The organism is Enterobacter wuhouensis, from assembly GCF_004331265.1.
Classification (GTDB): domain Bacteria; phylum Pseudomonadota; class Gammaproteobacteria; order Enterobacterales; family Enterobacteriaceae; genus Enterobacter; species Enterobacter wuhouensis.
Genome location: NZ_SJOO01000005.1, coordinates 1 through 55,602, shown reverse-complemented (window position 1 = coordinate 55,602; position 55,602 = coordinate 1). Strand labels below are relative to the sequence as shown.

The window sequence follows — 55,602 nt, the reverse complement described above, 5'->3', positions numbered from 1 at the left end:
TGCTTTATACCGGCAAGCATCGGATTACGCCCCAGACGGACGGGACTGAGGGTCAGGATCGCGCCCTCTTCACGCCAGCGCTCATAGTGGGCAGGATACGCGGACACGGTCAGTATGCGCGTAGGATGCACGCAGCTGGCCCCGCTGTAGCCGCGACCACCGCTGCCGCGGCTGATAATCGCCTTGAGAACACCGCTGCGCTTTCCTGAAGCCAGCTGTCTCATTTCGCGCCGCAGCGAGTCCCAGTCCGTATAGGGGATCATTAACCTTTCACAGGCCGTTTGCAGGCGAAGGATATGCGCGTCGAGCAGACAGATATCGCCGTTAAGAATGCGTGCCGTCGTAAAGCAACCATCACCAAACTGAGTCGCCCTGTCGCTGGCAGGAAGAGAATCTTGCTCACGACCATTGATCAAAAACATGGTGGCTCCTTCTACGTGGAGGATCAGTCTGGCAGGATGTCCTGAACCGGACAAGAAGATTACACTTAATAAAAAAGGCCCGACAAGCGGACCTTTTTTTCGTCAGGGGCTAACCGGACTCAGACCTTTTTGAAGATCAGCGAGCCGTTAGTGCCACCAAAGCCGAAGGAGTTACACAGGGTGTACTCCATACCGCTAACCTGACGCGCTTCGTGCGGCACGAAGTCCAGATCGCAACCTTCATCCGGATTGTCCAGGTTGATGGTTGGCGGAACGGCCTGATCGCGCAGCGCAAGGATGGAGTAGATTGACTCTACAGCCCCCGCCGCACCTAACAGGTGACCGGTCATGGATTTCGTTGAGCTGACCATCACGCGGCTGGCAGATTCGCCGAAGATAGACTTAACAGCCTGAGCTTCTGCTTTATCGCCCGCAGGGGTAGAAGTACCGTGCGCGTTAACGTAGCCAATCTGTGCAGGGGTAATACCCGCATCACGAATCGCGTTTTCCATTGCCAGCGCAGCGCCTGCGCCGTTCTCTGGAGGTGACGTCATGTGGTAAGCATCGCTGCTCATACCGAAACCAACGATTTCAGCATAAATTTTCGCACCGCGCTTTTTCGCATGTTCGTACTCTTCAAGTACGATCATACCCGCACCGTCGCCGAGCACGAAGCCATCACGATCTTTATCCCACGGACGGCTTGCCGCCTGAGGGTTATCGTTACGGGTAGACAGCGCACGCGCCGCACCAAAACCGCCCACACCCAGCGGGGTACTGGCTTTTTCAGCACCGCCAGCAACCATAGCATCTGCATCGCCGTACGCAATGATACGCGCGGCCTGGCCGATATTATGCACGCCAGACGTACATGCGGTAGCGATAGAAATGCTTGGCCCACGCAGACCGAACATAATGGTCAGGTGTCCTGCCACCATGTTCACAATCGTGGACGGAACGAAGAACGGGCTGATCTTACGCGGGCCGCCATTCATCAGAGACGTATGGTTTTCCTCGATCAGGCCAAGACCGCCAATGCCGGAGCCGATAGCGGCACCGATACGGGTTGCGTTCTCTTCCGTAATGACAAGGCCAGAATCCTGCATGGCCTGTACGCCAGCGACAATTCCATATTGAATGAAGGCATCCATCTTGCGCTGTTCTTTGCGCGAGATGATCTCTTCACAGTTAAAATCCTTTACTAAGCCAGCAAATTTCGTTGCATAGGCGCTAGTATCGAAATGGTCGATTAGGCTGATGCCGCTCTGACCGGCAAGGAGAGCTTTCCAGGTGGACTCTACGGTATTGCCGACAGGAGACAACATGCCAAGTCCGGTCACAACTACACGACGCTTAGACACGCTTGTCCTCCAGGGAGGGATAAAAAAAGAGATTCGTGGGACTAAAAAAGATAAAACTCAGGCGGTCGAATGACCGCCTGGAGATGTTCACTTACGCCTGGTGACCGTTGATGTAATCAATGGCAGCCTGAACGGTGGTGATTTTCTCAGCTTCTTCGTCCGGAATCTCAGTATCAAACTCTTCTTCCAGAGCCATTACCAGCTCAACGGTGTCAAGAGAATCTGCGCCCAGGTCTTCAACGAAGGAAGCGGAGTTCACAACTTCTTCCTGCTTAACGCCCAGCTGTTCGCCGATAATTTTCTTAACGCGTTCTTCGATAGTGCTCATACTCTTAAATTTCCTATCAAAACTCGCTTTCGCGATGGTTTTCGTAGTGTATAAAATGTTGAAAAATTTGCAACTAAATCCCGGCAGGTCTTACCACGATTTTACGTTATTTTGAGGCCATTTGCCCTAATAACGCAAATATTTTCGATCGTGATTAAACCATGTACATCCCGCCGTTGACGTGGAGGGTTTCACCAGTGATGTAACCCGCTTCGTCAGAGGCTAAAAATGCAACCGCACTGGCGATTTCTTTAGGGTCGCCAAGACGACCCGCTGGAACTGCCGCCAGTGTACCCGCACGCTGATCATCAGTCAGCGCACGCGTCATGTCCGTTTCAATAAAGCCCGGAGCAACAACGTTTACAGTAATACCGCGAGACGCAACTTCACGCGCCAGCGACTTACTGAAACCGATCAGACCTGCTTTCGCCGCAGCGTAGTTAGCCTGACCAGCATTTCCCATGGTACCAACCACAGAACCAACAGTGATAATACGACCATGACGCTTTTTCATCATAGCGCGCATTACCGCTTTTGACAGACGGAATACAGATGACAGGTTGGTTTCGATAATATCGTTCCACTCATCATCTTTCATTCGCATCAGCAGGTTGTCGCGTGTGATACCGGCATTATTTACCAGAATATCCACTTCTCCAAACTCTGCGCGAATATTTTCCAGAACAGATTCGATAGATGCAGGTTCGGTCACATTCAGCACCAGACCTTTACCGTTCGCACCCAGATACTCGCTAATGGCCTGAGCGCCATTCTCGCTGGTCGCTGTACCAATCACCTTCGCGCCGCGCGCAACCAGTGTTTCAGCAATGGCACGCCCGATACCGCGGCTTGCGCCAGTGACCAGCGCGATTTTTCCTTCAAAACTCATGGTATTCCTCTTTTATTGCGCGAGTGCCGCTGACAGTGCTTCCGGCTCGTTAATCGCCGAGGCTGTCAGGGTGTCAACAATACGTTTTGTCAGACCGGTGAGGACCTTACCAGGACCGACTTCATACAGATGCTCTACGCCCTGTGACGCCATAAACTCAACGGTTTTGGTCCACTGTACCGGGCTGTAAAGCTGGCGAACCAGCGCATTACGGATAGCTTCCGGCGCGGTTTCGCATTTCACATCGACGTTATTCACAACGGAAATCGTCGGTGCGTTAAACGTAATTTTTTCCAGCTCAGCCGCCAGTTTGTCGGCAGCAGGCTTCATCAGCGCACAGTGAGACGGTACGCTCACCGGCAGCGGCAGCGCGCGTTTGGCGCCCGCGGCTTTACAGGCTGCGCCTGCACGTTCAACCGCCTCTTTATGACCAGCAATAACCACCTGGCCCGGGGAGTTGAAGTTTACCGGCGAAACCACCTGCCCTTCAGCAGATTCTTCACACGCTTTTGCAATGGCGGCATCATCCAGGCCGATAATGGCCGACATGCCGCCCGTGCCTTCCGGCACCGCTTCCTGCATGAATTTACCGCGCAGTTCAACCAGACGTACCGCGTCAGCAAACGCGATCACGCCGGCACAGACCAGCGCAGAGTATTCGCCCAGACTGTGGCCGGCGAGCAGCGCTGGCGCTTTACCGCCCTGCTGCTGCCAGACGCGCCATAGCGCAACGGACGCGGTCAGCAGCGCTGGCTGAGTCTGCCAGGTTTTATTCAGCTCTTCTGCCGGACCCTGTTGCGTTAACGCCCACAGATCATAACCCAGCGCATCGGAAGCTTCACGGAAAGTCTCTTCAATTACCGGATAGTTTGCTGCCATTTCAGACAACATCCCAACGGTTTGAGAGCCCTGTCCCGGGAACACAAAAGCAAATTGCGTCATCTTTTAATCCTTATCCTAGAAACGAACCAGCGCGGAACCCCAGGTGAAACCGCCACCGAAGGCTTCAAGCAGGACCAGCTGGCCCCGTTTGATTCGTCCATCGCGTACCGCTTCATCAAACGCGCACGGTACCGACGCCGCAGAGGTGTTGCCATGACGATCCAGCGTCACCACAACGTTATCCATCGACATGCCCAGCTTTTTAGCCGTTGCGCTGATAATGCGCAGGTTCGCCTGATGCGGCACCAGCCAGTCAAGCGCGGTGCGCTCAAGATTATTCGCGGCCAGCGTCTCGTCGACAATGTGGGCAAGCTCAGTCACCGCCACCTTGAACACCTCGTTCCCTGCCATGGTCAGGTAAATCGAGTTGTCGGGATTCACGCGATCGGCGTTAGGCAGCGTCAGCAGTTCGCCATAGCTACCGTCGGCATGTAGATGCGTGGAGATGATGCCCGGCTCTTCGGACTGCCCCAGCAGTACCGCACCCGCACCATCACCAAAAATAATGATCGTCCCACGATCGGTTGGATCGCAGGTACGCGCCAGCACGTCGGCACCGATCACCAGGGCATACTTCACGGCACCTGATTTAACATACTGATCGGCAACGCTCAGCGCATAGGTGAAACCGGCACACGCTGCAGCCACGTCAAACGCCGGGCAGCCTTTAATACCGAGCATGTTCTGCACCTGGCACGCCGCGCTTGGGAAAGCGTGCGTAGCAGACGTCGTGGCAACCACGATCAGACCGATGTCTTCTTTATTAATGCCCGCCATGTCGATAGCACGCTGTGCGGCTTCGTAACCCATGGTGGACACGGTTTCGTCTGGCGCGGCGATACGACGTTCACGGATACCTGTGCGCGTGACAATCCACTCGTCAGACGTATCTACCATTTTTTCAAGATCGGCGTTGGTTCGCACTTGTTTTGGCAGGTAGCTGCCGGTACCTAAAATCTTCGTATACATGTACGCTCAGTCACTTTTAGCTAATACAGATCCCAGGCGAGCGGCAATCCGCTGAGGGACTTGTCGCTGCACCGCCTGCACTGCCTGTTCTATCGCGACGGAAAAGGCTCGCTGATTGGCGGCACCATGACTCTTAATCACGATGCCGCGCAATCCTAACAGACAGGCGCCATTATACTGGTCGGGGTTGAGGTGACTGAATCGCCGCGTCAGGCTTTTTTGTAACCAACGCTTCAATAAAATCAGCCACCAGGCACTTTTTTTGCCCTCTCCCTGCGATTTAAGCAAAGAAAGGAACATACGCACGACCCCTTCCATGGTCTTCAACGTTACGTTTCCGGTGAAGCCATCACACACTAATACATCCGTTTTGCCCGTCAGCAACTCATTGGCTTCGAGATAACCAATATAGTTGATGGAGGGAACCTGTTTGAGCAATTCGGCAGCGTCACGAATGCTGTCCAGGCCTTTTGTCTCTTCTTCACCAATGTTCAGTAACGCAACGCGCGGATTAGGTATCCCGACCACGTCTTCTGCCAGCACCGAGCCCATCACGGCAAACTGAGCCAGCATTGTACTATCACAATCAACGTTAGCACCGAGATCCAGCACCACCGTTTTGCCTTTCTGCTGGTGCGGTAATACCGTCACCAGCGCCGGGCGCTCAATGCCATCGATTGGCTTGAGCAATAATTTCGACAGCCCCATCAGCGCGCCGGTATTCCCCGCGCTAACGCAAGCCTGCGCTCGCCCTTCTTTCACCAGCTCCAACGCGATTCGCATAGAGCTGCCGCGGCTATTGCGTATAGCCTGCGATGGCCGGGCATCACTGGCAATAACTGACTGCGCAGGAATAATCTGCAGACGTGAACGTTGTTCGAAGTCAGCTTTTGCAAGTAATGGCGTGATTGTGTCGGGATTGCCGACTAAAAGAAGTGTGAGTTGCGAATTAGAATTCAGTGCCTGCAATGCTGCAGGCACTGTCACGGAAGGGCCAAAATCTCCCCCCATGACATCTAACGCCAGGGTTAGACGTGTCAAGGTATCGTCACTGCCTGGTTTGGTGTTTCCCCAGTTGCCTGGGGAAATCCTCACTAAGCTTCATCACGCTTGCGCGTGATTACTTAGTGATTACCTTGCGGCCACGGTAGAAACCGTCAGCAGTGATGTGGTGACGCAGGTGTTTCTCACCAGAAGTCTTGTCTACAGACAGGCTGGTAACTGCGGTCAGCGCGTCATGGGAACGACGCATGCCACGTTTGGAACGGGTTGGTTTATTCTGTTGTACGGCCATGGACCTTACTCCTCAATTACTTACGCTTTAAGCTGGCTAATACGGCAAATGGATTTGGTTTTTGCGCTTCATCAGGCAGTTCCCCAAAGACCATGTCCGCCTCGGACACTTCACAGTGTTCAGAATCATGCACCGGAACCACTGGCAAGGTGAGGATGATTTCATCTTCAACCAGAGCCAGAAGATCGATTTCACCGAATTCGTTAACCTCAATCGGCTCATACGCTTCCGGGAGTGCTTCAGCCTGTTCGTCAGAACGAACCGGACTGAAACAATACGTTGTGTGAACATGCTGTACAAACGGTTTCCCGCAACGCTGACACTCGAGCGTTACCGTCACCTTTGCATCACCGGTTAAAACGGCGAGGCGCTGGTTGTCGATAGCGAACGACATGGAGCATTCTACATCACTGTCCACACTGACTACGGATTCGGCAATACGCTCGGCCTGATCGGAAGAATAGATTCCTTCATAATCGAGGCGTTTTTGAGCCGTACGAACCGGATCAAGAGTCAGGGGTAATTTTACCTTTTGCATAGGGCGCGCATATTAACTTTGTAACGTCATAGAGTCAAAGAAAAAGGCAACCAGAGCTGCCTTTTGCCAATTATTCGCACACATTGCGGCCTGTAGTTTAAAATGGCTGGCATCGATACGCTATATCTGGTGATAAAAATATGCCAAATCTTGTTCTCGCCTCCACGTCACCCTACCGCCGAATGCTGCTGGAAAAACTTGGGTTCCCGTTTGAGTGCGCCGCTCCTGACGTAGATGAGACGCCTCAGCCCGGTGAATCACCGCGCCATCTGGTGACCCGCCTTGCGCAGGAGAAAGCGCAGTCGCTGGCCGCACGTTATCCTGCCCATTTGATTATAGGCTCCGATCAGGTTTGCGTACTGGACGGCGAAATTACCGGCAAGCCTCATACAGAGGAGAACGCCTGCCAACAGCTTTTGCGGGCGCGAGGCACTATCGTAACCTTCTATACTGGCCTGGCGCTCTATAACTCCGCCACCGGCCACCTGCAAACCGAATGCGAGCCGTTCGACGTACACTTCCGCCACCTCAGCGAGCAAGAGATTATGGACTACGTGCACCGGGAGCGCCCGCTGAACTGTGCGGGGAGCTTTAAAAGTGAAGGATTGGGGATTGCGCTGTTCGACAAGCTGGACGGTCGCGATCCGAATACGCTGGTCGGATTGCCGCTGATTGCGCTTTGTCAGATGTTGAGGCGTGAGGAGTGTAATCCGCTGACCCTGTGACTTTTGCCCAGCGGCGCTTCGCTTGCATGGGCCTACTAAACTGCGGCCTGATGCCCTCACCCCGGCCCTCTCCCACAGGGAGAGGGAGCAAACATTAAAAACGGCAACATTCGTTGCCGTTTTACGTTTACCTTAGCCGCGCAGAACCTTCAGGCAGCGTTTCAGTTGCTCATCCAGCGGCGCTTCGATACGGATAGTTTCGCCCGTATTTGGATGGGTAAACTTCAGCGCAGCCGCATGCAGGAACAGACGCGACAGCCCCGTGCCCGCTAATTGCTTATCAAACTCGCGATCGCCGTAGCGGTCATCAAACGCAATAGGATGGCCCGCAAACTGCGTATGCACGCGGATCTGGTGGGTTCGGCCTGTGACGGGACTGCAGCGCACCAGCGTGGCAAACTCATACCGCTCTTCAACTTTAAAGCGCGTCTCGGACGGCTTCCCTTCCTGATTCACCCGCACGATGCGCTCGCCGCTTTGCAGAATATTTTTCAGCAAGGGTGCCTGCACCACCTTAACGTGGGACTGCCACTGGCCGCGTACCAGCGCCAGGTAGTCTTTCTGCATCCCTTTTTCGCGCAGCTGCTCGTGCAGCGAACGCAGCGCGGAACGTTTCTTCGCCACCAGCAGCACGCCGGACGTGTCGCGGTCAAGACGATGCACCAGCTCAAGGAAACGCGCTTCCGGGCGCAGCGCCCGCAGCCCTTCAATCACCCCAAAGCTCAGCCCGCTTCCGCCGTGAACTGCCGTACCGGACGGTTTGTTAAGCACGAGGATGTAATCATCTTCATAAAGGATAACGTCACTCAGCGCGGCCACTTTTTGCAGCTTAGGCGAAACCACTTCTTCTTCACGCTCGGCCACGCGAACCGGCGGGATACGCACTTCATCACCGGCTTCGAGCTTATACTCTGGCTTCACGCGTTTTTTGTTAACCCGCACCTCGCCCTTGCGCAGGATGCGATAAATCATACTCTTCGGCACGCCCTTCAGTTGGGTGCGCAAGAAGTTATCGATACGTTGCCCCGCGTAGTCATCCGCGATAGCAACCATTTTTACGGCTGGAGTCTCTGTTTTCATGGTTGGCGATTCTAAATATCGTCAGGCATTAGCGCCACTCATTTTTCTATGCTTATATTTACTTTTATCCGGCCTGTCCCACCGTTTAGCGCAATCGATTTGGTGGTTATTAAACCAATCGCCACGTTGAAGTGAAGAAACTGTGAGTAACCGGGTGATAATTGGTAAAAGTCATCTTGCTATAACCCGGCGAGCAATGGAATAATGAATCCGTTTTCCGCGCTAAATCCGGGTTTTGTAAGGATGTCGACGGAATGACCAATTTTGTCTGACTGATCATCCACGCAGCAATGGCGTAAGACGTATTGATCTTTCAGGCAGTTAGCGGGCTGCGGGTTGCAGTACTTCCCGGTATAAGGATTGTTCTCTGGAGAGTTTTCCCAGGCAATTCCCCTGATAATTGCGCTGTGTTTCCGTATGAAATACAGGCAACCGACACTCTGCGCCTCTTAAGCGGGCGACAACCGTGAGGTTGGCGACGTGAATAGACACGAGGCCATCGGTTCATACCCCGGAAAGCGTCACCTTGCCCGCAGCTTTGTCGTCAATGTAAGAATAACGAGTAAGTTACGATGAAAAGAATGTTAATCAACGCAACTCAGCAAGAAGAGTTGCGTGTCGCCCTTGTGGATGGGCAGCGCCTGTACGATCTGGATATCGAAAGTCCTGGACACGAACAGAAAAAAGCGAACATTTACAAAGGCAAAATCACCCGCATTGAACCAAGCCTTGAAGCTGCATTTGTCGATTACGGTGCTGAGCGTCACGGTTTCCTCCCTCTGAAAGAAATCGCCCGCGAATATTTCCCTGCAAACTACAACGCTCATGGCCGTCCGAACATCAAAGATGTTCTGCGCGAAGGTCAGGAAGTTATTGTTCAGATTGATAAAGAAGAGCGTGGCAACAAAGGTGCCGCACTGACCACCTTTATCAGCCTGGCGGGGAGCTATCTGGTTCTGATGCCAAACAACCCGCGTGCGGGTGGTATTTCTCGCCGCATCGAAGGTGATGACCGTACCGAGCTGAAAGAAGCGCTGGCAAGCCTTGAGCTGCCGGACGGCATGGGGCTTATCGTTCGTACCGCAGGCGTAGGCAAATCTGCCGAAGCGCTGCAGTGGGATCTGAGCTTCCGCCTGAAGCACTGGGAAGCCATCCAGAAAGCAGCAGAAAGCCGCCCTGCACCGTTCCTGATCCACCAGGAAAGCAACGTTATCGTGCGTGCTTTCCGCGACTATCTGCGTCAGGACATCGGTGAAATTCTGATTGATAACCCGAAAGTGCTTGAGCTGGCTCGCCAGCACATCGCCGCGCTGGGTCGTCCGGATTTCACCAGCAAAATTAAACTGTACACCGGTGAAATCCCGCTGTTCAGCCACTATCAGATCGAATCCCAGATTGAGTCCGCCTTCCAGCGTGAAGTGCGCCTGCCGTCCGGCGGTTCTATCGTTATCGATACTACCGAAGCGCTGACCGCTATCGACATCAACTCCGCTCGTGCAACTCGCGGTGGCGATATCGAAGAGACGGCCTTCAACACTAACCTCGAAGCCGCTGATGAAATCGCCCGCCAGCTCCGCCTGCGCGACCTGGGTGGTCTGATCGTTATCGACTTCATCGACATGACCCCTGTTCGCCACCAGCGTGCGGTTGAAAACCGCCTGCGCGAAGCGGTGCGTCAGGACCGTGCGCGTATCCAGATCAGCCACATTTCACGTTTTGGCCTGCTGGAGATGTCCCGTCAGCGTCTGAGTCCGTCACTGGGCGAGTCCAGCCACCACGTCTGCCCGCGCTGTTCCGGTACGGGTACCGTGCGTGATAACGAATCGCTGTCCCTCTCCATTCTGCGTCTGATTGAAGAAGAAGCGCTGAAAGAGAACACCAAAGAAGTACACGCGATCGTTCCTGTGCCCGTGGCCTCTTACCTGCTGAACGAAAAACGTGCAGCGGTCAGTGCAATCGAAGCGCGTCAGGGCGGCGTTCGCTGCATCATCGTGCCAAACGACCAGATGCAAACGCCGCACTACCACGTGCTCCGCGTGCGTAAGGGTGAAGAGACCTCTACGCTCAGCTATCTGCTGCCGAAGCTGCATGAAGAAGAGATGGCCCTGCCGTCCGATGAAGAGCCTGCCGAGCGTAAACTGCCTGAGCAGCCTGCACTAGCGACCTTCATCATGCCGGAAGCGCCGCCTGAAGCCGTACTGGAAAAACCCGCCGCTAAGCCTGCTGCACAAAAAGCTGCACCGGAAGCAGCCAAAGCGCAGCCAGAACAGCCGGGCCTGCTGAGCCGTCTCTTCGGCGCGCTGAAGAAGATGTTTGCAGGTGAAGAGGTTCAGCCGGAGCAACCTAAAGAAGCACCGAAAGAAGCGAAGCCTGAGCGTCAGCAGGATCGTCGTAAACGTCAAAACAACCGTCGCGATCGCAATGACCGCAACGATCGCAGCGACCGTAACGAGCGCCGCGATAACCGTTCTGACAACAACGAAGGCCGCGAGCAGCGCGAAGACAACCGTCGCAACCGTCGCGAGAAACAGCAGCAGAATGTTGAAGATCGTGAAATTCGCCAACCGGCGGGCGACGAGTCCGAGAAGAGCAAACAGCGCGACGAGCAGCAGCCGCGCCGCGAGCGCAATCGCCGTCGCAACGACGATAAGCGTCAGGCGCAGCAGGAAGTTAAAAACCTGAACCGCGAAGCGCCTGTTGAACAGCAGGAAGCTGAGCAGGAAGAACGTACTCAGGTTATGCCGCGTCGTAAGCCGCGCCAGCTGGCTCAGAAAGTGCGCTTTGCCTCCGAGTCAACGGAAGAAACCGCAGTTGTTGCTGAACAAGCAGCGGAAACCGCGCCGAACACCCAGCTGGCTAAAGTGGACCTGCCGGCCGTGGTAGAAAGCAACGTTGAGCAGGATGAAAACGGTGAAGGCCGTGATAACGCAGGAATGCCGCGTCGTTCACGCCGCTCTCCACGTCATCTGCGCGTCAGCGGACAGCGTCGTCGTCGTTACCGTGACGAGCGTTACCCGACCCAGTCGCCAATGCCATTAGCCATCGCGTGCGCGTCGCCTGAAATGGCATCCGGCAAAGTCTGGATCCGTTATCCTGTTGCGCGTCCGGAGCAGGTTGTTGAAGAACAGGCTGTCACCGAAGAGTTGATTGCACCAGCCGCACCGGTTGAAGAATCGATCGCTGCAACCGCCACCGTGGTTGAACCTCAGGCTGTTGAAGCTGAAGCACCGCAGGCTGTTGAAGTGGAAACCACTCATCCGGAAGTAATTGCCGCGCCGGTTGATGCCGCACCGCAGCTTATCGCCGAAGAAGACGCCGCGGTAGCCAAAGAGGTCGCAGAGGAAGTTGAGCCTGCAGCTCCGGTGGAAGAAACCGCTGAAGCCGTGGTCGAAAACGTTGCTGAAGAAGTGATTCCGGACGTTGCCATCGAGGTTGAACCTGTTCGCGAAGCCGAAGAGGTGAAGGCGCCAGAGGTTAAACCTGAGCCGGTTGTTGCTGCACCAGTATCTGAACCTGCACACGTTGCGACTGCGCCAATGACTCGCGCACCTGCGCCTGAATATGTGCCAGAAGCGCCGCGTCACAGCGACTGGGTTCGCCCTGAGTTCAACTTTGACGGCAAAGGCTCTGCCGGTGGCCACAGTGCAACGCACCAGGCTACCGCGCCAGCCACCCGCCCTCAGTCCGTTGAGTAACGCTCACTGAGACGCACAAGCCGACCTTCGGGTCGGCTTTTTTATGCCTGCTGCACGGGTTTTCGCATCCCGGTCAACTCCGGCATGATCTGGCGCATCATATCCAGAAAGCGACGCAGGCGCGCCGGGTAGTAGCGAGACCAGGGATAAACCAGATGCACCGGCAGCGCCGCGGGCTGCCACTCCGGCAGTAAATGCACCAGGCGCCCTTCCCGAATATCGTCCTGTACTGTCCAGCTGGATACCACCGCCACGCCCAGCCCGGTGAGTGCGGTATTTCGTGCGACATACAAGCTGTCCGTGCTGAGGCGCGGCGTGATGGCAATACGCGCGGTTGAGGCCGTACCGTCGTGAGAAAGCTCGACATGGTGCTGGTAGAAGGAGCTGATGGCCACCCAGGGAAGCAGCTGTAAATCCTCCGGCGTCATGACAGGCGGAAAGCGGGCCAGCAGCGCCGGAGAGGCCACCACGGAGCGCGGGACTTCGGCCAACAGCACCGACACGGTTGCCGGATCGACTTCCGCCCCCACCCTTATTGCACAGTCAAGGTTGTCGCCAAGAAAGTCAGCCGAACGATCGTTGAGCATCCACTCCACGGATAGCAGCGGATAGCGCTGCAAAAATTCGGTTAAGGGTTTCAGGAGCTGATCCTGACCAAACGCGTGCGGCGCGCGCACGCGCAGCACCCCAACCGGCTCATCCTCCGCGTGCCCGACCTCATCCTCAAGCGCCAGCCAGCTGTCAATTACCCGCCGGGCATGCTGGTAGCATCGCTCCCCGTCGTCCGTCAGCCGGGTCGTGTGGGTGGTACGCAGCAGCAAACGCACCCCCAGCAGGGTTTCCAGCGACTGCAGGCGCCGGCTCACCGTCGCCTGGGTCGTCGAAAGCTGTCGCGCAGCCGCAGAGAGCGATCCCCCCTCAACGATGCGAACGAAGGTTCGCATGAGTTCAACTCTGTCTATACGTTCAGTTCGCTTCATTATTTTTTGCTTATACGTTCAACGTATAAGCGTTTTACCACCAGGCCTTCTACCGCCGCAAGCTGTACTGATAAAAAATAGCGCTACACAACGAATGAGGAATCTCTATGAAAACAACATCTGCTCACCACGCCGTAAGCCGCTGGGTGATTTTTATGCTGGCAATGGGGGCTGGTTTTAGCGTGGCCTCAATCTACTATGCGCAACCGCTGTTGCCGCTGGTGGGCGCAGACCTTCATCTGAGTATTGAAGGCATGGGGCTGGTTCCCACCCTCACTCAGGCAGGCTATGCGTTAGGTATTCTCTTCCTGCTTCCGCTTGGCGACCGCCACGACCGCAGAACGCTGATCCTGATAAAAAGCGCGGCGCTGGCGCTGTTCCTGCTGGGCTGCAGCCTGACCGGGCAGCTATATTCGCTGCTGTTAACCAGCCTGCTGATCGGGATGGCAGCCACCATGGCACAGGATATCGTGCCCGCCGCCGCCATCCTTGCTCCTGAAGGCAAACAGGGAAAAACCGTGGGCACGGTGATGACGGGTCTGCTGCTCGGGATACTGCTGTCGAGAACCGTCAGCGGCGTGGTCGGCGAAGCCTTTGGCTGGCGCGTTATGTATCAGCTGGCCGCCGCGAGCATTGCGTTTGTCGGCGTGGTGATGTGGGCCGTTCTTCCCCGCTTTGCCGTTCATTCCGCGCTAGGCTATCCGGCGCTGATGCGCTCAATGGAGCACCTGTGGCGTCGTTACCCGGCACTGCGTCGCGCCGCGATGGCACAGGGCTTTCTCTCGATTGCCTTTAGCGCCTTCTGGTCTACGCTTGCGGTCATGCTGCTGGAGCGCTATCACCTTGGCAGTGCCGTCGCGGGCGGTTTTGGTATCGCGGGTGCCGCAGGCGCGCTGGCTGCCCCGCTGGCAGGGGGTCTTGCCGACAAGCTGGGCGCAGGGAAAGTCACCCAGCTTGGCGCACTGCTTGTCACAATCTCGTTTGCGCTAATGTTCCTGATGCCTGCGCTGGGTATCCACGGACAGCTTATTCTGATTGCAATATCCGCCGTCGGTTTCGACCTTGGCCTGCAGTCAAGCCTGGTGGCACATCAGAATCTGGTCTATAGCCTTGAACCGCAGGCGCGCGGTCGTCTGAACGCCCTGCTGTTTACGGTTGTATTTATCGGCATGGCACTGGGCTCGGCCCTGGGAAGCAAGATATACACCCTGGCGGGCTGGCCTGGCGTGGTCGCGCTGGCGACGGCATGCGGTGCGATTGCGCTTGCGATCCGTCTGGTTGAAAGCGCCCGCGTCAGCGCGGCATCCGCAAACGCCGCCTAAAAAAATGCCCAATCCATCAGGATTGGGCAGGCAAAACACGCCCAGTTTCAGAACGTGTTCTAAGAGGTCAGGATGTTACTTATTCATCTGGAACAGAGACATGCCCTGCATATCGCTGAACGCTTTATAAGACGCCTGCAGGGCCGCCTGCTGCATGGAGTAAGAAGAGATAACCGAGTTCCAGTCAACGTCCACCAGGTCACTCATCTGCTGAGTCTGCCCCAGCGCGCGGTCATCACCCAGCGAATCCAGCTTGCCCAGCTCATCCAGCTTGATACCCAGATCGGCGCGTACGGTCAGCACGTTGTTCAGCGAGTTGCTCAGGCCACGGTTGGCTTTATCGATCGCAGCGGTAAACTCATCGGCTTTGGTCTGGTCACCTTCTACGGGCGTGTTCAGCGCAGCAATCGCGCTGTCCAGAATCTTAAACAGGTTCGTTTCCGGCGCACTGCCGTCCGGCTCTGGTTTTGCATTGCTGGTAAAGGTATCGAAAACCTGGGTGCCCGTATGGCTGATTTGCATGGTACGCGCGGCGTCAACCTGCTGGCTGATTGCCTTATCCCCGCCGTTATAGGCCCCGGTAGTCTGGTCAAAGGCCGCGGCCTCGGTTTTGTAACCCGCAAAGATATAACGACCATTACCATCGGTACTGTTCGCAAGGTTCATCAGCTGATCGCGAATACCCTGCAGGTTAGTAGCCAGCGAGGCGCGGTCATCGTCACTCAGGGTGCCGTTGCCCGCATTCACAATCTTTTCCTGAGCGGACTGAATCGCGGTTGTCACCTGGGACAGCACGTTCTCTTCCAGCGACACCTTGGTCGTGGCGAAGGAACGCGCCAGCGCATACTGGCTGTTTTGGGTCTGCGCCTGCGACAGCACAACGGCCTGCGAGGCGGCAATCGGGTCATCAGATGGACGGTTTACGCGCTTACCGGTAGACATCTGCTCGCCATAGCTGAGCCAGAGGCTTTGGGAGTTTGTCACTCCGCGCATGCTCTGCTCATACATCATTTGAGTACTAATACGCATTTTCTATGCCTCAGCCTTAGCGAATGTTGATCAATGCATCAAACAGCGTGCTCGCCGTTTGCAGCACCTGCGCGTTTGCCAGGTAATACTGCTGATAACGCTGCAGGTTGCCGTACTCTTCGTCCAGGTTAACCCCGGAAATCGACTGCTGCTGTTTGGTCAGCTGCGTCACCACGTTGTCTTTGGTTTCGCTGCTGGTTTTCAGCGACGCCGTGGTGCTCCCCACCGTACTGACCAGCGCAGCATAGGCGTCGTTAACGGTTTTATTGCCGCCCACCAGCTTGACGTTCTGCAGATCCAACAGCTTTTGACCGTTGGTATTATCGCTTTCGCCGCTGTCGCTGGCGGAAGCCATTGCCAGCTTAGACTCATCGCTGATCGCAACGTCCATATTCATGATGACGTCGTTCACCGGCTTCACGATGAAGCTGTCTTTTTTGTCTGCATTACCGCTGATGTTAACGTTCAGGCCGTCAAACGACAGGTTACCCGTTGTGGCATCCGGCGTGGCCGTAAAGCTGGTGTTGTCAGACAGGCGGGTGATCGTCCAGTCGGTACCGTTGTACTCAACCTTATAGTTTGTCGCCTGTACCTTGGTGCTGTCCGTCATGGTCGCCGTCACGGAGGCAGTGCCGGTATTTTTGGTGTTGCTCTGCACCGACGGAGAACCAAAATCAAACAGTTTGCCGCCCTTGACGCCGTTCGCATCAAAGCCGGCCTGATGCTGGGTATTCATGGCGTCAGCGAACGCCAGCGCCATCTGGTTAAGGGAGTTGCGCGCCTGATCCAGGTCCTTCGCGCGGAAGGTTAACAGCCCACCCAGCGAACCGGTGGTAATCAGCTTTTCCGGGATCTCGACGTTGCCGGACGCCGTATCAACATAGGCAATCGTCGTACGCGAAGAGTCTGCACTGGATTTCACCGCAGCCAGCTGGCTGGCAGTACTGCCCTGCACCAGGGTGTAGCCGTTCGCGATGGAGATATTGTACGTACCGCTGTCCTGCACGGTCACGTCCACACCCACAATCTTGTTCAACTCGCTCACCAGCTGATCGCGCTGATCGAGCAGTTCGTTCGGCGATGCGCCCGCGCCAACGCCGGTCAGACGGGAAATCTGATCGTTAAGGTTGGCTATCTGCTTCGCGTAGTTATTGATCTGATCCACGCTGGTCGTGATCGCGGTGTTCACCTGCGCATCCTGATCGCGAAGATACTGATCGTTGGTTTTAAACTGGTTTACCAGGCCATCCGCTTTGCCGATCACCGTCTGGCGCGCAGCCGGATCTTCGGCGTTACTCACCAGCGTTTGCAGGCTCTTGAAGAAATCCTGCAGCGTGGTCGAAAGCGAGTTGGTGGTATCGGAGAGCACGTCGTCAATCTTTGACATCTGCTGATAGCGCGTCGTCAGCCCGCTGCTCTGCGTCTGTGCGGCGCGCAGCTGGTTGGTAATGAAGGCGTCATACTCACGCTGCACGCCGGAGACATAAACCCCGTTCCCCACCCAGCCACCGCCGGTCAGCGTGCTGTTAGCCGCGCCCAGAATGGTATTCTGGCGGGTGTAACCTGCCACGTTATAGCTTGAAATATTATTACTTACGGTATTAAGTGCCGCCTGTGCCGCACTGAGGCCACTCATGGCGCTGTTAATCAAACTGGACATGGGGGTTCCTTTTATACTTTCAGACACGAGTCCTGATGAAGGTTATCGGCAGCCTCCACCGGGACTTGAGAACTTTCAGAACAGATTTTCAATATCGGTGCTATAGGCTTTACTCACCTTCTCACCCATCGATTTCAGCTGCTGGATCATGCTGGTGAGCTTGCGCGCATAGTTCGGATCGGTAGCGTATCCAGCATTCTGCAATGCCTGCGCGCCCTGCTCCGGCGTTGATGCCTGCGTCACGGCGGTATAGCGCGGGTTTCGGCTTAACAGGCCAACGTAGTCTGACAATGCTTCAAGGTAGGAGCTGTAAACGCGGAATTTGGCTTTAACCTTCACTGCCGCGCCGTTTTCGTATTCGGTGGTGGTGATCTCGGTTGTCGGCCCCTTCCAGCTGGAGGTGGCTTTCACGCCAAAGATGTTGAAGCTTGGATCGCCGTTTTCCTTGCGGATCTGACGCTGGCCCCAGCCCGACTCCAGGGCCGCCTGGGCCAGGATCAGGTGATGCGGTACCCCGCTCTGCTCGCTGGCCAGTCGCGCAGGCAGAGAAAGCTGCGCAAGGAAGTCTTTACTGTCGCCGGAGAGCGGCTCGTCGCGCGTCTCTGCGGGCTTCGGCATGGCCTTACGCACCATCTGCGTCAGCGCCTGGTTCTGATAACTGGTCACCGTTTCGATGTCGAACTTCATCGGCACCTGCTGCGGCTGATCCTCAGGCTGAATACCCTGCGCGGCGGCGGTCTGTTTGACAATCATGTCAGCCAGACCGAGCCCTTTACCGGCGGTCATCTGCTGTGCAATCTGCTGGTCATACATGCTGGTGTAAAGCCGCGTGGAATCGCTGCTGAACATCCCGTCTTTCGGCAGGGTCTCACGCATGCTTTTCAGCATCATCTGCACGAACATCCCCTCCACCTGGCGGGCGACCGGGCGGATATTCGCCGCCGGGTCTTTGCCTGCTTTGGTTTTCAGTTCGTTCAGCGACTGGGCATCCCAGGCGGCACCGGTCAGCAGTTTGCTATCGGTCAGCATTAGATGATTTCCAGTTTGGCGCGCAGGCAGCCTGCACTTTGCATCGATTGCAGAATCGACATCAGATCCATCGGCGTCGCGCCCAGCGCGTTCAGGGCGCGCACCACGCTGTTGAGGTTCGCGCTGGAACGCACGCTTTGCAGCGAGCCGCCGCTCTGGCGCAAATCAATCTGCGTTTGCGGTGTCACTACCGTCTGACCGCCACCAAATGGCGTGTCCGGCTGGCTGACGTTGGCAGAGCGGTTCACCGTCACGGAGAGGTTACCCTGCGCTACGGCACAGCTGTCCAGCGACACCTCGCGGTTCATTACCACCGACCCGGTGCGTGAGTTGATGATGACTTTGGCATCCTGCACCGGCACGTTCACTTCCATATTCTGGATATCCGCCAGCATACGCACCTGGTTACTGTTACCCGAAGAGGTCCGGATCTGCACGGTACGCGCGTCAAGCGCCGTGGCGCTTCCGTAGCCGCGGCTGCGGTTGATGGTGTCGGCAATTTGCTGCGCCATCGTGAAGTCTTCATTGTTGAGCTGCAGGTTGATGGTATTCCCTGCGCCAAACTGGGTCGGCAGCTCGCGCTCGATGATGGCCCCGTTGGTGATACGCCCGCCGTTCAGCTGGTTCACCTGCACGCTGCTCCCGCCCGCAGAAACACCGGCACCGCCAACCAGAATGTTACCCTGCGCCAGAGCATAGACCTGGCTGTCGACGCCCTTAAGCGGCGTCATCAACAGCGTGCCGCCGCGCAGGCTTTTGGCGTTACCCATGGAAGAAACCACCACGTCGATGGTCTGCCCCTGACGCGCGAACGCCGGATAGGACGCGGTCACCATCACCGCCGCCACGTTTTTCAGCTGCATGTTGGTCCCCGCAGGGACGGTAATACCAAGCTGCGAAAGCATGTTGTTCAGGCTCTGGGTGGTGAACGGCGTTTGGGTGGTCTGGTCACCCGTACCGTCCAGCCCCACCACCAGGCCATAGCCAATCAGCGAGTTCTCGCGCACGCCCTGAACGCTGGTCAGGTCGCGAATACGGTCAGCCTGAGCGAAGGTTGCCACCAGCGCCAGCGCGACGGCGAAGATCGTTTTAAACATGGGTCACCTCGCTTACATCGGCGATAAGTTAAGGAAGAAACGCTGCAGCCAGCCCATATTTTGCGCTTCATTGATATAGCCGTTACCGACGTATTCAATGCGCGCATCCGCCACCTGGGTGGACGGTACGGTATTGGTGCCGCTGATGGTGCGAGGGTTAACCACACCGGAGAAGCGAATGAACTCAGTGCCCTGATTAATGGCGATCTGTTTTTCACCCACAACGTGTAAATTGCCGTTAACCAGCACCTGGTCAACCGTCACCGTCAGCGTGCCGCTGAAGGTGTTACTGGCGTTTGCGCCACCTTTACCGTTAAAGGTATTGCCGCCAGATGCCTCAACATCCGCACGCGCATTGCCGAACAGGCCCTGCAGATAGCGTGGAACGGTGTCGAAGCCAAAATTGGTTTTGCCATCGCGGCTGGCGTTCGCCGACGAGCTCTTGCTCGCACTGACGTTTTCCTGCAGCACAATGGTCAGCGTATCGCCGACGTTACGCGGGCGACGATCTTCAAACAGCGGCTGATAGCCGTAGTTAATCGGCTGTGCGGTCTGGAAAATGGAGCCGTTCACCACGGGCGCGGGGCCGGGAACGGGCTGGGCGGTAGTCGCACCCTCGACCAATGGTTTAGACGGGATCCAGGCACATCCGCTGAGGGTGACGGCCAGAACAGTCAGTACTGGATAACGAAACGCCGCGTTTTTTTGCATTGCATTCATCTTCGAAAACAGGGAGCCGGTGCGGGGTTTACCGCACCGGGCTACACCTTAGAGTTGCGTCAGTTTCTGCAGCATCTGGTCGGTCGTCGACACTGCTTTACTGTTAATTTCATACGCGCGCTGAACCTGGATCATGTTTACCAGCTCTTCCGCCACGTTAACGTTAGAGGTTTCGACATAACCCTGATAGAGCAGACCCGCACCGTTGAGGCCCGGCGTACTCTCATTTGGCGTACCGGAGGATTGCGTTTCGGTGTACAGGTTCTCACCAATGCTTTCCAGCCCGGTATCGTTCATGAAGGTGGTCAGGTTCAGCTGCCCAACCTGAACGGGCGCGGCCTGCCCCTGCTGGGTCACGCTGACTACACCGTCACGGCCAATGGTAATGCTCAGGGCATTGGCAGGGATGGTGATCGCAGGCTGAACCTGGAAGCCGCCCGCCGTCACCAGCTGGCCGTTCTGATCCACCTGGAAAGAGCCGTCGCGAGTATAGGCAGAGGTGCCGTCAGGCAGCTGCACCTGGAAGAAGCCCTGCCCTTTGATGGCGACATCTTTGCTGTTGTTGGTCTGAGACAGGTTGCCCTGGCTGTGCAGACGTTCAGTTGCCACCGGACGTACGCCGGTACCAATCTGCAGACCGGACGGCAGCGTCGTTTGCTCGGAAGACTGAGCGCCCGGCTGGCGAATGGTTTGATAAAGCAAATCTTCGAAAACGGCACGCTGACGCTTGAAACCATTGGTGCTGACGTTTGCCAGGTTGTTGGCAATAACGTCCATATTGGTTTGCTGCGCGTCCAGGCCGGTTTTCGCGATCCATAAAGAACTGATCATAAGGAGTCCTGTTAACTCATAGCCAGAAGTTGGTTAGCCTTGCTCGCGTTTTCATCCACGCTGCTGATAATCTTCATCTGCATTTCAAAACGACGGGCGCTGGCAATCATGTCGGTCATGGCTTCCACCGGTTTGACGTTACTGCCTTCAAGAACGCCCGACATCACGCGAATGCTCGGATCGGCCTGCAGCGTGGCGCCACGGGTGGCCTGGGCCGCCTGGGTCAGACGGAACATGCCGTCGTCGCCGCGCTGCACCTCTTTGCCTTCCGCTTTAACCAGCTTCAGACGCCCGACGGGTGCGACGGTATTGGCCGGATCGCCGGGGTTCAATGCCGAGATCGTTCCGTCCGCCGCGATGGTCAGCTCAGACCCTTCAGGCACCGTGAGCGGGCCCGCTTCGCCCATCACCGGATGCCCCTGAATCGTCAGCTGTCCGGTCGCGCTCACCTGGATGCTGCCGTTACGGGTATAGCCTTCGCTACCGTCTGCCGTTTGCACCGCCAGCCAGCCGTCCTGCTGCAGGGCAACGTCGAGCGGGCGCGAGGTGTAATCCATCTGGCCTGGCGTCATGTCTGCACCCGGCGTAGAGGCCGTCACCAGCGTACGCGTTGGCAGCGAAAGCCCTTCTACCGGCACCGCACGCAGCGCGTTAAGCTGCGCGCGGAAGCCCGGCGTAGAGGCGTTTGCCAGGTTGCTGGCCGTAACCGCCTGCTGATTGAGCGTCTGACTTGCGGCGCCCATCGCTGTATATATTGCGTGATCCATTGCGCTTTCCCGTCAGCCGCTTAACGCAGGTTAACCAGCGTGTTGAGGATCTGATCCTGGGTTTTGATGGTCTGCGCGTTCGACTGGTAGTTACGTTGCGCGACGATCATGTTCACCAGCTCTTTACTCAGATCAACGTTGGACGCTTCCAGCGCGCCGTTGGTCAGCGTGCCGAAGTTACCGGTGCCCGCCGTGCCCAGCAGCGCAACGCCTGAGGACTGCGTGGCAGACCAGACGTTATTGCCTTCTGACTGCAGGCCTTCGTTGTTGGCGAAGTTCGCCATGACGATCTGGCCCAGCACCTGAGTCTGTTCATTGGAGTAGTTACCCACAACCGTGCCGTCGTCGTTGATCTGGTAGCTCACCAGGTCACCCGGCTTGTAGCCGTTCTGGGTAGTACCGACCACGTTATTCGCGCCGGTGTTCTGCTGCATGGAGTTCTGGAAGTTAAGGTTGAAAGTCGCCGGATCTGCACCGCTGACGGAACCCGTGGTGATATCAATAGACGGCGTGGTGTTCGGCGTCGAGCTCAGCGCACCGCCAGCACCGTAGTTGTACACGCCTTCCAGGTTACCGTTGCTGTCAAAGCTCATCTGCGCAGCTTTGGTTGCCGCAGAGCCCGCCACGCTCCCATCTTGGGTGTAGAGATCCCACTTGTTGTCCGCTGTTTTCACGTAGTAGACGTACATGTTATGGGCGTTACCCTGGGTGTCGAAGACGGTCACGGTCCCTTTTTTGTTGTAGGTATCCGGGTTGGTCGCATCGAATGCACCGGTCTGCTTATCATCCGTCGAGTTGAGGTTGATCTGCTGCGTTGCCGTGGTGGTTGCTTTCGCGCCCATCAGGGTGTTCGGGATGGTGATCGCCTGAGGGTTCGCGCCGGTCTGTACCGTTGGCGGCGTGCCCGCCACCGGATAACCGGTCAGCTGCAGGCCCTGCATGTTCACCAGGGTACGGTTTTCATCCAGCTTGAACTGGCCGTTACGGCTGTAGAACACGGAGCCGTTGGAATCGACCATGCGGAAGAAACCGTTCTGGCTGATGGCAACGTCCAGGCCACGACCGGTGTTGGTGGTGGTACCGTCGGTAAAGTCCTGAGTGATGCCCGCAACCTTAACGCCCAGGCCCACTTTGGAACCGGCAAACATGTCTGCAAAAGACGCAGAGCCGGATTTAAAACCATAGGTCGCGGAGTTGGCGATGTTGTTGCCAATGACGTCCAGGTTGGTGGCCGCAGCATTCAGGCCGCTGACCGCTTGAGAAAAGGCCATGACTTACTCCTGATAAGTGTAAAGGCTTAGATAATCTGCCGAACTTCGTCGAGTGTGGTGGTACCGGAAGTACCCAAATCCAGCTTGCTGCCGTCGCTGCTTTTAATCACGCCCTGCACCAGGCCAAACTGCAGCGGTTGCGCCACCAGCTGCGTGGTGCCGTTGCTGGCGCTGATCGCAACCTTGTAGGAACCGTTCGGCGCCGTGGTGCCGTCGGTCATGCTGCCATCCCAGGTAAAGGTATGAACGCCCGCGCTCAGCCCACCGATATCGATGGTGCGCACGACCGCACCGGTGGAATCGGTGATCGTCGCGGTCACTTTATCCGCCGCCTGCTGCAGCTCAACGCCAAATGGCGTTGTTGAGGTGGTGGTCGTGCCGTCGGTGGTACTGCTGCCGGCAAGTACGGTGGTACCCGGGATCATCACGCCGTGGCCAATCAGGTTGGCGGCCTGCAGAGACTGGCTGCTGTCGATTTGGCCGGAGACGGAGCCCAGGGTGGTATTGAGCTTCTCGATGCCGCTCACGGTGCTGATCTGCGCAAGCTGCGTGGTCAGCTCGTTGTTTTGCATCGGGTTGGTGGGGTCCTGGTTCTTCAACTGCGCCACCAGCAGCGTGAGGAAGCTGCTTTGCAGGTCGTTAGCGCTGCTGCCCGTCAGGGAGCTGGAGCCCGTCGAACTTGTGCCGGATACGCCCGAGCTGGTCGTATCATTCATATTCACGGCGATGGACATGCGTGTCTCCTTTACTGGCCGAGAGTGAGAGTTTTGAGCATCATGCTCTTCACGGTATTAAGCACTTCGACGTTGGCCTGGTAGCTCCGTGAAGCCGACATGGAGTTCACCATCTCGCCCACCACGTCCACGTTAGGCATCTTGACGTAACCACTGGCATCCGCGAGGGGGTTACCGGGTTCATACACCAGCTTGTCTGGCGCCTGGCTCTCTACCACGTCAGAGACTTTCACGCCGCCCGTCGCCGCGCCCGGCGCAGCATCGACCTGAAAGACCACCTGTTTCGCGCGATACGGCTGTCCGTCTGGCCCGGTCACGCTGTCGGCGTTGGCCAGGTTACTGGCGGCCACGTTCAGACGTTTGGACTGTGCGGTTAGCGCCGAACCGGCAATATCAAAAATATTCAGCAAAGCCATCGATTAGTTGCCCCCCTGAAGGACGCTCATCATGCCTTTAATTTGTCCACCCAACAGGGTCAGCCCCGTCTGGTACTGCAGGCTGTTATCGGCAAATTGTGTACGCTCCCGATCCATGTCAACGGTGTTACCGTCAAGCGATGGCTGGTCGGGAATGCGGTAAAGCAGGTCGGTCGTTGGGGCGGTCATCGCCTGTGCGGGAATATGGCGTGAGGACGTCAGTGCAAGTGCGACACCCGTTCCTTCGGCACGTCCACGCTCCATCACTTTTTTAAGTTCACTGGAAAAATCAATATCGCGCGCCTGAAACCCGGGGGTATCCGCGTTAGCGATATTGGCAGCTAAAATCTCCTGCCGCTGGGCGCGCAAATTGAGCGCTTCCTGCTGAAAACGTAGCGCGGCGTCGAGTTTATCGAGCATGTCTCCTCCGCTGATGGGAAAATTTCAGTTCACAGCTTAAATCTCATGCCGTCTCCCTTATCGACGGAATAAGCGCAAAATGCGTCGCTATTTATTCCGTTGATGCAAAACCACTGCAGGTAAAATCCTCTCAATTCTGAAAACGGTGGAACCTGCGATGCGGACGTTGAAAAGTGGCCTGGCGGCAACCCTCTTACTGTTAAGTCCCCTGGTTGAGGCGGAAAATTTACAGGATCGGCTGACGACCTTTTTTGCTCAGCAGCTGGCAGGATTTAGCGATGACGTCAGCGTGGCCGTTCGCACGCCGCCTAACCTGTATCCGTCCTGCGAGCAGCCATCGTTCAACGTGACGGGCACGACAAAGCTATGGGGCAACGTGAACGTGCTCGCGCGCTGCGCCAATGAAAAACGCTATTTGCAGGTTGTGGTTCAGGCGACGGGCAATTATGTTGTCGCGGCCGTCCCTATCGCGCGCGGCACCCTGCTGCAGGCCAACAGCGTCACGCTGAAGCGTGGACGTCTTGACCAGCTTCCGCCGAGGACAATGCTTGATATTAATCAGGCGCAGGAGGCCGTAAGCCTGCGCGATGTGGCGCCAGGCCAGCCGATACAGCTCACGATGCTTCGTCAGGCATGGCGCGTAAAAGCAGGACAGCAGGTGATGGTGGTGGCCAACGGTGACGGCTTTAGTATTAACAGTGAAGGGAAGGCGTTAAATAACGCCGCCGTGGCGCAAAATGCCCGAGTCAGAATGTCCTCAGGCCAGGTGGTGAGCGGGACGGTCGATTCTGATGGGAATATTCTGATTAACCTATAATCTTTTTAAAGATTTCGTGACGGCTGCCGATAAATATTCAACTAATGATGATGTCAGGCGCAAACGCCGCGAACCCTCGATGAGGACAATAATATGAGCATTGATCGTACATCAGCCCTGAAGCCGGTAAGCACTGTACAACCTCGCGAAACGAATGACGCTACGCCGCAGAAAACGCGTCTGGAAAAACCGACCACCGCGAACAGCACCAGCGTCACCCTGAGCGATGCCCAGGCAAAACTGATGCAGCCGGGAAGCGGCGATATCAACATGGAACGTGTTGAACAGCTGAAGACGGCTATTCGTAACGGTGAGCTGAAAATGGATACCAGCAAAATCGCTGACGCGCTGATTCAGGACGCGCAGAGTTTCTTACAGAGTAACTAACGGTATGAGTCGACTGTCAGAAATACTGGATCAAATGACGGTTGTTCTGAACGACCTGAAAACCGTAATGGATGCGGAACAGCAGCACCTGTCTTCCGGTCAGGTTAACGGCAGCGCGCTGCAACGCATTACTGAAGACAAAAGTTCGCTTCTGGCAACGCTGGACTATCTGGAGCAGCAGCGTCGCGCTGAGCAAGATCCCAAGCGCAGCGCAAATGATGAGATTGTTGAACGCTGGCAGACGATTACAGAAAAAACCCAGCACCTGCGCGATCTCAACCAGCACAACGGCTGGCTTCTTGAAGGTCAGATAGTGCGTAACCAGCAGGCGCTTGAGGTTTTAAAACCGCATAAAGAAACGGGACTGTACGGGGCGGATGGTCAGACCGCCACGGCGCGCGTGACCGGCGGGAAAAAGATTTCGATTTGACGCCTCTGCGTCACATCATGCAGCGGGGAGCACCTCAGGGTGGACTCCCCTTTTGTGTTTATGCCGTGCGGCGGGCAAACTCTTTCACCTTAAAGCCCAGCACCGCGAGCGTCGCAAAGTAAGCGACGATCCCAACCACGACCACGGCCATCAGGCGCATCAGGCGGTAAGGCATCGTGCCCTGCGACCACTCAGGCATTACGTGCATCATCCCGAGCAGTGCAGCCGACATCACCAGCACGGCAACAATCAGTCGCAGTAGAAAACGCGCCCAGCCCGGCTGCGGGGTGAAGATATCCTGCTTGCGCAGCTGCCAGTACAGCAGGCCGGCGTTCAGACAGGCCGCCAGACCAATCGATAGCGACAGACCGGCATGCTTGAGCGGGCCAATAAACGCGAGGTTCATCAGCTGCGTCATGATCAGGGTCACAATGGCGATTTTAACCGGCGTCTTGATATCCTGGCGGGAGTAAAAGCCCGGTGCCAGCACTTTAACCACAATCAATCCCATCAGCCCGACAGAATAGGCGACAAGCGCGCGCTGGGTCATCGCTGCGTCAAAGGCGGTGAATTTACCATACTGGAACAGGGATACCGTCAGCGGCTTCGCCAGAATGCCCAGGGCAACCGCGCTTGGCAGCGCCAGCAGAAAGCACAGGCGTAATCCCCAGTCCATCAGGCGGCAATATTCATCATGATTCCCGCTGGCAAAGCTTTTCGACAGCGACGGCAAAAGAATGGTGCCCAGCGCCACGCCCAGCACTCCAGACGGGAACTCCATCAGGCGATCGGCATAGTACATCCAGGAAACCGATCCGGAGACCAGGAAGGAGGCGAAAATGGTATTAATAATCAGTGAAATCTGGCTCACAGAGACGCCGAGGATCGCCGGCCCCATCTGCTTGATCACCCGCATCGCCCCCGCATCGCGGAAGTTGATCCGCGGCAGCACCAGCATGCCGATTTTCTTCAGGTGCGGAAGCTGGTAGGCGAGCTGCAGAACGCCGCCCACGGTTACCGCCCACGCCAGGGCCAGAATCGGCGGATTAAAATACGGCGCGGCAAACAGCGCAAAACCGAGCATGCTGACGTTAAGAAACGTCGGCGCAAACGCCGGCACGGAGAAGCGGTTCCAGGTATTCAGGATCGCGCCCACCAGCGAGGCGAGCGAGATCAGCAGAATATAAGGAAAGGTAATGCGCAGCAGCTGCGAGGTGAGCGCAAATTTGTCTGCCGTATCGGCAAATCCGGGCGCCGTCACCATAATCACCCACGGCGCGGCCAGCATCCCGATCACGGTGACCAACGCCAGGGCCAGCGTCAGCAGGCCGGAGACATAAGCGACAAATACGCGCGTCGCATCCTCGCCCTGCTTGCTTTTATATTCCGCCAGAATCGGCACAAACGCCTGAGAAAATGCGCCTTCCGCAAATATGCGGCGCAGCAGGTTCGGCAGTTTGAATGCCACGAAAAAGGCGTCCGTTGCCATCCCTGCGCCAAAGACCCTTGCCACCACCGCATCGCGCGCAAAGCCCAGCACGCGGGAAAACATGGTCATCGAGCTGACGGCTGCCAGCGATTTTAATAAGTTCATTAACGTGAATTTCCACAACCCTACGGATATGTAGGCCGGATAAGCGCAAGCGCCACCCGGCAAAGCCAACAAGCGGCGCTTAGTCTAACCGGATTTCAACGAATTACTATCCGCAGATGTTACAGCGGGTTATTCGCTCATGGCATCGCGCCAGAGTTTTTCCACAATGCGCTGCGCCATAACCGCCTGTTCGCCGGCGGTTTCAGGAACCGTCTGATTTTGTACGCAGCCAATAAAATGACGGGCGCAACCGGCAAAACCGCGCTGCTCCAGCGTGCTCTGCCAGCCGGGCACCGGCAGCGCAACCACGCCGTTACCCTTCTCCTCCCGCCATTCTCGCATATCGATGATGTCATAAAGCGCACCGTCGGTAACGGCCTGGACAGATTCGCGCTGGCTGCCCGCGCGGCGATGCATGCTGGTGGTCACCTGCAGATGCTCGACGGCAAAGTGATGTTCGGCATAGACCATCTCACCTTCGTCATTCGTCCGCAGGATACCACTTTGCAACTGAGCGTTTCCGTTGGTCAGCCACAGCGCCGTGTCCACCACGTGCAGGTAATCGTCCAGCAGCGTAAAGCGTAAATCGTTTGGCCCAATGCTGTCCGTACGGTGTTTATCCATACGCAGCGAGGCAATAGTGGCGGACTGCGCTTTGAGCTGCTGATAGAGCGGGGCAAATCGTCGGTTGAAGCCCACCATCAGCGTCAGGTTTTTACGTGCCGCCAGCTCAATCAGGCGCTCGGCGTCCTGAAGGTTTTCGGCAAGGGGTTTATCCACGCAGACGTGAACGCCCGCGTTCAGCAGCTCGCTCACGACCTGGTAGTGCGTTGCGGTTGAGGTATGAACAAACACCGCATCGCAGTCGCGCGCTAAATCCAACAGCGAGCTGGCATAGGGTATCCGCCAGCTTTCGCAGATGCGCTCGGCTTTTTCGCGCGAGGGTGACCATGCGCCCTGCAGGATCCAGTCCGTCGCAGCCCCTAATACGGGCAGCCAGGCCTTCTGCGCAATGCCGCCCAGCCCCACCACGCCTACACGTAATTTTTTCAACGTTACTCTCCCAGATGTGCCAGCAATGCATCCAGGCGCTGCTTCAGCCCGGCCACCTCTTCCTCCAGCGCCTCCACGCGCGCCGCCAGGCCTTCATTGTTCGCGGAGGAATCGGATTCGATCGCGACGGGTGACGTATCAACGTCACCGCTAAACAGGTGCATATAGCGGCTTTCCCGCTTGCCCGGCTCGCGCGCCAGCCGCACCACGTACGGGCCATCCTCACGCGTAGCCAGCCCGTCAAGCGTCTGCTCAACCTCCTGCATATCGCTAAATTCATGCATGCGGGACGCGCGCGTCCGCAGCTCGCCCGGGGTTTGCGCCCCGCGCAGCAGCAGCGTGGTAATCACCGCCACTTCCGCACCGCTCAGCTTGAGGTCGCCAAACTCGGAGTTACAAAAGCGCTGTTCGTATTTGGTGACGCGATTGCCGAAGCCGCTGACGGTGCGCAGATAGTGGCGCTTGACCAGCGCATCCAGCACGTCCTGAACCTCATGCTCGCTAAGGTTCATCACCGGCTCGCGGTTGGTCTTTTGGTTACAGGCCATCGTCACCGCGTTGACAGAGAGCGGGTACTGCTCTGGCGTCGTGACCTGTTTTTCCAGCAAGCACCCGATAACGCGCGCTTCCGTACCGTCTAACTGATATTTCATCTTTGCTCCTTAACGACCAGCGGTCCAGTCCGGGGTGGTTAATGCCGTGAGGACGTGATCGCGCCACTCGCCGTCAATTAACAGGTAGTCTTTGGCATATCCCTCTTTCTCGAACCCTAATCGTGCCAGCAGATCCCCGCTGCGATTATTATGCGGCATGTAGTTCGCCATAATGCGATGGATATGCTGCGTGCGCTGCATATAGCGGATGGCCGCCGTCAGCGCCTCAAACATCAGCCCCTGCCCTTGCCACTTTTGGCCGATGGAGTAGCCGAGGTAGCAGGCGTGGAACGATCCGCGCACCACGTTAGAAAAATTGGCGATGCCGACAATCTCTTTTTCGTCCGGGTCCAGGAGCGCAAAATAGAATGCGCTGCCTTGTTTATGAAATTCCGCGATCATCCCCAGGCGCGCCTGCCAGCCTGACGGGTAGCAATGGCTCTCGTCACGAACGGGTTCCCAGGGTTTTAAAAACTGGCGATTCTCGGCGTAATAATCCGCCAGACGCCAGGCATCACGCTCGTGCACCAGACGAACGACCAGCCTGTCCGTTATCAGACGCACTTTTGGCACGTTACTGCGATAGCCAAACATCGATACCACTCCTTCCCGTTACTTCTGTTCTACCCGATTAGCTTTACTATACCTGCGCCCGTGCCGTCTGTGAAAACAGTGACATACCATTTTGACCTCATTTCACATTTTTCGATGAGAACTCTCAATCAAAGCCCTCTTTTGATAAAAAAATATTGTCACGGGGAGGGGTGGGAAAACGCGCGGCGACACCGCAGAATGTTAGCGTGCTCACCTTCTTATTTTCCCTGGAGGGAAAATGTCCCGCGTATCACAGGCCAGGAGCCTGGGTAAATATTTCCTGCTAGTCGATAACATGCTGGTCGTGCTCGGCTTCTTTGTCGTGTTTCCGCTTATCTCGATTCGCTTTGTCGATCAGATGGGCTGGGCTGCCCTGATGGTGGGTATTGCGCTGGGGCTACGCCAGTTTGTCCAGCAGGGGCTGGGCGTCTTTGGCGGGGCCATTGCTGACCGGTTCGGCGCTAAGCCGATGATCGTCACCGGCATGCTGTTGCGCGCGGCTGGGTTTGCCACGATGGCGGTCGCCCATGAGCCCTGGCTGCTGTGGTTCTCCTGTTTCCTCTCCGGGATTGGCGGCACGCTCTTCGATCCACCGCGCACCGCGCTGGTGGTGAAATTAATTCGCCCGCAGCACCGGGGTCGCTTCTTCTCAATTCTGATGATGCAGGACAGCGCCGGCGCGGTGATTGGCGCCCTGCTGGGAAGCTGGCTGCTGCAGTATGACTTCCGCCTGGTCTGTGCGACCGGCGCCGTGCTCTTTATGCTGTGCGCGCTGTTTAACGGCCTGTATCTGCCAGCCTGGAAACTGTCGACGGTCAAAGCGCCGGTGCGCGAAGGTCTGGGCCGCGTGCTGCGCGACAGGCGATTTGTCACCTATGTGCTGACCCTGACGGGCTACTACATGCTGGCCGTCCAGGTCATGCTGATGCTGCCCATCATGGTTAACGACATCGCGGGCACGCCTGCCGCCGTTAAATGGATGTACGCCATCGAAGCCTCTCTTTCCCTGACGCTGCTCTATCCGATTGCCCGCTGGAGCGAACGGCGCTTTCGCCTGGAGCATCGCCTGATGGCCGGACTTCTGCTGATGACGCTGAGCATGATGCCTATCGGCCTGGTCAATTCGCTGCAGCAGCTGTTCATGCTGATTTGCACCTTCTATATCGGTTCAATTATTGCCGAGCCGGCACGTGAAACGCTGAGTGCCTCGCTGGCGGACGCCCGCGCTCGCGGCAGCTACATGGGCTTCAGCCGGCTGGGGCTGGCCCTGGGCGGCGCGCTGGGCTATACCGGCGGCGGCTGGCTGTTCGATGCCGGTAAAGCGCTAAGCCAGCCGGAACTCCCGTGGATGATGCTCGGCGCGGTGGGCTTTATCACGCTCGTCGCCCTGTGGTGGCAGTTCAGTTCGAAACGCCTGTCGAGCGGTATGCTCGAACCCGGCGCGTAGCCCTTCCCTCTGGCGGAACGCTTTTCCACCTTCAATATCAGTTTTTTCTGCTGGTTTATGCGAATTCACGCTGACATACTGGCGCATCAGGACAGATGCGCCGATTTTCGTTGAGGAACACCATGAAAAAGATTGTCATTGCCGCGGCATTTATTGTCAGCGGCCTGCTGGTTGGCTGTAATCAGCTTACGCAATACACCGTCAGTGAACAGGAAATTAATCAGGCGCTGGAAAAACATAACAACTTTTCTAAAGACATCGGCGTGCCGGGCCTTGCCGACGCGCACATCGTCCTCAGCAATCTTGCCAGCCAGATTGGTCGCGAAGAGCCAAATAAAGTGACCCTTTCCGGGGATGCCCGTCTGGATATGACGTCGTTGTTCGGCAACCAAAAAGCGGACATTAAGCTTAAGCTGAAAGCGCTGCCCGTCTTCAACAAAGAGAAAGGGGCTATTTTCCTCCAGGAAATGGAGATCGTCGATGCGGTCGTGACGCCGGATAAAATGAAGCCGGTACTGCAGACCCTGATGCCCTACCTGAATCAGTCCCTGCGCAATTACTTCAACCAGCAGCCTGCCTACGTCCTGAGTGAGGACAAGAGCAAGGGTGAAGCGCTCGCGAAGAAATATGCAAAAGGGATAGAGGTGAAGCCGGGAGAAATTATCATTCCCTTCACCGAGTAACCTCAAGGGCGCACGGGCGCCCTTTTTTTTACAGAAATGTGTGCAAACGAAAACGTTTCCGCTTATGATTTGTGTCCGGCAAAAACAGCCATCTTATGACTGATCTCTCTCAAGCCGGAGCTTCCATGACTGCACAATCCCAGGTTCTTAAAATCCGCCGCCCCGACGACTGGCATATCCATCTGCGTGATGGCGATATGCTAAAAACCGTCGTGCCCTACACCAGCGAAATTTATGGCCGCGCGATTGTTATGCCAAACCTGGTTCCGCCAGTCACCACCGTCGATGCGGCTATCGCCTACCGTCAGCGTATCCTTGATGCCGTTCCGGCCGGGCATGATTTTACCCCGCTGATGACCTGCTATCTGACCGACTCGCTCGACCCGAACGAGGTGGAGCGCGGATTTAACGAAGGCGTGTTTACCGCAGCCAAGCTCTATCCGGCCAATGCCACCACAAACTCCAGCCACGGCGTCACCAGCATTGATGCCATCATGCCGGTTCTTGAACGCATGCAAAAGCTGGGTATGCCGCTGCTGGTTCACGGCGAAGTCACGCACGCCGAGATTGACATCTTCGATCGTGAGGCCCGTTTTATCGAAACCGTGATGGAACCTTTACGCCAGCGCCTGCCCGCGCTGAAGGTGGTGTTTGAACATATCACCACCAAAGATGCCGCTGAATACGTCCGCGACGGTAACGAGCTGATCGCCGCGACCATCACGCCTCAGCACCTGATGTTTAACCGCAACCACATGCTGGTGGGCGGCGTTCGCCCTCACCTGTATTGCCTGCCAATCCTCAAGCGCAATATCCACCAGCAGGCCCTTCGCGAGCTGGTTGCCAGCGGTTTCTCTCGCGCGTTCCTGGGCACCGACTCCGCCCCGCACGCGCGTCATCGTAAAGAAGCAAGCTGCGGCTGTGCAGGGTGCTTCAACGCCCCGACCGCGCTTGCCAGCTACGCGACCGTGTTTGAAGAGATGGATGCGCTGCAGCACTTCGAGGGCTTCTGCTCCCTTAACGGCCCGCGCTTCTATGGGCTGCCGGTGAATGACGGCTTCATTGAGCTGGAGCGTAAAGAGAGTCAGGTCGTGGAATCCATTCCGCTGACCGATGATACGCTGATCCCCTTCCTGGCAGGTGAAACCGTACGCTGGACGGTAAAACGCTAAATAATCAACGCCCCTTGTTGCCAATTTGACAGATTACCTGTATATATAAACAGTATATTACACAGGGGGCATTTATGCGTATTGAAGTCACCGTAGCCAAAACAACCGTATTACCTGCCGGCGCACTCGATGCGCTGGCGGGTGAGTTATCCCGTCGTATCCATAATACCTTTCCGCAGAACGACAGCGCCGTCACCGTGCGCTACGCCACGGCAAACAACCTCTCCGTCATCGGCGGAGCGAAAGAAGACAAAGACCGCATCAGCGAAATCCTGCAGGAAACCTGGGAAAGCGCCGACGACTGGTTCATAACAGATTAAATTTGCTCCCTCATTGTGTTTTTTGCCGGGTCGCCCCGGCTTTTTTTGATCCCGCCAGCCATAAGTTCAAATTATTTCAGCTTCTTCTTAGAAAATCGTGAACAAGACGGTGTTTTATTGTTCTAATTATCCTAAAAGACAGAAAAATGTGTTGCTAGCTGTTTATTTTTCCCTTAGGAACCCTTATTACTTGTATACTGAAGATGCTTTCAGAAAAACATGCATTGAACCTCAAGCCGTTGTCTTCTAACACGCATTAAGGGGGTTATAATGGAAAAGAATAGCGAAGTCATCCAGACCCACCCGCTGGTCGGCTGGGATATCAGTACCGTAGATAGCTACGATGCGCTGATGCTGCGTTTGCACTACCAGACCCCAAATCAACTCAACCGTGAGGAAGCGGAAGTTGGACAGACGCTGTGGCTTACGACAGACGTCGCTCGTCAGTTTATTTCTATTTTAGAAGCAGGCATCGCAAAAATAGAATCTGGCGACTATCAGGAAAATGAGTATAAACGGCATTAATCTCATGCCCATTTTTCACTCAACAGGCACCCCCGGGGTGCCTTATTTATTTCTCCCTTGTATCTCCCCCGGTTGTTAATTACTCTGCTAACAAAGCGTGAGTGTGAGAGATACAGATGAAATACGATTTAATCATTATTGGCAGCGGCTCAGTAGGTTCTGCCGCCGGTTATTATGCGACACAAGCAGGTCTGAAGGTCCTGATGATTGATGCCCACCTGCCGCCGCATTCGGAAGGCAGCCACCACGGTGATACCAGACTGATTCGTCATGCCTACGGTGAGGGTGAACGCTATGTTCCGCTGGTACTGCGCGCGCAGACGCTATGGGATGAACTGGCGAAACTGACCGAAGAGCGTATTTTCGAGCGTACGGGCGTTATCAACCTTGGCCCGTCCACCTCTGAGTTCCTCGCCAACGTCGAACATAGCGCAAAAGCGTTTAACCTCGACGTGGAGCGCCTTGACGCTTCGGCCATCATGAAACGCTGGCCGGAAATTACCGTTCCGCAGGATTATATCGGCCTGTTTGAAGCCAACTCCGGCGTGCTCCACTGCGAAACCGCCATCAAAACCTGGATCGATCTTGCCGCAAAAGCGGGCTGCGCGCAGCTTTTTAACTGCGCGGTGGACGCCATTACGCATGATGCTGACGGCGTGACGGTCACTACACAGGACGGGGACTACTCTGCATCTCGTCTCCTGATTAGCGCGGGAACCTGGGTCACCCGACTCGTGCCTAACCTGCCCGTACAGCCCGTACGTAAGGTATTCTCCTGGTTCCAGTCAGACGGCCGTTACAGCAGCCAAAACAAATTCCCGGCGTTTACCGGCGAACTGCCCAATGGCGAGCAATTTTACGGTTTCCCTTCCGAGAAGGACGCGCTGAAGATCGGCAAACACAACGGCGGGCAGATCGTCTCTTCACCTGAAGAGCGCAAACCCTTCGGCGACTACCCTCAGGATGGTTCCGAAGCATTCTCTTTCCTGCGCAATATTCTGCCAGGCGTAGGGGGCTTGCTCTACGGCGCGGCCTGTACGTATGACAATACGCCGGATGAAGACTTTATTATCGATACCCTGCCCGGGCATGACAATACGCTGCTCATCACCGGCCTGAGCGGTCACGGCTTCAAGTTTGCCTCCGTTCTGGGTGAAATTGCCGCACAGTTTGCTCAGGGTGTTGAACCGCAGTTTGATCTGACTCCCTTCTCCCTCGCCCGTTTTAACGGATAATCCTTTCCTGGCTCCGGACGGTCCGGGGCCATTTTCTTCGCACATGATAATGGAGCGTTATGCGCAGGATCGTTGGCTTCCTCATCAATAATATTCGTGAGCATTTTATGCTCTATATTTTATTGTGGGCGCTACTGGCAATCATTGACTTTATATACATTGTATTTTATTGAAAGCGAAAGCTGACAGTTATTGACATTACTTTAATTTTATTTAATCGCGCCAACGTCTGAATATACCTCTTCCTCGAAGCTGCTGAATTACCTTCCCGGATCCTTTTCAAATTCGCTGAAATAAATAAAATAAAAATCATTATCTATTTATTTCAGTTGCAATATTGTTTCTCCCCGTTCATTTTGACTGTTCTAATATTGAGAATGGTAATCTTTATGCAATTGCGAAACTCTCCCCATCGATACGGAATAATATCCATAGGCTTGCACTGGATATTTGCGCTTGCCGTATATGGAATGTTCGGGCTTGGGCTTTGGATGGTGACGCTCAGCTATTATGATGGCTGGTATCATCAGGCACCCGAGTTGCATAAAAGCATTGGCGTCCTGCTAATGATGGGCCTGGTTTTCCGCGTATTGTGGCGACGAATTTCTCCGCCGCCTGGCGCGCCACGCAATCACGGTAAACTTACGCGCCTGAGTGCCGTTGCCGCCCATGTCATGCTCTACGTTCTTCTCTTCGCCATTCTGATTAGCGGCTACCTTATTTCAACCGCAGACGGCAAGCCCGTTAGCGTCTTTGGCCTTTTCGACGTTCCGGCAACCTTCGCCGATGCAGGTTCCCAGGCAGACGCTGCGGGCGTTGTTCATCTCTGGCTGGCATGGAGCGTTGTGATCCTGTCAGCGCTGCACGGCCTTGCCGCCCTCAAACACCATTTCATCGATAAAGACGATACGCTAAAGCGCATGCTTGGCCGTTCGTCAGTTGACTCTGGAGCATAAATGAAAAAACAACTGTTAGGGATCGCATTAGGTTCTCTGCTTTTCACCGCCGGCTCAGTCGTGGCTGCTGATTATAAAATTGATAAAGAAGGACAGCATGCCTTCGTCAATTTCCGTATTCAGCATCTGGGATATAGCTGGTTGTACGGTACCTTTAAAGACTTCGACGGGACATTCAGCTTCGACGAGAAAGATCCGGCAGCCGATAAGGTGAACGTGACCATTAATACCAACAGCGTTGACACCAATCACGCAGAACGCGACAAACATTTGCGCAGCGCAGAGTTCCTGAATGTGGCGAAATTCCCGCAGGCTACATTTACGTCCACCGGCGTGAAAAAAGAGGGCGACAAGCTGGATATTACCGGCAACCTGACCCTTAACGGCGTCACGAAACCCGTCACCCTTGACGCTAAATTAATCGGTCAGGGTGACGATCCGTGGGGAGGCAAGCGGGCTGGCTTTGAAGCCACGGGTAAAATTCATCTGAAAGATTTTAATATCACGACGGATTTAGGCCCGGCATCCCAGGATGTCGAGTTGGTTATTTCCGTGGAAGGGGTTCAGCAGAAGTCGTAATTAACACGCCCGGCAGAATTAACTGCCGGGCGTTGTCTTTACTCGGGGTCAGGAATGCCCAGTTTGGTATTCAGTCGGCCACGGGATTTATTGAAAATCTTATTCCCGTTTTCACGCCCCGCACGGCGGCGGCGCTGCTCTTCTTCAGGCAGTACGCTCTCCTCGCTGCACAACTCGCTGCAGCAGTCGTTAAACTTCTCAGCGCAAGCCGGGCACTGGATAAAGAGCAGATGGCAACCATCATTCTTGCAGTTGGTATGGGTATCGCACAGCGCACCGCACTGGTGGCAATGCGAGATGATGTCGTCTGAAATACGCTCGCCCATGCGCTCATCAAAGACAAAGTTTTTACCGATAAAGCGCACCGGTAAACCTTGCTCACGCGCACGTCGCGCGTACTCGATAATGCCGCCTTCGATGTGCCAAACCTTGTTGAAACCGTTATGTTTCATCCACGCGCTGGCCTTCTCGCAGCGGATACCGCCGGTGCAGTACATAACGATTTTTTTATCTTTATGTTCCTGCATCATCTCAACGGCTTTTGGCAACTGCTCGCGGAAGGTATCGGCCGGGATTTCCATCGCGTTCTCAAAATGCCCCACTTCATACTCGTAGTGGTTGCGCATGTCGATGAACACGGCGTCCGGATCGTCCAGCATCGCGTTCACCTCAGCGGCTTTCAGATACTCACCGACATCGGCAGCGTTAAAGCTCGGGTCGTCAATACCATCCGCCACGATGCGCTCGCGCACTTTCATGCGCAGTACCCAGAACGATTTCCCGTCATCATCCAGGGCAACGTTCAGCCGCACGCCGTTCAGCGCCGGGTCGAAGCCGTAAAGGGTATCGCGGAAGTCGCTGACTTTGCTTTCAGGAACGCTAATCTGCGCATTGATGCCTTCATGCGCCAGGTAGACGCGCCCGAAAACATTCAGCGAGGTGAATGCCTGGTAGAGGGCATCACGGGTCGCCTGCGGATCGTGGATAGTAAAATATTTGTAGAACGAGATGGTCGTGCGCGGTTCGGTTTCGGCCAACATGCGCGCCTTCAACATCTCATTCGATACGCGGTTGTGTAACACTGGCATGGTGTACGAGTCCTGCAATCGTGAGAGAAATAAAATCGGTCGGCATCATATAGCAAACAAAGTTAATTTACATCCACACAATTTACGCTACATTTCACACGGTCTGATTTATCAGGATTAACATGTGCTGCATTCATGCACATTTCGAAGTGAGACATTTTGGCTCTGCCTCAAAAAATGAGACAATGCCCAAACAGGACGTCAGAACACAGGAAAGACATGACCCAGTTACCGAAATTTACTGCCTCTCTCTTGCATCCCCGCTATTGGATAACCTGGACAGGCATCGGATTCTTATGGCTTCTTGTACAACTCCCTTACCCTGTCATATTCCGCCTGGGTAAAGGTTTAGGCCATATCGCGCAAAAGTTGATGAAACGTCGCGCCAGAATTTCTTACCGCAACCTTGAGCTGTGCTTCCCGCAGATGAGCGAAGCGGAACGTCATGAAATGGTCACGAAGAATTTCGAATCCGTAGGCATGGGGCTGATGGAAACCGGGATGGCCTGGTTCTGGTCAGACAAACGCATGGCGCGCTGGACCGAAGTAGCCGGAACCGGCATGGAGCCCGTGCATACGCTTCAGGCGAATCAAACCGGCGTACTGCTGATTGGTGTACACTTTCTGACCCTGGAGATTGGCGCACGCATGTTTGGCATGCAGGCACCGGGTATTGGCGTCTACAGGCCGAATGACAATCCCGTGATCGACTTAATCCAGACCAACGGCCGCATGCGCTCGAACAAAAGCATGATCGATCGTAAGGACCTGAAGGGCATGATCCGCGCCCTCAAATCCGGTGAAGTGGTATGGTATGCCCCCGATCACGACTACGGCCCGCAGGCGAGCGTGTTTGTTCCCTTCTTTGCGGTTGACGAGGCGGCAACCACCTCCGGTACCTGGATGCTGGCGCGAATGTCCAAAGCCGCCATTGTTCCTTTCGTCCCGCGCCGCAAGCCGGATGGTTCAGGCTATCAGCTGATCATGCTTGAACCGGAGCTTACCCCACCGCTGGATGATGCTGAAACCACCGCGCGCTGGATGAACGGCATTGTCGAAAAGTGCATTATGCTCGCCCCTGAGCAGTACATGTGGCTGCACCGTCGTTTTAAGACCCGCCCTGAAGGCGTGCCGTCTCGTTACTGATCCCCATGCGGCCTGCTGGCCGCATGCTCTTTTAGCTTTAAAAGCTCCCCCTCATTGCGGCAATCATAACCCAGGCGCATAATTAGCAGGCTTATTACTCCATCATTCATGGTGCCCTGCACCTCGTTATGCGGATAGTTATGTCACCCTCAGATGCCCCCATAAACTGGAAACGCAACCTCGCGGTTGCCTGGCTCGGCTGTTTTCTCACGGGCGCGGCGTTTAGCCTGGTCATGCCTTTTCTGCCTCTCTACGTTGAACAGCTGGGCGTGACGGGCCACAGCTCGCTTAACATGTGGTCTGGCCTGGTGTTCAGCATCACCTTTTTGTTCTCGGCGATTGCTTCCCCCTTCTGGGGCGGCCTTGCCGACCGAAAAGGACGCAAAATTATGCTGCTGCGCTCGGCGCTGGGGATGGCCATCATTATGGCATTGATGGGGGTGGCGCAGAACGTCTGGCAGTTCCTGATATTACGCGCGCTGCTGGGTCTGCTGGGTGGATTTATCCCCAACGCCAATGCCCTGATCGCCACGCAAATCCCGCGACATAAAAGCGGCTGGGCGCTCGGTACCTTATCAACCGGCGGCGTGAGCGGCGCGCTGCTGGGGCCGCTTGCCGGCGGATTACTGGCTGATACCTATGGCTTACGGCCTGTCTTTTTCATCACTGCCAGCGTCTTATTTCTTTGCTTTATCGTCACGCTGCTTTGTATCCGTGAAATCTTTATCCCGGTGCCTAAGAAAGAGATGCTTCACGCCCGGGACGTGCTGAGCTCGCTGAAGAACCCCAGGCTGGTGCTGAGCCTGTTTATCACGACGATGATCATTCAGGTTGCGACCGGTTCCATCGCGCCCATTTTGACGCTGTACGTGCGCGATCTGGCTGGCAACGTCAGCAATATCGCGTTTATCAGCGGGCTCATTGCCTCCGTGCCCGGCGTGGCGGCGCTCCTCAGCGCACCACGGCTGGGGAAACTGGGCGACCGCGTTGGCCCGGAAAAAATCCTGATTTGCGCCCTGGTGATTTCCGTTATCCTGCTTGTTCCAATGTCGATGGTGCAAACACCGTGGCAGCTTGGGCTGCTGCGCTTCTTGCTCGGGGCGGCTGACGGCGCGTTATTACCGGCTGTCCAGACGCTGCTGGTTTATAATTCAACCAACCAAATCGCCGGACGTATCTTTAGCTACAACCAGTCATTCCGTGATATCGGCAACGTTACCGGGCCGTTGGTTGGGGCGGCCGTTTCCGCCAGCTTCGGTTTCCGCGCCGTATTTATCGTCACCGCTGGCGTCGTCCTGTTTAATGCCCTCTATTCGTGGTTCAGTTTATCCCGGGCGTTACGTCCCGTACCTGAATAAGACAAATCTACCATCGCTTATTTTCATCTTCATACTTGCAGAATCTGATATTCAGCTATTCTTTCCCTGAAACCATCAGGAAAACAGGGAGACACCAATGACCATGTACGCCACGCTGGAAGAAGCGATTGACGCTGCTCGCGAAGAGTTCCTTGCCAATAATCCCGGCATTGAGGAAGAAGACGCAAACGTACAGCAGCTGAATATCCAAAAATACGTCCTGCAGGACGGGGATATCATGTGGCAGGCCGAATTCTTTGCTGACGATGGTGAAGAAGGCGAATGTTTGCCGATGGTGAGCGGCGAAGGCGCGCAGGCCGTCTTCGACGGCGACTATGACGAAATTGAGCTTCGCCAGGAGTGGATGGAGGAAAATACCCTCCATGAATGGGATGAGGGTGAATTTCAGCTCGAGCCGCCGCTGGACACGGAAGAAGGCCAAACCGCGGCGGATGAGTGGGATGAGCGTTAATTACTCATAGGGTCCGTGGCTGGCATCGATGGGAAGCAGTAACGTATCGAATATGAGCGAGAACGGCAGATCGAGCACGGTGAGGTAGCGCCATGCCGAGTCGCGCACGTCCCATTTCACGCCCGGGTAATACTGATTGCCGTGCCCCTGCCCCGGTATCGTGCGGCTGATAATGCTGCCGCAGCCGCTGAGCAGGCATGCCATCAGGACAACGATGACTATTCTCATCTGTAACCTCTAAAAAAATACCGGCCTCACAGCCGGTATTTTATTTGGCGGGCGGCGCTTCGCACGCGCGCCCTGCTTAATAACTTACTTCGCCTTCAGCGCCAGCGGATTAAGCTTCAGCTCTTTGTAGTAGTTCACCCAGGAAGAATACCTCTCCGGCGCGGACCACACGCGATAGTGAAGACGCGCCATCGTTACCGGGTCGCTCAACAGCACCAGTCGACGGTCGCGGTTCAGTTTTTCCGGCGTCTCGTTCAGCGCCTGCTCAACGTGACGGTCTCGGGCAATCTCCAGCACATGGCTGGCGCGGTGACGCGCGGTCGCCATTGCCGTTGCCAGGGCGTTGAACGACGGGTTAAACACCGCGTGCATGAAACCGTCGGCCAGAGAACGCTCGCGGTTCTGCTGCAGGTAGTTGTCGGTATCGACCAGAACCTGCGGCGGTGAATACTCTTCCGGGATCAGGAACAGCTTCCAGCGCTTGGTACGCAGACCCACCGTTGAACGGCTGGAGATCACCGAGACAAACGGTGACAGGATCAGCGAGAAGACAATCGGCGCAAGCCAGAACAGGAAGCGCAGATCCAGCCAGGCCATCCCTGCAGCCCACACCAGACCCAGCAGCAGCTGCGAGCCATGGCGCATAAAGGCTTCTCCCCACGGCGTGGAGTCATCGTCACGCTGCGGCGAGTTCCAGACCACTTCCCAGCCCAGGAATGCGCTGACCACAAACACCGTGTGGAACAGCATACGCACAGGCGCCAGCAGGACCGAGAACAGCACTTCCAGCAGGAGGGAGATCGTCACGCGGAAGAATCCACCGTACTCTTTCGAACCTTTGCACCAGATCAGAATGATGCTGAGCAGCTTAGGCAGGAAAAGCAGCACCATCGTCGAGGCAAACAGCATAATCGCCAGCTCAGGACGCCACTGCGGCCACACCGGGAACAGCTGACGCGGCTGCAGGAAGTACTGCGGTTCCGTCAGGGCGTGTACCACCTGCAATGCGGTAGACAGCGCAAGGAACATAAACCACAGCGGTGCAGAGAGATAGGACATCACGCCCGTCAGGAATACCGCCCGGTGAACCGGGTGCATCCCTTTTACCAGGAACAGGCGGAAGTTCATCAGGTTACCGTGGCACCAGCGGCGGTCACGCTTCAGCTCGTCCAGCAGGTTCGGCGGCAGTTCTTCGTATGAGCCAGGCAGATCGTAAGCAATCCAGACGCCCCAACCCGCACGACGCATCAGCGCCGCTTCCACGAAGTCATGCGACAGAATCGAACCGGCAAAGGACCCTTCGCCCGGCAGCGGCGCCAGCGCACAGTGCTCAATGAACGGCTTCACGCGGATAATCGCGTTGTGGCCCCAGTAGTGAGACTCACCCAGCTGCCAGAAGTGCAGACCTGCGGTGAACAGCGGCCCGTAAACGCGAGTCGCAAACTGCTGGCAGCGCGCGTACAGCGTGTCCATACCGGACGCTTTTGGCGAGGACTGAATGATACCCGCATTCGGGTTTGCTTCCATCAGGCGGACCAGGCCGCTCAGACAGTCACCGCTCATGACGGAGTCGGCGTCCAGCACCACCATGTAGCTGTACTGATTGCCCCAGCGACGGCAGAAGTCATCGATGTTGCCGCTTTTACGCTTCACACGACGGCGGCGACGGCGATAGAAAATCTGCCCTTCGCCCTGCACTTCCGCAATCAGCTCCATCCAGGCCTTTTGCTCGGCAACGCAGATATCCGGATTGTAGCTGTCGCTCAGGATGTAAACGTCGAAATGCGCTGCGTTCCCGGTGGCCTTCACGGACTCCCAGGTGGCGCGCAGCCCCGCAAATACGCGGTCAACGTCTTCGTTACAGATAGGCATGATCAGCGCGGTACGGTGCTCAGGATTCAGGGGTTCATCCCCGACCGTTGACGCTGAAATGCTGTATTTGTCACGCCCCATTAACAGCTGCAGGAAGCCCATCAGCGCGGTCCAGAAACCGGCGGAAACCCAGCAGAAGAGAACGGCGAACAGCAGAAGAATGCCGCTTTGCAGAATGTAGGGCAGAAGCTGCATGAAGGAGACCCAGATATCCTGGCCAATCATGTCAGCAGGGTTGATCAGCGCCCAGCCCTGGTAGGGAAGAATGCTCTTCATGTACCAGGTGGCGACCACCGTTTGCGCCAGCGTCAGCAGCAACAGGATATAGCGACGGATGGTCCCCACGGTACGCCATTTCTGTTCAGAGGCCTGCTCTTCTTTGGTCAGGCGCGACAGGTAGCGCGGCGTAACGTCACGTCCGCGCAGGCGATCCCAGAAGCGACCCACCGGGTTGGTGCGCCACGGATCGGGGAACATTGAGGAACGCGTCGCCTTCGGCATCGCCTGCAGCTGGTCGCGTCCTTCGTCGTCTTTAATCAACTGTCCTTCCGCAAGCGAATCCGGCCAGGCACGCTCCAGACGAGCCTTAACCGACCCCAGCGGCGTGTCATCATCACGGGTAAACTGACGATGCTCACCATCCAGCGCGGTTTGCACCGCGCGGATGTCGCTCTTTGGCAGTGCCGCTTTCTCAATATCCGTCAGCGGCATGGCATCAATATATTCAGATATATTATTCATTGGCAGGTAGCTGATAGCTCCAGGTTTCGCTCAGCGGCTGATCGTCGCTGACCAGCGCGGCGCGCATTTCAGTGGTCTGTTTTGGATCTTTCACCTTCACGCGCAGGGTCAAACGCCACCCTTTCGTTACCGGGTTATAACGCACGGCATTCTCAACGATCTCACCGTTATCACCAATGCTGGCCTGCGCGGTCACTGCGGTATCCGGAGACAGTTTTTTCATGTCCTGACCCGCAAAGTCCACCACAAATGCCACCGTACCGTCAGGCTGACGGATAAGGTTTGACTGCTTCACATCGCCCGTAGAGCGGCGAGTCTGCATGACGTACGCGTTATCCGGCGCATGCAGCTTGTCTTCGTCGCGGCTGAAGGTAATGGCATATTTGAAGTTCATCTCTTTACCGGCTTCCGGAAGCTGATCCGGGGTCCAGTAAGCGACGATGTTATCGTTGGTTTCGTCGTTGGTTGGAATTTCAACCAGCTCGACTTTCCCTTTACCCCAGTCACCTTTCGGGGTTACCCAGGCGCTTGGACGCTGATCGTAACGGTCGTCCAGGTCTTCAAAGCGAGAGAACTGACGGCCACGCTGCAGAAGACCAAAGCCCTGCGGATTTTCCATCGCGAAGCTGCTCACCGCGAGGTGTTTCGGGTTATTCAGCGGACGCCAGATCCACTCGCCGTTACCGGCATGGATAGAGAGGCCGTTAGAGTCATGCAGCTCCGGGCGGAAGTTGGTCGCCGGAGACGGCTGGTTCGGCCCGAACAGGAACATACTGGTCAGCGGTGCAACGCCCAGCTTGCCCACTTTATCGCGCAGGTAAACTTTGGACTGCACGTCAACGACGGTGTCGCGTCCCGGCATGATCACGAAGCGGTATGCGCCCGTTGCACGAGGGGAGTCCAGCAGCGCATAGATTGTCAGACGTTTATCCGTTGGTTTTGGACGCTCGATCCAGAACTCGCGGAAACGTGGGAATTCTTCACCTGATGGCAGCGCGGTATCAATGGCCAGGCCACGCGCCGAAAGCCCGTATACCTGCCCCGCACCGATTACGCGGAAGTAGCTGGCACCGAGCATGCTGACGATTTCGTCGTTTTTATCTTTGCTGTTGATTGGGTAAAGCACCTTGAAGCCTGCGAAGCCCAGGTCTTTAACCGTATCTTTGTCGTGCTGCACTTCGCCAAAATTGAAATAATCCGGGCTGTACTTGATCTTACGTACCGCGGTTGCCGTCACTTCGTTGATGGCAACAGGCGTATCGAAGTACATCCCCTGATGGTAAAATTCAAGCTTGAACGGGGTTTTAATATTGTTCCAGTACGCTTTATCGTGATTGAACTGGATCTGCTGATAGTCCGCATACTTCATGTCGCGGAAAACGGAGGGCAGGTTACTTTTTGGCGCTTCATAGCTCTTGCCAGCCATCGATTTTGCCTTTTTTGCGACATCGTCGATGTTAAAGGCCAGTGCCGATGAGGTATACAGTGACAACACAACTGCAACACCCAACCAACGCATTTTCATCATCTGTGGTTTATGTTTCATAATAAGTAAGCACTTCCCCCTTTGTGTGCTTATATCGATCCGATCCATTTTAATGGAAACTCAGGCAATCCGACAACATTATCACTGCTTTGTTCAGCTCGCTGGCTCATGGATTAAGCAAATGAAAGAACCCGCTTTTCACTTTGCGTGCTTATCCTGGAGACAGGGTGTCGGTCTTGGTGTAGGGTTGGCGTCGAATGTAACCATTATGAGTCTTAGGGATAAGACGAAAAGTCTGAGAATGCACAACGTTATATGAGCACAACACCAACCGAACGTGAATATTTCCTCGACTCGATCCGGGCATGGCTGATGCTGTTGGGGATACCCTTCCACATTTCCTTGATCTACTCCAGCCACACCTGGCATGTAAACAGTCCTGAACCTTCGTGGTGGCTCACGCTGTTTAATGACTTTATCCACGCCTTCCGTATGCAGGTGTTTTTTGTCATTTCAGGATATTTCTCCTACATGCTGTTTTTGCGCTACCCGATCAAGCGCTGGTGGAAGGTGCGCGTCGAGCGCGTCGGCATTCCGATGCTGACCGCCATTCCTCTGTTAACGCTGCCGCAGTTCATCATGCTGCAGTACGTTAAGGGCAAAGCGGAAAACTGGCCGAACCTCTCGCTCTATGAAAAGTACAACACCCTGGTGTGGGAGCTGGTGTCGCACCTCTGGTTCCTGTTGGTTCTGGTTGTGCTTACGACGGTAAGCCTGGTCATCTTCAGCCGACTGCGCCGCCACCTGAGCAGCAAGGCCGACGCCTTCTTTGCCAACATTACGCTGGGCAAACTGTCCGTACTCTTTTTGCTGTTGGGCATACTGTATGCGGCCGTAAGACGCACCTTATTTATCGTGTATCCGCCGATTTTAAGCGACGGTCTGTTTAACTTTGTCGTGATGCAGTCGCTGTTCTACATCCCCTTCTTCTTAATTGGGGCGCTGGCGTTTGTTTATCCTAAGCTGAAGTCCCTGTTTACCACGCCGTCACCGTGGTGCACCGCGGGTGCCGCCGCTGCCTTTGCGGCCTATCTCCTGAATCAACGCTATGGCAGCGGCGACGCCTGGATGTACGAGACGGAGAGCGTTATCACGATGCTGCTCGGCCTGTGGATGGTCAATGTGGTGTTTGCGCTGGGCCATCGCCTGCTGAACTTTAAATCCAGTCGGGTGACCTATTTTGTCAACGCCTCGCTGTTTATTTATCTGGTGCATCACCCGCTGACGCTGTTCTTTGGAGCCTACATTACGCCGCACATCGCGTCCAATACGCTGGGCTTCTTCACCGGGCTGGTGTTTGTTATTGGGATTGCCGTTGTGCTCTATGAGATCCATCTGCGGGTCCCGCTGCTGCGCTTCCTCTTCTCCGGGAAACCGCAGACCAAAGCCTCATAACGAAAACGGCGCACCGGGTGCGCCGTTTTTGCCTGTCAGGACTCTAGCTCCTGCCTGCGCGTTGCCAGCAGCTGCTGATAAATATGCGTGGTTTCCTCATCGAAACAGACGAAGAAAACCTTCTCAGGCATCGGCTTAAGGGATAAATAGCGGTAAACGGTGTCAATGGCAATCGCTGCCGCCGCCGCTTTGGGATAACCGTATACCCCTGTGCTGGTGGCCGGAAAAGCCATCGTTTTATAGCCGTTGTCGGCGGCAAGGCGCAGACAGTTTCGGTAGGCGTCTTCCAGAATTCTCGCCTCGTGCCGATCGCCACCGTGCCATACCGGCCCGACGGCATGTATCACCGCTTTTGCAGGAAGATCGCCTGCGAGCGTAATAACGGCATGCCCGGGTGGACATTCCCCCTGCTGCTGGCGCACCGTTTTACAGGCCTCCAGCAGCTGCGGTCCTGCAGCGCGGTGAATAGCGCCATCCACTCCGCCCCCGCCCATCAGCGAAGAATTTGCAGCATTGACGATCACGTCGACGCGCTGCGTCGTTATATCGCCGTGAACAATTTCAATTTGCGGTATCATACCAACCCTCTCCTGCCCGCCATTTTCTTAAGTGTATCGCAGAGGAGAGGATGAAAAAAAACTATCGGATGAAAACCTCTCCCGCCGGGCGGCGGAAGAGACGGATTATCGATACTGAATTTGTACAACGGCGAGCGTTTTTTCTGGATTAAGGTATTTCATGCTGAGGCTGGCGATATTGTCGCTGGTCGTTTTGCCGTTCAGCGCTTCCTCATAGCTGACCGTCCGTGTTTGCATCCGGTTATTCTGTGGACATGATACGGAAAACTGTTGCTGCTGCGGCGTAATTTCACACGGGTCTGCAACGATAGCGCCGCGGAAATGAATCACGCCGCCGTTAACAACGGTGGCAGAGAACGCGGGGGTAATAAAAGCAGATACGATCAGGCCGAGGCCTGAAACAAGTTGAGCGGCATATTTGGTCATCTGGCGTACTCCTCAATAAGGATCGTCCTTGAGGGGTGAAGCGCTTTATTATCACAAACGTCATACCAGGCGGCTGAAAGCAGATTTTTTCAGTTCCTGATACCAGCTTAGTAACAACCCTTCACTCTCGCCATATCCATCAACATATTGATTTTATGAATGATTAAAGCGCAGAATCGGGTGGTGACCATTGCTGAGATAAATGAAGCGATTTTCCATCAGATACGGTGACGGTAATTTTCACCCTATCCCCTGCGCCAATATTTAAACTCAACCTCGTCAAATCAATCGTCTGATTAGCGGGTATAGAAAAGCTATTTTGCTGTTGCGACGTACTTTGCCCGCCCTGCCCCTGCCGGACAGAAAGGATCTGAACCTGGCACTCGCACGATTCCGTTAATATCACCTGAGGAATAATGGTGGTCATATTGCCCTGGTGCGATGTCTGAAAGGTTATCTGGCTTGAGAGCGCAGCAAGCAGTAATAGCGTGTTCATGATTCCCCCGAAAAAAAACAGGGCATAGGCCCTGTTTTTTATGCAGCGTAGATGTGGAATTAGTACTGGTGCGCCTGAGCGTGGTTACCAAAACCAATCTGCTGAACGTTAACGGTCGAGCCGGATGCGGTCTGGTCAACAGCGGCACCGTTGCCACCGCCGTACTGGCTGACGTTCATGGTGGAGTGATTACCGTTCCACTGATCGAGTGTAGCACTGTTACCAAAGCCGTTTTGGGTCAGGGAAATGGTGCTGTCGTCAGAACCTTGTCCAACATCTGCCCCGTTAACGCCACCCGTCTGGCTAATTGACAGCGTTGAATTTCTTGCATCCGACTGCAAGGCGACAGCTGAGTTACCGCCACCATTCTGGTAAATATTCAGCGTTGATTTTGGACCGCCGCTATTACCCGGGCCATGACCCCAGCCACCTTGGTTAATAAGACCCGCCATAGCACTACCAGAAACTACGATTGCTGCAAGCGCTGCCACTTTGATAAATTTCATGGTAAACCCCCATCGGATTGATTAACGTCGCCGCGAAATAGCTAGCGTTGAATAACGCGAATGGCCATTTGCGACTGTTTTTGCACTACAACTGCGGTTTTCTGCGTACCGTACTGCGTAATATTTGCTCTATTACCCGACCCTTGCTGGATAATTTTCGCACTATTACCATATCCATCCTGCGTGATACTCGCATCGTTCGCGACGCCGCTCTGAGCGATATACGCATAGTTATAAGTCCCTGATTGATCAACTCTCGCTCTGTTGCCACCCCCATCCTGGGTAACAATGGACAGTAATTTTGCCCCGCCCTGACGAACCTGAGCGTCATTATTTACGCCCTGCTGACCAATAATGGCTGCCTGATTTAACGAGGAGCGACTTAATTCATTAACCGCGAAGTTATATTCAGCATTGGCTAAATCTGAATTCGCCGCGGCTACAAACCCAGGCACACCCAGTAATGTAAACATCATAAATAACGATGTGTTTTTCATGTTGTCACCCTGGACCTGGCTATATATCACCAACATACCTTTGCTACTGTGACTTCGTGTTAAAACGACTCATTTGTTGTTAATGCGTCGTTACGGTGAAGAGTATGTCTGGCGAAACATTTTTAATATCTCACCCGCGCGGGTTATTTTTGTTTTTAATATCACCTCAAAGTATTAACTCCTGCCAAAAACCACTGTAATCAGTTCAGCTTAGTTTTTTTAAACAATATTTATTCTTCCCTGTTGTTCAAATGCGGAGCGGCGTGCACAGCCTGATTTACGCACTTACCAGGGCGACGCCTGGGTGACATTTCTTTCAGGCCGTGACATCAACCGTGTTTTCTTAAGATGGCTTGACGCGCGGTCGTGTACTTAGTAATTTCCAGCGACTCATACCACATCATCAATTCGATAAAATTAAATATATCGTTAGCTATCAATTCCTTATAATTATTTGTATGATTTTTAAAATCTGTGCAGGGTTATTAACCTGTACAACTTTCCTATCAAAACACAGCATTTCAAATCTCTGTTTTTAACAAATTAATATTGATTTTTACATTTGGTTACATCATTAACACTTGCTTTAAAATTCGTAATAGCTAGATTGAAATCAGATGTACGAAATTTGTTTTATATTTACCTCCCTGTGGAGGTTATGGTCTGATTCTACACACAGCAGTGCAACATCTGTCAGTACTTCTGGTGCCCTCTTTCTTATTCAGAGGGCAGCTGTCAGGTGTTAAAAAAAGTGGGGTTTCATCATGTTTAATGAAGTCCATAGTTTACATGGTCATACATTACTGTTGATCACAAAGCCTTCTTTACAAGCGACCGCTTTATTACAGCATTTAAAGCAAACGTTATCCTTGAACGGGAAATTGCATAATATTCAACGTTCTTTTGATGATATTGCTGCTGGCAGCATTATTTTGCTGGATATGATGGAAGCGGATAAAAAGCTCATCCATTACTGGCAAGACAATTTAAGCAGGAAAAACAATAATATCCGCGTGCTATTATTGAACACACCTGATGAGTATCCTTTCAGAGACATCGAAAGCTGGCCGCATATCAATGGCGTATTTTACGTCACTGAAGAAGAAGATCGGGTGGTAGAAGGCCTGCAGGGCATATTGCGTGGAGAGTGCTATTTCTCGCAAAAGCTTGCCAGCTATCTCATCACGCACTCCGGAAATTATCGCTACAACAGCTCTGAGTCCGCGCTGCTGACGCATCGTGAGAAAGAGATCCTGAACAAGTTGCGCATTGGCGCCTCAAATATTGAAATCGCCCGTTCGTTATTTATCAGCGAAAATACCGTTAAGACGCATCTCTATAATCTTTTCAAGAAGATAGCTGTTAAAAACCGAACTCAGGCAGTTTCATGGGCAAACGATAACCTCAGGCGTTAATCACATGAAACGCACGTTGAGTTGGATTGCCGCAGCGGGCATTCTGCTCGCCGCAGGGAATGTTCAGGCCGTCGAGGTCGAAGTTCCCGGATTGTTAACAGACCATACCGTTTCATCTATCGGGCACAGTTTTTATCGCGCCTTCAGTGATAAATGGGACAGTAAATATACTGGAAATATAACAATCAACGAACGGCCCAGTGCACGATGGGGAAGTTGGATAACAATAACGGCAAATTCAGACGTTATATATCAAACGTTTTTATTCCCTACAAAATTGGACTTCGATAAAAATGTGGACCAGGCACTGGCACTAACTGAAGACGCTATTAATCGCCTGCAAATAGATAAAGCGCTATTAAGCACCAGCGATTTAGCAAAAGACGAGTTCTAGCGACCCTATATCCGGAGGCTGTCATGCGTATTGCATATGCAGTTGTTTCGTTAATGCTTATAACACCCATAAGCTGGGCCGGAAATATGACGTTCCAGTTCCGCAACCCTAACTTTGGTGGCAATCCCAACAACGGCGCGTTCATGCTGAACGAAGCCCAGGCCCAAAACTCCTATAAAGACCCCAGCTATAAGGACTTTAGCGTCGACACCCCATCAGCGCTGGACAACTTCACCCAGGCCATCCAGTCGCAGATTTTGGGCGGACTGCTGACCAATATAAATACCGGCAAACCTGGCCGAATGGTGACCAACGACTTTATTGTCGATATCGCCAATAAGGATGGGCAGCTCCAGCTGAATGTTACCGATCGTAAAACCGGAAAAACATCGACGATTCAGGTTTCCGGCCTACAAAGTAACTCGACAGATTTCTAAACAACCTCGAAATAAGGACAACGATCATGCAGCGCTTCCTGATATTAGTTGCAGTGTGCTTATTGAGCGGTTGTTTAACTGCTCCACCTAAAGAAGCTGCAAAACCAACCTTAATGCCTCGGGCCCAAAGCTACCGTGATTTAACGCATTTACCTGCGCCTACGGGTAAAATATTTGTCTCGGTTTATAATATTCAGGATGAAACGGGGCAATTTAAACCGTATCCGGCGAGTAACTTCTCAACGGCTGTGCCGCAAAGCGCTACCGCTATGTTAGTTACCGCACTCAAGGATTCACGGTGGTTTATCCCCCTCGAGCGTCAGGGACTTCAAAACCTGTTGAATGAACGTAAAATTATTCGTGCCGCCCAGGAAAATGGTACCGTCGCGAACAATAACCGAATGCCGTTGCAATCCCTTGCCGCCGCCAACGTGATGATTGAAGGCTCGATCATCGGTTACGAAAGCAATGTGAAATCAGGGGGCGTCGGGGCGCGTTATTTCGGTATCGGGGCCGATACGCAGTACCAGCTTGACCAAATTGCCGTTAACCTGCGCGTTGTTAACGTCAGTACGGGGGAAGTCCTCTCTTCCGTTAACACCAGCAAAACCATTCTGTCTTATGAAGTACAGGCCGGGGTTTTCCGCTTTATCGACTATCAGCGTTTACTGGAAGGTGAAATTGGGTATACCTCTAATGAACCGGTCATGATGTGCCTGATGTCCGCCATCGAGACCGGCGTTATCTTCCTGATTAACGACGGTATTGACCGTGGGCTTTGGGATCTGCAGAACAAATCTGAATCACAAAACCCGGTACTGGTGAAATACCGCGATATGTCAGTTCCTCCGGAATCCTGACTGGACGCGCATAAAAAAGGCGAGATAACAATCTCGCCTTTTTTTATTCACTCACCGCAGGAATGTTTTGCGCCTTCTCCCGCCGCGCCGCCAGCCAGAGGCCGCTGTTCTTCATGGCATAGCCGAACAGTAAGCCGAGCATCAGGGAAGGGATCACCAGCCGCCAGTCCCCCTGCCCTGCAAAGGTTGCGCACGCCCCCATGAAGGTTCCCGGCACAAACGACAGCAGCAGGTGCTTCGCCTGGATGCACATTAAAAAGGCGACCACGCCCGTCATGACGTAACCCAGAATCTCAAGGTGCGGCGCCAGCGCGCTGCCCTTCACGATCACCAGCGCCCAGATAACGCCGCTCATCAGCGTACAGCCGGAGATAAACAGCCCCTTCACCCCACCCTGCGGGCAGGCAAAGTAGGCCGTGCAGCCGAGGAATCCGGCCCAGCTCAGTAAGCCAAGAGACACCGCCACCCATCCCCAAAGTCCGGAGAGGATGCCCGTGGTGAGTGCAATGCAAAGTAATATGTTCATGGTGCGCATCTTAGCAGATGCGCATCCCATAAATGCGATCGGAAGCACACTATGTGCAAGTTGAAATGTATCGTTGCAGAAGATTTGTGATCTAAATCACTCCTCATTCTCTTCTTCAAGCTCATCCCACATTGCAGCTACGGCATCGCGGGTAAGAGGCGCCAGCGTTCTCCAGAACGGCGAGGCCGCATGGGCTTCCACTTTACCGAGGAAGGTGCCGACCCACGGCAGCAGATAGGTTTCGAACAGGGTTTCGATGGCTTCGTTTTCATCGTTCCCTGCGTTATCTTCAATCCAGGACGCCGCCAGCAGCAGCGTGCCGATATGATCGGCAGGCGTATCGGTCAACGGCATACCGCGCTCGGAAAGGAAGGCGCGCACTTCTGCTTCCGTTGCGCCTTCCTGCCAGGCAGAGCGGAATGGGGAGACACGGCACTCTTCACCCACGAAAAGCGCGTTGTAATCCGTTGAAATTTGCTGCATATCGCAGCTTTTTTGCAAACGTTCCAGCAAATCATCCTGTTCCAGCGGCCAGTTCTGCGCCAGCTTCCCTTCACGAATTAACGTAAAGAGCGGAACCAGCAGCGGGTCTTGCGGCTGGCGGTAATACAGCGTACCCAGCACGCGACAAAGGATGGAGAATTCATTCATTTTTTTATTCCATTACACAATTAGAGATCGGCAAATTCGTCAATCGGTTCCATTCCGCGCGATTCCAGGAAATCGAGCATGCGACGCGGCGTAACGTTCAGGATCTTATCTTCCGGGAACCCTACGTCGTTCAATACCTTCAGGCACTCGGTAAAATCACCCAGCGTAAACGCGGTATGCGAATCGGAGCCCAGGGCCACCATGCCCCCGGCATCACGCACGGCCGCGGCCACTTCGCGACAGTTGGCTTCACTGCCCTTGCGCGAGTGTACAAATGAGGAGTTGTTAATTTCCAGCGCCACGCGATGTTTCGCTGCCGCCCGGGCGACGGCCTGAATATCAATCGGATACTTAGGATTACCCGGATGGCTAATAATATGTACGTTACCGCTGGCAATGGTCGCAATCATCGCCGCGGTGTTGGTTTCTTTATCCTGCGGCGCAAAGACCGGCTCATGGAAACCTGCCAGGATGAGGTCTAACGAGGTCAACATCGGACCGGTGCAGTCGATTTCACCGTCGATATTTTTGATATTCGCTTCGATGCCGCGCAGTATCCCGATGCCGTCCACCAGACGTGGCCAGATGCGCATATTCACAAAATGCCAGTAGTGCGGCGCATCCGCCATATCGGGGCCATGATCGGTAATCGCAAACAGCTTGATGCCTTTGATCTTAGCCTGGGCGATATAATCATGGAGGTTGCTATACGCGTGGGTACTGGCGACGGTGTGCATATGCAGGTCTACGGGATACATCTTTCTCTCCTCTGCTGTTTTTCCCAAGGATAGCAGTTATCGGTCGCTATTATTAGCAAAAACCCGGCTAACGCCGGGTTTGACTCAGTATCCTCGCTGTCTGTCGACCTGCCCGGTGACCGGGTTGCCCTTCTCCATTTCGCTAATGGTGTGGGTTATATAGGCCACCGCTTCCGCCGGACGGGTCACGGCTGCCACATGGGGCGTCATCGCCACGCGCGGGTGCGCCCAGAGCGGGCTTTCCGTCGGCAACGGCTCGCGGCTATAGACATCCAGCATCGCCCCTTTGAGTCTGCCGCTGTTCAGAGCGGCCAGTAGATCCGCCTCAACCAGATGCACGCCGCGCGCCAGGTTCATGACGTAGCTCTGGTCGGCAAGCTGATTCAGGAGCGCACCGTTTATGATCCCCACCGTTTCCGCCGTATTGGGCAGCAGGTTGATGAGCACGCGCGTGCCTTTCAGGAACGCAGGCAGCTCGTCAGCACCGGCAAAACTCTCGACGCCGGGGTAATCCTTGCGGGTGCGGCTCCAGCAGCGCAGCGGGAACCCCCACGGCGCAAGCGCTTCTGCCACTTTTGAGCCGAGCACGCCAGCGCCGAGGATCCCGATGGTAAACGCTTCGCGAGGGTAATCCGGCAGAGGCTCCCAGCGTGACTGCTGCTTGAGCGCCTGGTAATCGTCAAAGCGGCGGAACCAGTGCAGCACCTGACTGACGGCGTACTCCTGCATCTGCTGCCCCATGCCGGTATCTTCCAGGCGAAACAGGGGAATATCCTCTGGCAGCATTTCAGGGTGCGCTTTCAGTTTGCTCAGAATCGAATCCACGCCGGCACCAAGGGCAAACACGGCCTTCAGCTTGCGGCCCTGGAGCATGTCAACCGGAGGATGCCAGACCAGCGCATAGTCTGCATGTTCATTATCGCCGTGCTTCCACTCGCGAACGCGAGCGTCCGGCAGCGCAGCCGAAAGCGCGTTGATCCAGTAAGCGGTATCGAATGTAGGGTGATAGAAGATAATATCCATGGTCATTCCTGCCTTTTATTGCGCTGTTTTATTTTCATTTTCAACTGGATTGCCAGCATAACAAATTTATCGACAAACCGCGTTGTTGATAAAAAAGGCGCTTTCAGCACATTTAGGAATCAGGTTGGCTGAAGTTTGTCTAAATGCGCTAATTTACTGAAAAAGTGGGTTGACGGCAGTTCGGCTTTTCCTTACATTAGCGCCCGTCCCGGCAACACCGGGATG

Annotated in this window: 62 protein-coding genes (1 of these 62 only partly in view); 23 read left to right on the top strand and 39 right to left on the bottom strand. The window is 55.0% G+C overall.

Going from position 1 to position 55,602, the window contains the following annotated elements:
• The 9 genes from pabC to yceD all read right to left on the bottom strand — a co-directional run.
• A protein-coding gene (gene pabC, locus E0L20_RS12945; protein ID WP_131634293.1) for an aminodeoxychorismate lyase crosses the window boundary here: on the bottom strand, nt 1-422 show its 5' portion. Its footprint begins 388 nt before the window's first position; only the first 422 of its 810 coding nucleotides appear in the window; its start codon is at nt 420-422; its stop codon lies off the left edge, out of view.
• Between the two features lie 119 nt (nt 423-541).
• On the bottom strand, nt 542-1,783 hold the full coding sequence (fabF, locus tag E0L20_RS12940; protein ID WP_131634292.1) for a beta-ketoacyl-ACP synthase II: 1,242 nt from the start codon (nt 1,781-1,783) through the stop codon (nt 542-544).
• Nucleotides 1,784-1,874: 91 nt separating this feature from the next.
• Nucleotides 1,875-2,111 carry an acyl carrier protein gene (acpP, locus tag E0L20_RS12935; protein ID WP_003857954.1) on the bottom strand — a complete coding sequence of 79 codons (237 nt, stop codon included), beginning with the start codon at nt 2,109-2,111 and terminating at the stop codon, nt 1,875-1,877.
• Between the two features lie 154 nt (nt 2,112-2,265).
• Nucleotides 2,266-3,000 (bottom strand): 3-oxoacyl-ACP reductase FabG, encoded by a 735-nt coding sequence (gene fabG, locus E0L20_RS12930; protein ID WP_010429699.1) that lies wholly within the window; start codon nt 2,998-3,000, stop codon nt 2,266-2,268.
• A 12-nt stretch (nt 3,001-3,012) separates the two neighbouring features.
• Complete coding sequence (gene fabD, locus E0L20_RS12925; protein ID WP_131634291.1) at nt 3,013-3,942, bottom strand: ACP S-malonyltransferase; 930 nt, start codon at nt 3,940-3,942, stop codon at nt 3,013-3,015.
• Nucleotides 3,943-3,957: 15 nt separating this feature from the next.
• Nucleotides 3,958-4,911: a beta-ketoacyl-ACP synthase III gene (locus E0L20_RS12920; RefSeq protein ID WP_131634290.1), complete on the bottom strand. Its 954-nt coding sequence runs from the start codon at nt 4,909-4,911 to the stop codon at nt 3,958-3,960.
• Nucleotides 4,912-4,917: 6 nt separating this feature from the next.
• The gene (gene plsX / locus E0L20_RS12915) at nt 4,918-5,952 is read right to left on the bottom strand and encodes a phosphate acyltransferase PlsX (RefSeq protein WP_207389449.1); all 1,035 of its coding nucleotides are present in this window, start codon (nt 5,950-5,952) and stop codon (nt 4,918-4,920) included.
• Between the two features lie 79 nt (nt 5,953-6,031).
• Nucleotides 6,032-6,205: a 50S ribosomal protein L32 gene (gene rpmF, locus E0L20_RS12910; RefSeq protein WP_003857964.1), complete on the bottom strand. Its 174-nt coding sequence runs from the start codon at nt 6,203-6,205 to the stop codon at nt 6,032-6,034.
• A 16-nt stretch (nt 6,206-6,221) separates the two neighbouring features.
• Entirely contained in the window at nt 6,222-6,743 is a 522-nt protein-coding gene (gene yceD, locus E0L20_RS12905) for a 23S rRNA accumulation protein YceD (protein ID WP_006174678.1), read from the bottom strand.
• Nucleotides 6,744-6,883: 140 nt separating this feature from the next.
• Here yceD and E0L20_RS12900 point away from each other — a divergent pair, with 140 nt between their 5' ends.
• On the top strand, nt 6,884-7,468 hold the full coding sequence (locus E0L20_RS12900; protein WP_131634288.1) for a Maf family protein: 585 nt from the start codon (nt 6,884-6,886) through the stop codon (nt 7,466-7,468).
• Nucleotides 7,469-7,600: 132 nt separating this feature from the next.
• Here E0L20_RS12900 and rluC read toward each other — a convergent pair whose 3' ends face one another.
• Complete coding sequence (gene rluC / locus E0L20_RS12895; protein WP_131634287.1) at nt 7,601-8,548, bottom strand: 23S rRNA pseudouridine(955/2504/2580) synthase RluC; 948 nt, start codon at nt 8,546-8,548, stop codon at nt 7,601-7,603.
• A 572-nt stretch (nt 8,549-9,120) separates the two neighbouring features.
• Here rluC and rne point away from each other — a divergent pair.
• Entirely contained in the window at nt 9,121-12,243 is a 3,123-nt protein-coding gene (gene rne, locus E0L20_RS12885) for a ribonuclease E (RefSeq protein WP_131634286.1), read from the top strand.
• Nucleotides 12,244-12,284: 41 nt separating this feature from the next.
• On the opposite strand, the gene E0L20_RS12880 is transcribed toward rne, so the two are convergent.
• The gene (locus E0L20_RS12880) at nt 12,285-13,223 is read right to left on the bottom strand and encodes a LysR family transcriptional regulator (RefSeq protein WP_131634285.1); all 939 of its coding nucleotides are present in this window, start codon (nt 13,221-13,223) and stop codon (nt 12,285-12,287) included.
• A gap of 107 nt (nt 13,224-13,330) precedes the next feature.
• Here E0L20_RS12880 and E0L20_RS12875 point away from each other — a divergent pair, with 107 nt between their 5' ends.
• Nucleotides 13,331-14,545: an MFS transporter gene (locus tag E0L20_RS12875; RefSeq protein ID WP_131634284.1), complete on the top strand. Its 1,215-nt coding sequence runs from the start codon at nt 13,331-13,333 to the stop codon at nt 14,543-14,545.
• A gap of 75 nt (nt 14,546-14,620) precedes the next feature.
• Here the strand turns inward: E0L20_RS12875 and flgL are convergent, their stop codons facing one another.
• The 11 genes from flgL to flgB all read right to left on the bottom strand — a co-directional run bounded on the left by flgL (nt 14,621) and on the right by flgB (nt 24,519).
• On the bottom strand, nt 14,621-15,574 hold the full coding sequence (gene flgL, locus E0L20_RS12870; protein ID WP_131634283.1) for a flagellar hook-associated protein FlgL: 954 nt from the start codon (nt 15,572-15,574) through the stop codon (nt 14,621-14,623).
• A gap of 16 nt (nt 15,575-15,590) precedes the next feature.
• Complete coding sequence (gene flgK, locus E0L20_RS12865; RefSeq protein ID WP_131634282.1) at nt 15,591-17,234, bottom strand: flagellar hook-associated protein FlgK; 1,644 nt, start codon at nt 17,232-17,234, stop codon at nt 15,591-15,593.
• A gap of 75 nt (nt 17,235-17,309) precedes the next feature.
• Nucleotides 17,310-18,263, bottom strand: coding sequence for a flagellar assembly peptidoglycan hydrolase FlgJ (gene flgJ, locus E0L20_RS12860; RefSeq protein ID WP_010429665.1), 954 nt, complete (start codon nt 18,261-18,263; stop codon nt 17,310-17,312).
• Nucleotides 18,263-19,360, bottom strand: a complete 1,098-nt coding sequence (locus tag E0L20_RS12855) for a flagellar basal body P-ring protein FlgI (RefSeq protein ID WP_131634281.1) — start codon at nt 19,358-19,360, stop codon at nt 18,263-18,265. The genes flgJ and E0L20_RS12855 overlap by 1 nt, the downstream gene beginning before the upstream one ends.
• A gap of 12 nt (nt 19,361-19,372) precedes the next feature.
• Complete coding sequence (gene flgH / locus E0L20_RS12850) at nt 19,373-20,071, bottom strand: flagellar basal body L-ring protein FlgH (RefSeq protein WP_131634280.1); 699 nt, start codon at nt 20,069-20,071, stop codon at nt 19,373-19,375.
• Nucleotides 20,072-20,128: 57 nt separating this feature from the next.
• Nucleotides 20,129-20,911 (bottom strand): flagellar basal-body rod protein FlgG, encoded by a 783-nt coding sequence (gene flgG, locus E0L20_RS12845; RefSeq protein WP_008500810.1) that lies wholly within the window; start codon nt 20,909-20,911, stop codon nt 20,129-20,131.
• Nucleotides 20,912-20,922: 11 nt separating this feature from the next.
• Nucleotides 20,923-21,678, bottom strand: coding sequence for a flagellar basal body rod protein FlgF (locus tag E0L20_RS12840; protein ID WP_131634279.1), 756 nt, complete (start codon nt 21,676-21,678; stop codon nt 20,923-20,925).
• Between the two features lie 20 nt (nt 21,679-21,698).
• Nucleotides 21,699-22,949 (bottom strand): flagellar hook protein FlgE, encoded by a 1,251-nt coding sequence (gene flgE, locus E0L20_RS12835; protein ID WP_131634278.1) that lies wholly within the window; start codon nt 22,947-22,949, stop codon nt 21,699-21,701.
• A gap of 26 nt (nt 22,950-22,975) precedes the next feature.
• Complete coding sequence (gene flgD / locus E0L20_RS12830) at nt 22,976-23,683, bottom strand: flagellar hook assembly protein FlgD (protein ID WP_131634277.1); 708 nt, start codon at nt 23,681-23,683, stop codon at nt 22,976-22,978.
• An 11-nt stretch (nt 23,684-23,694) separates the two neighbouring features.
• The gene (gene flgC, locus E0L20_RS12825) at nt 23,695-24,099 is read right to left on the bottom strand and encodes a flagellar basal body rod protein FlgC (RefSeq protein WP_014069769.1); all 405 of its coding nucleotides are present in this window, start codon (nt 24,097-24,099) and stop codon (nt 23,695-23,697) included.
• Between the two features lie 3 nt (nt 24,100-24,102).
• Nucleotides 24,103-24,519 carry a flagellar basal body rod protein FlgB gene (gene flgB, locus E0L20_RS12820; protein ID WP_131634276.1) on the bottom strand — a complete coding sequence of 139 codons (417 nt, stop codon included), beginning with the start codon at nt 24,517-24,519 and terminating at the stop codon, nt 24,103-24,105.
• 157 nt (nt 24,520-24,676) lie between these two features.
• Here flgB and flgA point away from each other — a divergent pair, with 157 nt between their 5' ends.
• From flgA to flgN, 3 genes are all read left to right on the top strand, one after another.
• Entirely contained in the window at nt 24,677-25,336 is a 660-nt protein-coding gene (flgA, locus tag E0L20_RS12810) for a flagellar basal body P-ring formation chaperone FlgA (protein ID WP_131634275.1), read from the top strand.
• Between the two features lie 93 nt (nt 25,337-25,429).
• Nucleotides 25,430-25,723 (top strand): flagellar biosynthesis anti-sigma factor FlgM, encoded by a 294-nt coding sequence (gene flgM / locus E0L20_RS12805; protein ID WP_131634274.1) that lies wholly within the window; start codon nt 25,430-25,432, stop codon nt 25,721-25,723.
• 4 nt (nt 25,724-25,727) lie between these two features.
• Nucleotides 25,728-26,153 carry a flagella biosynthesis chaperone FlgN gene (flgN, locus tag E0L20_RS12800; RefSeq protein ID WP_131634273.1) on the top strand — a complete coding sequence of 142 codons (426 nt, stop codon included), beginning with the start codon at nt 25,728-25,730 and terminating at the stop codon, nt 26,151-26,153.
• A 58-nt stretch (nt 26,154-26,211) separates the two neighbouring features.
• On the opposite strand, the gene murJ is transcribed toward flgN, so the two are convergent.
• From murJ to rimJ, 4 genes are all read right to left on the bottom strand, one after another.
• Nucleotides 26,212-27,747: a murein biosynthesis integral membrane protein MurJ gene (murJ, locus tag E0L20_RS12795; RefSeq protein WP_131634272.1), complete on the bottom strand. Its 1,536-nt coding sequence runs from the start codon at nt 27,745-27,747 to the stop codon at nt 26,212-26,214.
• Nucleotides 27,748-27,876: 129 nt separating this feature from the next.
• Nucleotides 27,877-28,800: a Gfo/Idh/MocA family protein gene (locus tag E0L20_RS12790; RefSeq protein WP_131634271.1), complete on the bottom strand. Its 924-nt coding sequence runs from the start codon at nt 28,798-28,800 to the stop codon at nt 27,877-27,879.
• A gap of 2 nt (nt 28,801-28,802) precedes the next feature.
• Nucleotides 28,803-29,453: a YceH family protein gene (locus E0L20_RS12785; RefSeq protein ID WP_131634270.1), complete on the bottom strand. Its 651-nt coding sequence runs from the start codon at nt 29,451-29,453 to the stop codon at nt 28,803-28,805.
• Nucleotides 29,454-29,462: 9 nt separating this feature from the next.
• Nucleotides 29,463-30,047, bottom strand: a complete 585-nt coding sequence (gene rimJ / locus E0L20_RS12780) for a ribosomal protein S5-alanine N-acetyltransferase (protein WP_131634269.1) — start codon at nt 30,045-30,047, stop codon at nt 29,463-29,465.
• 238 nt (nt 30,048-30,285) lie between these two features.
• On the opposite strand from rimJ, the gene mdtH reads away from it, so the two are divergent.
• The 9 genes from mdtH to E0L20_RS12735 all read left to right on the top strand — a co-directional run bounded on the left by mdtH (nt 30,286) and on the right by E0L20_RS12735 (nt 36,964).
• Nucleotides 30,286-31,494, top strand: a complete 1,209-nt coding sequence (gene mdtH / locus E0L20_RS12775) for a multidrug efflux MFS transporter MdtH (protein ID WP_131634268.1) — start codon at nt 30,286-30,288, stop codon at nt 31,492-31,494.
• 122 nt (nt 31,495-31,616) lie between these two features.
• Nucleotides 31,617-32,177, top strand: coding sequence for a lipoprotein (locus E0L20_RS12770; protein WP_131634267.1), 561 nt, complete (start codon nt 31,617-31,619; stop codon nt 32,175-32,177).
• A gap of 125 nt (nt 32,178-32,302) precedes the next feature.
• Entirely contained in the window at nt 32,303-33,349 is a 1,047-nt protein-coding gene (gene pyrC / locus E0L20_RS12765) for a dihydroorotase (RefSeq protein WP_131634266.1), read from the top strand.
• Between the two features lie 74 nt (nt 33,350-33,423).
• Entirely contained in the window at nt 33,424-33,669 is a 246-nt protein-coding gene (gene dinI, locus E0L20_RS12760; protein ID WP_131634265.1) for a DNA damage-inducible protein I, read from the top strand.
• Nucleotides 33,670-33,939: 270 nt separating this feature from the next.
• Entirely contained in the window at nt 33,940-34,194 is a 255-nt protein-coding gene (gene bssS / locus E0L20_RS12755) for a biofilm formation regulator BssS (RefSeq protein ID WP_008500827.1), read from the top strand.
• Nucleotides 34,195-34,310: 116 nt separating this feature from the next.
• Nucleotides 34,311-35,429, top strand: coding sequence for an N-methyl-L-tryptophan oxidase (solA, locus tag E0L20_RS12750; RefSeq protein WP_131634264.1), 1,119 nt, complete (start codon nt 34,311-34,313; stop codon nt 35,427-35,429).
• A 59-nt stretch (nt 35,430-35,488) separates the two neighbouring features.
• Complete coding sequence (locus E0L20_RS12745) at nt 35,489-35,602, top strand: YceO family protein (protein ID WP_131634263.1); 114 nt, start codon at nt 35,489-35,491, stop codon at nt 35,600-35,602.
• Nucleotides 35,603-35,818: 216 nt separating this feature from the next.
• Complete coding sequence (locus tag E0L20_RS12740; RefSeq protein ID WP_131634262.1) at nt 35,819-36,385, top strand: cytochrome b; 567 nt, start codon at nt 35,819-35,821, stop codon at nt 36,383-36,385.
• On the top strand, nt 36,386-36,964 hold the full coding sequence (locus E0L20_RS12735; RefSeq protein ID WP_131634261.1) for a YceI family protein: 579 nt from the start codon (nt 36,386-36,388) through the stop codon (nt 36,962-36,964).
• Between the two features lie 38 nt (nt 36,965-37,002).
• On the opposite strand, the gene trhO is transcribed toward E0L20_RS12735, so the two are convergent.
• A complete protein-coding gene (gene trhO, locus E0L20_RS12730; RefSeq protein WP_131634260.1) occupies nt 37,003-38,052 on the bottom strand; it encodes an oxygen-dependent tRNA uridine(34) hydroxylase TrhO in 1,050 nt (349 codons plus the stop codon).
• 219 nt (nt 38,053-38,271) lie between these two features.
• Between trhO and E0L20_RS12725 the strand changes: the two genes are divergently transcribed.
• The 3 genes from E0L20_RS12725 (at nt 38,272) to E0L20_RS12715 (ending at nt 41,028) form a co-directional block, all read left to right on the top strand.
• Nucleotides 38,272-39,198, top strand: coding sequence for a Kdo(2)-lipid IV(A) acyltransferase (locus E0L20_RS12725; protein WP_131634259.1), 927 nt, complete (start codon nt 38,272-38,274; stop codon nt 39,196-39,198).
• Between the two features lie 140 nt (nt 39,199-39,338).
• Nucleotides 39,339-40,556 (top strand): multidrug efflux MFS transporter MdtG, encoded by a 1,218-nt coding sequence (mdtG, locus tag E0L20_RS12720; RefSeq protein WP_131634258.1) that lies wholly within the window; start codon nt 39,339-39,341, stop codon nt 40,554-40,556.
• 97 nt (nt 40,557-40,653) lie between these two features.
• Nucleotides 40,654-41,028 carry a MysB family protein gene (locus E0L20_RS12715; protein WP_131634257.1) on the top strand — a complete coding sequence of 125 codons (375 nt, stop codon included), beginning with the start codon at nt 40,654-40,656 and terminating at the stop codon, nt 41,026-41,028.
• On the opposite strand, the gene E0L20_RS12710 is transcribed toward E0L20_RS12715, so the two are convergent.
• The 3 genes from E0L20_RS12710 to mdoG form a co-directional block, all read right to left on the bottom strand.
• Entirely contained in the window at nt 41,029-41,256 is a 228-nt protein-coding gene (locus E0L20_RS12710) for a YceK/YidQ family lipoprotein (RefSeq protein WP_131634256.1), read from the bottom strand.
• Nucleotides 41,257-41,340: 84 nt separating this feature from the next.
• Entirely contained in the window at nt 41,341-43,869 is a 2,529-nt protein-coding gene (mdoH, locus tag E0L20_RS12705; protein ID WP_131634255.1) for a glucans biosynthesis glucosyltransferase MdoH, read from the bottom strand.
• Nucleotides 43,862-45,415 carry a glucans biosynthesis protein MdoG gene (gene mdoG, locus E0L20_RS12700; RefSeq protein ID WP_165500715.1) on the bottom strand — a complete coding sequence of 518 codons (1,554 nt, stop codon included), beginning with the start codon at nt 45,413-45,415 and terminating at the stop codon, nt 43,862-43,864. Before mdoG ends, mdoH begins: the two co-directional genes overlap by 8 nt.
• Before the next feature lie 255 nt (nt 45,416-45,670).
• On the opposite strand from mdoG, the gene mdoC reads away from it, so the two are divergent.
• Nucleotides 45,671-46,810 (top strand): glucans biosynthesis protein MdoC, encoded by a 1,140-nt coding sequence (gene mdoC, locus E0L20_RS12690; RefSeq protein ID WP_131634253.1) that lies wholly within the window; start codon nt 45,671-45,673, stop codon nt 46,808-46,810.
• A gap of 35 nt (nt 46,811-46,845) precedes the next feature.
• Here mdoC and ymdB read toward each other — a convergent pair whose 3' ends face one another.
• The 5 genes from ymdB to csgB all read right to left on the bottom strand — a co-directional run bounded on the left by ymdB (nt 46,846) and on the right by csgB (nt 49,313).
• Nucleotides 46,846-47,388, bottom strand: a complete 543-nt coding sequence (gene ymdB / locus E0L20_RS12685; RefSeq protein WP_131634252.1) for an O-acetyl-ADP-ribose deacetylase — start codon at nt 47,386-47,388, stop codon at nt 46,846-46,848.
• Nucleotides 47,389-47,493: 105 nt separating this feature from the next.
• A complete protein-coding gene (locus E0L20_RS12680) occupies nt 47,494-47,814 on the bottom strand; it encodes a type 1 fimbrial protein (RefSeq protein WP_131634251.1) in 321 nt (106 codons plus the stop codon).
• A 163-nt stretch (nt 47,815-47,977) separates the two neighbouring features.
• The gene (gene csgC, locus E0L20_RS12675) at nt 47,978-48,310 is read right to left on the bottom strand and encodes a curli assembly chaperone CsgC (protein WP_131634250.1); all 333 of its coding nucleotides are present in this window, start codon (nt 48,308-48,310) and stop codon (nt 47,978-47,980) included.
• A gap of 59 nt (nt 48,311-48,369) precedes the next feature.
• Nucleotides 48,370-48,816: a curli major subunit CsgA gene (csgA, locus tag E0L20_RS12670; protein WP_131634249.1), complete on the bottom strand. Its 447-nt coding sequence runs from the start codon at nt 48,814-48,816 to the stop codon at nt 48,370-48,372.
• A gap of 41 nt (nt 48,817-48,857) precedes the next feature.
• Complete coding sequence (gene csgB, locus E0L20_RS12665) at nt 48,858-49,313, bottom strand: curli minor subunit CsgB (protein WP_131634248.1); 456 nt, start codon at nt 49,311-49,313, stop codon at nt 48,858-48,860.
• Between the two features lie 764 nt (nt 49,314-50,077).
• Between csgB and csgD the strand changes: the two genes are divergently transcribed.
• The 4 genes from csgD to csgG are packed head-to-tail and all read left to right on the top strand — an operon-like array spanning nt 50,078 to nt 52,419.
• Nucleotides 50,078-50,728 (top strand): biofilm master transcriptional regulator CsgD, encoded by a 651-nt coding sequence (csgD, locus tag E0L20_RS12660; protein WP_131634247.1) that lies wholly within the window; start codon nt 50,078-50,080, stop codon nt 50,726-50,728.
• A gap of 4 nt (nt 50,729-50,732) precedes the next feature.
• The gene (gene csgE / locus E0L20_RS12655) at nt 50,733-51,122 is read left to right on the top strand and encodes a curli production assembly/transport protein CsgE (protein WP_131634246.1); all 390 of its coding nucleotides are present in this window, start codon (nt 50,733-50,735) and stop codon (nt 51,120-51,122) included.
• Between the two features lie 23 nt (nt 51,123-51,145).
• The gene (gene csgF, locus E0L20_RS12650; RefSeq protein ID WP_131634245.1) at nt 51,146-51,559 is read left to right on the top strand and encodes a curli production assembly/transport protein CsgF; all 414 of its coding nucleotides are present in this window, start codon (nt 51,146-51,148) and stop codon (nt 51,557-51,559) included.
• Nucleotides 51,560-51,585: 26 nt separating this feature from the next.
• Nucleotides 51,586-52,419: a curli production assembly/transport protein CsgG gene (gene csgG / locus E0L20_RS12645; RefSeq protein WP_131634244.1), complete on the top strand. Its 834-nt coding sequence runs from the start codon at nt 51,586-51,588 to the stop codon at nt 52,417-52,419.
• Nucleotides 52,420-52,462: 43 nt separating this feature from the next.
• Here the strand turns inward: csgG and E0L20_RS12640 are convergent, their stop codons facing one another.
• From E0L20_RS12640 to ghrA, 4 genes are all read right to left on the bottom strand, one after another.
• Complete coding sequence (locus E0L20_RS12640) at nt 52,463-52,945, bottom strand: DUF1097 domain-containing protein (protein WP_207389448.1); 483 nt, start codon at nt 52,943-52,945, stop codon at nt 52,463-52,465.
• A gap of 96 nt (nt 52,946-53,041) precedes the next feature.
• Nucleotides 53,042-53,596 carry a TorD/DmsD family molecular chaperone gene (locus E0L20_RS12635; protein ID WP_131634242.1) on the bottom strand — a complete coding sequence of 185 codons (555 nt, stop codon included), beginning with the start codon at nt 53,594-53,596 and terminating at the stop codon, nt 53,042-53,044.
• A gap of 20 nt (nt 53,597-53,616) precedes the next feature.
• Nucleotides 53,617-54,354, bottom strand: coding sequence for a phosphatase (locus tag E0L20_RS12630; RefSeq protein WP_131634241.1), 738 nt, complete (start codon nt 54,352-54,354; stop codon nt 53,617-53,619).
• Between the two features lie 84 nt (nt 54,355-54,438).
• Entirely contained in the window at nt 54,439-55,377 is a 939-nt protein-coding gene (gene ghrA / locus E0L20_RS12625) for a glyoxylate/hydroxypyruvate reductase GhrA (RefSeq protein WP_131634240.1), read from the bottom strand.
• Nucleotides 55,378-55,602: the final 225 nt, after the last annotated feature.

Bases quoted from the DNA above. Each gene is read 5' to 3' on its own strand.
- acpP (WP_003857954.1), bottom strand. From the start codon at position 2,111: ATGAGCACTATCGAAGAACGCGTTAAGAAAATTATCGGCGAACAGCTG.
- fabG (WP_010429699.1), bottom strand. From the start codon at position 3,000: ATGAGTTTTGAAGGAAAAATCGCGCTGGTCACTGGCGCAAGCCGCGGT.
- fabD (WP_131634291.1), bottom strand. From the start codon at position 3,942: ATGACGCAATTTGCTTTTGTGTTCCCGGGACAGGGCTCTCAAACCGTT.
- E0L20_RS12920 (WP_131634290.1), bottom strand. From the start codon at position 4,911: ATGTATACGAAGATTTTAGGTACCGGCAGCTACCTGCCAAAACAAGTG.
- rpmF (WP_003857964.1), bottom strand. From the start codon at position 6,205: ATGGCCGTACAACAGAATAAACCAACCCGTTCCAAACGTGGCATGCGT.
- yceD (WP_006174678.1), bottom strand. From the start codon at position 6,743: ATGCAAAAGGTAAAATTACCCCTGACTCTTGATCCGGTTCGTACGGCT.
- E0L20_RS12900 (WP_131634288.1), top strand. From the start codon at position 6,884: ATGCCAAATCTTGTTCTCGCCTCCACGTCACCCTACCGCCGAATGCTG.
- rluC (WP_131634287.1), bottom strand. From the start codon at position 8,548: ATGAAAACAGAGACTCCAGCCGTAAAAATGGTTGCTATCGCGGATGAC.
- rne (WP_131634286.1), top strand. From the start codon at position 9,121: ATGAAAAGAATGTTAATCAACGCAACTCAGCAAGAAGAGTTGCGTGTC.
- E0L20_RS12880 (WP_131634285.1), bottom strand. From the start codon at position 13,223: ATGAAGCGAACTGAACGTATAGACAGAGTTGAACTCATGCGAACCTTC.
- E0L20_RS12875 (WP_131634284.1), top strand. From the start codon at position 13,331: ATGAAAACAACATCTGCTCACCACGCCGTAAGCCGCTGGGTGATTTTT.
- flgL (WP_131634283.1), bottom strand. From the start codon at position 15,574: ATGCGTATTAGTACTCAAATGATGTATGAGCAGAGCATGCGCGGAGTG.
- flgK (WP_131634282.1), bottom strand. From the start codon at position 17,234: ATGTCCAGTTTGATTAACAGCGCCATGAGTGGCCTCAGTGCGGCACAG.
- flgJ (WP_010429665.1), bottom strand. From the start codon at position 18,263: ATGCTGACCGATAGCAAACTGCTGACCGGTGCCGCCTGGGATGCCCAG.
- E0L20_RS12855 (WP_131634281.1), bottom strand. From the start codon at position 19,360: ATGTTTAAAACGATCTTCGCCGTCGCGCTGGCGCTGGTGGCAACCTTC.
- flgH (WP_131634280.1), bottom strand. From the start codon at position 20,071: ATGCAAAAAAACGCGGCGTTTCGTTATCCAGTACTGACTGTTCTGGCC.
- flgG (WP_008500810.1), bottom strand. From the start codon at position 20,911: ATGATCAGTTCTTTATGGATCGCGAAAACCGGCCTGGACGCGCAGCAA.
- E0L20_RS12840 (WP_131634279.1), bottom strand. From the start codon at position 21,678: ATGGATCACGCAATATATACAGCGATGGGCGCCGCAAGTCAGACGCTC.
- flgE (WP_131634278.1), bottom strand. From the start codon at position 22,949: ATGGCCTTTTCTCAAGCGGTCAGCGGCCTGAATGCTGCGGCCACCAAC.
- flgD (WP_131634277.1), bottom strand. From the start codon at position 23,683: ATGTCCATCGCCGTGAATATGAATGATACGACCAGCTCGGGCGTATCC.
- flgC (WP_014069769.1), bottom strand. From the start codon at position 24,099: ATGGCTTTGCTGAATATTTTTGATATTGCCGGTTCGGCGCTAACCGCA.
- flgB (WP_131634276.1), bottom strand. From the start codon at position 24,519: ATGCTCGATAAACTCGACGCCGCGCTACGTTTTCAGCAGGAAGCGCTC.
- flgA (WP_131634275.1), top strand. From the start codon at position 24,677: ATGCGGACGTTGAAAAGTGGCCTGGCGGCAACCCTCTTACTGTTAAGT.
- flgM (WP_131634274.1), top strand. From the start codon at position 25,430: ATGAGCATTGATCGTACATCAGCCCTGAAGCCGGTAAGCACTGTACAA.
- flgN (WP_131634273.1), top strand. From the start codon at position 25,728: ATGAGTCGACTGTCAGAAATACTGGATCAAATGACGGTTGTTCTGAAC.
- murJ (WP_131634272.1), bottom strand. From the start codon at position 27,747: ATGAACTTATTAAAATCGCTGGCAGCCGTCAGCTCGATGACCATGTTT.
- E0L20_RS12785 (WP_131634270.1), bottom strand. From the start codon at position 29,453: ATGAAATATCAGTTAGACGGTACGGAAGCGCGCGTTATCGGGTGCTTG.
- rimJ (WP_131634269.1), bottom strand. From the start codon at position 30,047: ATGTTTGGCTATCGCAGTAACGTGCCAAAAGTGCGTCTGATAACGGAC.
- mdtH (WP_131634268.1), top strand. From the start codon at position 30,286: ATGTCCCGCGTATCACAGGCCAGGAGCCTGGGTAAATATTTCCTGCTA.
- E0L20_RS12770 (WP_131634267.1), top strand. From the start codon at position 31,617: ATGAAAAAGATTGTCATTGCCGCGGCATTTATTGTCAGCGGCCTGCTG.
- pyrC (WP_131634266.1), top strand. From the start codon at position 32,303: ATGACTGCACAATCCCAGGTTCTTAAAATCCGCCGCCCCGACGACTGG.
- dinI (WP_131634265.1), top strand. From the start codon at position 33,424: ATGCGTATTGAAGTCACCGTAGCCAAAACAACCGTATTACCTGCCGGC.
- bssS (WP_008500827.1), top strand. From the start codon at position 33,940: ATGGAAAAGAATAGCGAAGTCATCCAGACCCACCCGCTGGTCGGCTGG.
- solA (WP_131634264.1), top strand. From the start codon at position 34,311: ATGAAATACGATTTAATCATTATTGGCAGCGGCTCAGTAGGTTCTGCC.
- E0L20_RS12745 (WP_131634263.1), top strand. From the start codon at position 35,489: ATGCGCAGGATCGTTGGCTTCCTCATCAATAATATTCGTGAGCATTTT.
- E0L20_RS12740 (WP_131634262.1), top strand. From the start codon at position 35,819: ATGCAATTGCGAAACTCTCCCCATCGATACGGAATAATATCCATAGGC.
- E0L20_RS12735 (WP_131634261.1), top strand. From the start codon at position 36,386: ATGAAAAAACAACTGTTAGGGATCGCATTAGGTTCTCTGCTTTTCACC.
- trhO (WP_131634260.1), bottom strand. From the start codon at position 38,052: ATGCCAGTGTTACACAACCGCGTATCGAATGAGATGTTGAAGGCGCGC.
- E0L20_RS12725 (WP_131634259.1), top strand. From the start codon at position 38,272: ATGACCCAGTTACCGAAATTTACTGCCTCTCTCTTGCATCCCCGCTAT.
- mdtG (WP_131634258.1), top strand. From the start codon at position 39,339: ATGTCACCCTCAGATGCCCCCATAAACTGGAAACGCAACCTCGCGGTT.
- E0L20_RS12715 (WP_131634257.1), top strand. From the start codon at position 40,654: ATGACCATGTACGCCACGCTGGAAGAAGCGATTGACGCTGCTCGCGAA.
- E0L20_RS12710 (WP_131634256.1), bottom strand. From the start codon at position 41,256: ATGAGAATAGTCATCGTTGTCCTGATGGCATGCCTGCTCAGCGGCTGC.
- mdoH (WP_131634255.1), bottom strand. From the start codon at position 43,869: ATGAATAATATATCTGAATATATTGATGCCATGCCGCTGACGGATATT.
- mdoG (WP_165500715.1), bottom strand. From the start codon at position 45,415: ATGAAACATAAACCACAGATGATGAAAATGCGTTGGTTGGGTGTTGCA.
- mdoC (WP_131634253.1), top strand. From the start codon at position 45,671: ATGAGCACAACACCAACCGAACGTGAATATTTCCTCGACTCGATCCGG.
- ymdB (WP_131634252.1), bottom strand. From the start codon at position 47,388: ATGATACCGCAAATTGAAATTGTTCACGGCGATATAACGACGCAGCGC.
- E0L20_RS12680 (WP_131634251.1), bottom strand. From the start codon at position 47,814: ATGACCAAATATGCCGCTCAACTTGTTTCAGGCCTCGGCCTGATCGTA.
- csgC (WP_131634250.1), bottom strand. From the start codon at position 48,310: ATGAACACGCTATTACTGCTTGCTGCGCTCTCAAGCCAGATAACCTTT.
- csgA (WP_131634249.1), bottom strand. From the start codon at position 48,816: ATGAAATTTATCAAAGTGGCAGCGCTTGCAGCAATCGTAGTTTCTGGT.
- csgB (WP_131634248.1), bottom strand. From the start codon at position 49,313: ATGAAAAACACATCGTTATTTATGATGTTTACATTACTGGGTGTGCCT.
- csgD (WP_131634247.1), top strand. From the start codon at position 50,078: ATGTTTAATGAAGTCCATAGTTTACATGGTCATACATTACTGTTGATC.
- csgE (WP_131634246.1), top strand. From the start codon at position 50,733: ATGAAACGCACGTTGAGTTGGATTGCCGCAGCGGGCATTCTGCTCGCC.
- csgF (WP_131634245.1), top strand. From the start codon at position 51,146: ATGCGTATTGCATATGCAGTTGTTTCGTTAATGCTTATAACACCCATA.
- csgG (WP_131634244.1), top strand. From the start codon at position 51,586: ATGCAGCGCTTCCTGATATTAGTTGCAGTGTGCTTATTGAGCGGTTGT.
- E0L20_RS12640 (WP_207389448.1), bottom strand. From the start codon at position 52,945: ATGAACATATTACTTTGCATTGCACTCACCACGGGCATCCTCTCCGGA.
- E0L20_RS12635 (WP_131634242.1), bottom strand. From the start codon at position 53,596: ATGAATGAATTCTCCATCCTTTGTCGCGTGCTGGGTACGCTGTATTAC.
- E0L20_RS12630 (WP_131634241.1), bottom strand. From the start codon at position 54,354: ATGTATCCCGTAGACCTGCATATGCACACCGTCGCCAGTACCCACGCG.
- ghrA (WP_131634240.1), bottom strand. From the start codon at position 55,377: ATGGATATTATCTTCTATCACCCTACATTCGATACCGCTTACTGGATC.